Raw genomic sequence first — 57,671 nt, forward strand, 5'->3', positions numbered from 1 at the left:
TTTTTGAGGAGGGCCACCCTGGTTGGGGTGGCCCTTCTTCTGTTTGGGGGGGTGTTTTGCTGGCCGCGGTGGGGTTGCCGGCCGGGGCTGGGCTGTTGGTTGTGGGCTGGGTGGTCGGTTGCAGGTTTGGGTTGTTGGTCGTGGCTTGGGTTATTGGTTGTGGGGTTTGGGGGTTTTTGGTTTGTGGGGGTGGGCCGCTCTGGTGGGTGACCCTTTTTGTGTTTTCGGGGTCTTCCGCTCGCGGAGCTCGATTCCATGCCATGGTGCATCGACTATGGCGCATGGACCTGGCGCATAGTTCGTGCCGGCCGTAAGTGGGGGCCGTAAGTGGGGGCTCTTCACACAGACATGATCACGAGCGGCTGCTTTGGCTGTGCTGCAATCCCTTCACACCCAACCGCTGTCGCCTGGTGGCGGATCTTGTTCAAGCTGACGTGCCCTACGTGGTCCATGTGTGGGGCGGGTTGACATCGACGGTCCTGCGGCTCTACTCGTCATGTACTTTGTCCTGCGCGGGGCTGTCGGGTGTATTGGTTTCCTGTAGGGGGCTGAAGGGGTTGTGAGCTGCCCCGGCGGTTTCCATCTCGGCTGTCGGCTGGCCCGGCTGAGGGTTCACTTGGCCAAGTGGGGGCGATAGCCGTACATCGTCGTCGGGGGTCCCGGGAGAGCCCGGGGGCCTCTTCGGAAACGTCGCCCAGAACGCGACGATCACAGCGGCCAAGCCGGCCAAGGCTGCGGCTGTGATCGTCACTTTGTTAGGGCTGTTCCACTGGAGCACTGCCAGCATCGTTGCCACGACAGCCACCACTACCGCTGTCCCTGCCAATACCACCCGTCGTGCACTCATGTGTGCTTCATTCACCCCAAGCCACCGCGATCAACCCTTAGATCGGAGGATTGGGCCAAACCTCGGTATAGCTGCTGGGCTAACCGTGGGTTGCGCTTGACAGGGAGTAGCTATGACGTACCTCAGGGCAAGGCCGGGATGACGGGTCCGTCGTCCGTGATGGCGATGTGTGTGTTCGATGGGGGCGGCCCGGCTGCCGTCGGTGGGGCGGAGGGTCCAGCCGTCGCCGTCGATCTGCTAGTCGTTGCCTCCTCCGGCCCTGAACATGGGTTCGATGGCGATGGCTGGGCCGTGGCGGAGGCGGTAGCCGCGGCCTGGGCGGCCGTGGTTGGGGAGGTGGGGGTCTTCGTGGCAACGGCGGCCGATGCCCTGGCCGCCGAAGTCGAGGGGCATGCCGCAGCGGGCTGACCGGGCGACTTTGCGTCGTCGCCTGGGCAGGAGGACGGGCAGCAAGATCGGCCGATGTCGGCCTGATCGCCTCTCATCTGCATGTTGGATGATTGCGGTTGGTGGGTTCCGCAGTGGGGGCTCAAGGATGTACGGGGGCTTGCTAGGCTGGTGGGTGCCGGGCCACCCCCACCAGGGTGGCCTTTATCGCGTAGTGCGGGATGACGAAGCGGGCATGGCCCGGGGCCGGACGACGTCCGATTTGCGGACCGCCTGATCCGTGACGGCTGGGAAGCCGAAGGCGAGTTCGCCGAGCAAGCCAACGAATGGACAGAAGTGAACAGAGAAGACGGGCGTGGCGGCGCGGGCCGACGCGAAGAGGGCGGATACCGCGGGTCGGGTGGAGACCGGCGAGGCGGATATCGCGACGACCGGGACAGGGGCGGTCTTCCCGGCGAGGGGCCGCGCTATGGTGAGCGGCGGTCATATGGTTCCCGCGATTCTGGCGATCGCCCACGTTACCAGCGCGACGACCGTGACTCTCGCGGCGACCGTGATGCCCGTGGTGATCGAGACGGACGTGACAGCCGGGACCGTCGGGACTCCCGAGGGAGCGGCGATCGTCCCTACCGCTCCAGCGATCGTGGAGATCGCCCCTATCGTGACCGTGACTCCGGTGGAGACCGTCCGTACCGCGACCGTGACTCGTCCGGTGGCGGCGGTCGTCCTTACCGCTCAGGAGATCGCGACCGTGGCGGTCGGTTCGGTGATCGCCCGTCTTCTGGTGATTCACGCGGTGGCGGCGGTCGTCCGTACCGCGACCGTGACTCGTTTGGCGGCGGCGGCCGGCCATATCGTGACCGTGACTCCGGTGGGGACCGCCCCTACCGCGACCGTGACGCCTCCGGCGGCGGCGGTCGTCCGTACCGCGATCGTGACTCCGGCGGCGATCGTCCCTACCGTTCGGGAGGGCGTCCCTTCAGCGGCCCGCGTGACAACGACCGTGGGGACCGTCCGTTCCGCGACCGTGACTCCTACCGGGGCGACCGGCCGTCCTATCGGTCCAACGATCGTGGCGACCGGCCGTATCGCTCGGACGACCGTCCCTCTCACGGCGGCCCTCGCTCGGGCGACCGTCCTTCCTACGGCGGCCCTCGCTCCGGTGACCGTCCTTCCTATGGTGGTCCCCGCTCGGGCGACCGTCCTTCCTACGGTGGCCCTCGCTCCGGTGACCGTCCTTCCTACGGTGGTCCCCGCTCGGGCGACCGTCCTTCCTACGGCGGACCTCGTACGGGTGACCGTCCGCGACGCTTCGAGGACCGGGGCGACCGTGGTGATCGTGGTGACCGCGGTTTCGAGCGGCGTGGCGACCGTCCCCACGGCGACCGTGACAACCGTGGCTTCGGCGACCGGGGCGACCGGGGCGACCGTGGTGATCGCCCGTTCCGTGACTCGCGCGGGGGCGACCGTCCTTACCGTTCAGGAGATCGCGACCGTGGTGGTCGCTTCGGTGATCGCCCGTCTTATGGTGATTCACGCGGTGGCGGCGGTCGTCCGTACCGCGACCGTGACGGAGGCGACCGCGACCGGCCCTTCCGCTCCGGCGAGCGGGGCGACCGCGAGTCCTTCCGGAGGGAGGAGAGCGGCTCGCGAAGCCGGTACGGCAAGCCGGACCGTCCGCGTGACGATCACGAGCGTGCGGACGACACCCGTGAGCGGCTCCCCGAGCTTGAGCCCGACATCACGGCGGACGAGCTCGACCGCGAGATGTGGGAAGGCCTGCGGTCTCTCCCGCTGGACCTCGCCGACCTCGTCGCCCGCCACCTTGTCGCCGCGGAACGGGCCCTTTCCCGCGAGGACATCGAAAAGGCCTACGAGCACGCCAAGGTCGCACGACGCTTCGCGGCCCGCATCGGGGTCGTTCGTGAGGTCTCAGGCGTCACGGCCTACCGGGCCGGACAGTTCTCCGAGGCGCTGAGCGACCTGCGGGCGGCTCGGCGTATGACCGGGTCTGAGGCATACCTGCCGATCATGGCTGACTGTGAGCGTGGGCTGGGGCGTCCGGAGCGTGCCCTCGACCTGGTGCGTTCTCACGAAGCCGACAAGCTTGATCGGGAGGGCAGGATCGAGCTGACCATCGTCGAGTCGGGCGCCCGCCGCGACCTCGGCCAGTTCGACGCCGCCGTGATCACCCTTCAGCGCCTTCCCGAACTTCGTGACCCCCGGCCTCAGGCCTGGTCGGCGCGCCTCGCGTTCGCATATGCCGACGCTTTGGCTCAGGCCGGCCACCAGGCTGCGGCGATCGAGTGGTTCGAGCGTGCGGTCGAGTTCGATGAGGACGGCGAGACGGACGCGGCCGAGCGTTATGCGGAGCTGACCGGCACCGCCGTGGCGTACATCGAGGATATCGAGGAGGGGGCTGAAGGGGACGAGGCCAAGGACGAGGTCGAACTCGACGACTTGGCTGAGCTCAACGCCCAGATCGCTGAAGCGGACGAGTTGGAGGAGCACCTTCCTGAGGCGGAGTCCTCCGAGGAGCTTGTCTCCGACGAGGTCGCCGCGGCGGAGCCCTCCGAGGAACTCGCGTCCGACGAGGTCGCCGGGGCGGAGTCCGCTGAGGAGCCCGTGTCCGACGAGGTCACCGAAGAGCCTTCCGAGGAGAAGGCGGCGGCGGCCAGCTCGCCCGAGTCCGGTGAGGTGGCCAAGCCGGCCGCAGCCGCCGCAACGGAAGAGCCTGCCGAGAAGGCCACGTCTGGGGTCAGTCCGGCCTTCATCGAGCCGGACTTCGGCGACGCTCTCGAAACCCCTGCATCAGAGGCCAAGCGCGAAGACTGAGCCTTGGCTTAAGTTCGTTTCCATGCGCTAAGGGCGCCAGGTGAGGTACCTACCTGGCGCCCTTTTGCGTTGCCTGGTGCGGCGATGCCGCCTGTCTGGTGTGAAGTGGCCTCTAAGGACCGATGCAGGTTCCTACCGGGAGTGGTGGAGTGTCCTCCTGCCGCTCACCACGGATCAGCCAGCAGAGTTGCGACCCCTCGCGAGGGGCTCGCGAGGGCCATGAGGACCCGGACCTCGTTCTCCGGGTAGCTGCGGTGCCCGCGTTGAGACCCCTCGAAAGGGACTCGAAAGGGTCATGAAGACTCGTTTCCACATCCCACGCGTATGCCTGCATTTCGTTGGGACCCCTCGCTAGGGCTACGAAGGACACGCCCACGGGATGTGGGAGGCACCCGGAACGGTGTCGAGACCCCTCGCCAGGGCTATGAGGACAAGACATGCGGCACATGCCACGGCAATGGCCACGTGTCGAGACCCTTCGCAAGGGCTATGAGAACCCCAAAGTAACGTTCCACGTCAGCGCGGATGATCCGTCCGGCTTGTCGAGCAACTGTTCTTGCAGTGTGCCGATCTGCATGACCCCTGGGCGGCCTGCTGCAATCTACAACATCCTGACCCCCCTCAGGGAGAGACGCGGTCGAGCCAGTGGAGGATTCCTGCCACGTTGGACGGGGCTCCGCTGAGTAGTTCGAACTGTTCGGCGGTTTCGTCGTCGGCGCTCAGGGCTGTGTAGCGTTCGCGGGTGCGGTCGCGGACCATGGCGATGGCGTGGTCGAGGTCCATGCCTTCGGATTTGGCCTGGCGAGTGAGGTCTACCCAGATGCGCAGTTCCTCGGCAGACCTGTCCAGGGTGTCCTGTACCTCCTTCACCGGGCCGTAGTGGCTGAACAGGAGCCGTTCGGGGCCTAGGTCCTGGAAAAGGGCTATGGAGTTCAGGGCGGTGTCGAGGTCGAAGTCCGGTGGGGGTGTGGCGGGGCGTAGGTCGCCGGTCTGGGGGAGGTATACGCCGGCCGCGTCTCCGACGTACAGGTCGCCCGTGCCGGAGTCGATGAGGCCCACGTGGTGCTTGGCGTGGCCGGGGGAGTAATGGCTGGACAGCGTGCGGCCGTTGCCGAGGTCGATGGCGCCGGTGTCGCCCAGGGCGCGGATGCGGGATGCCTCGGTGGGGGACAGTTCGCCGAATAGGGTGTCGAGCCGGTCGCCCCACACCATGCGGGCGCTGGCCATCAGGCGCGTGGGGTCGGCGAGGTGGCGAGCGCCCTTCTCGTGGACGACCACTTCGGCTGAGGGAAAGAACCTGGCGATGTCGCCCACACCGCCTGCATGGTCCAGGTGGATGTGTGTGACGACGACCGTGGCGAGGTCGTCGGGGCCGACGCCCAGGTCGTGGAGGGCGTCGCGGACGACCGGTGCGGAGGTGGAGGTGCCCGTCTCCACCAGACACGGTCGATCGCTGAGGATCAGGTAACCGGCGGTGATTCCGGAGAATCCCGCCATACGCGTATCGATCTCGTAGACGTCGCCGCCGAGTGCGGTGATGTTTTCCACAGGTCACCTCGGTGCTGGAGCTGTATCCACAGATTGGCGATCAGGCCATTTCGCGGGTGCTCACATCGTAGAGAGTGGTCCTCGCGACGGAGCACCCCGCCCATGAGGAGGATCACATGGACCGCAACGATGTCGTCCTGATCGGCCGGCTTTCCGCTGAGCCTGAGCGCCGATCGTTGCCCTCGGAGAGTCCGCTTGTCACGTGGCGGGTGATCGTGCGGCGCCACCGGCGACCTCCGGTGAGAGTCGACAGCATCCGATGTGTGACATACGACCTGGAGGTGGCCGCCGGACTGGAGGAATGCGTCCCAGGTGATGTGATCGAGGTGATCGGAGCCCTGAGACGTCGCTTTCTCGCCAACCGCAACACCTATATGGAGGTGGAGGCCACAGCGGTGCGCCCCTACCTCGCGCCGGCCCCGGTCGAGGAGGAAACCTTGGTGCCCGTCGGTCCGCGATCAGTCGACTCACTGGTGAGATCGGGAGCCTTCGAGCTGCAGACGGAGGAACAGGGGGCACTGCCGATCACCATTGGATGCGGGAGCCGGGAGGTGGGGCAAGGAGGCGGACAGGACCCGGGGGTGCGGTACGGCAGGAGCCAAGCCCAAGGACAGCGGGACAGGTCGGCCTGGGGCTGCGATAGAGGGGGCGGTGCAGGACCAGAGCAGGAACACGCTGAAATACAAGATCAAGGCCCGGTTTGCGATGCCGTACAGGGAGATCAGGGCACACGGTGTGGAAGCGGGAGTGCATGTCGAAAGTGCGATGAAGATCGATCAGGTGCTGGCAACGCTCGAGCTGATCGATGCTTCGGCGAGGGAAAGAAGGCCGACGGTAGGGGGAAGACGGTCGATCAGCGGCATCGTGCGGACGATGTCTTTCCGGAGCGTTCCAAGGCACCGGTTGAGGTGGTTGCCAAGGGCGACGACGTCACCAGGTCGATAAACGGCCAGGGGGCGACGGCGGAGCGACCTGAGCGGGAGGGCTCGGGGGAGGTGCTCGGCGGCTTGTCTCCTGTGCCTGCCAAGCGGAAGTCCCCCGAGCCTGCCGAGAGGACGTCTCCCGAGCCTGCCAAGAGGACGTCTCCCGAGCCCGCCAAGGGAAAGCAGCGCGATGACGGGCAACAGGCCCTGTTCCCTCCCATCGGTGCGACTGCTCGCAATAAACGGGGTCAATCGGTGATCTTCCTGGGCTGGGGGAGGCGAGCGGGAAAGCGGAAAGGTCATGAAGGTGGAAAAGAGGGATCCGGCCAAGAGGAGGTGTCGGGGCGGAGATGGCAGAAGGCGGCGGCCGACACCACGTCAGAATCCGCCGACTCTTGCCCAACTGCCCTCATCCTCCGACGTGAGGGCATCGCAGGTTACGCCGCGACGCCTGAACAGAGTGAGGGCCAGGTCGCCGGGGCTCTCGATCCGACCGAGGAGCAAGACGGAGGTTCCCAGGTGGCACGTTCCGCTTAGCTGACGGGATGGTGCCAGATCTGGGGCTCATCCGGCCAGGACGTGGCAGTTGCCGTGGGTAGGGGACGAGTTCTCGGTGCTTCATTCCGCGATGCCAAGTGTGGTGCGGTTTGACGGCCGCCGCTTGTTTGGCGGTGGTCAGCTAGATGCTGGACGTGACCAAGATCCTCCGGCTCACCCTTCAGGGATGCGCCCTGCGGGGGCGGTTGGACGAGTCGGCTGGAAGGGCTCCTTGGTTGGACGAGTTCCCTGGTTAGGCGCTGGCCGATGGGGTCATCAGATACCTCAGACAGGGAGGAATTGGACGCCTGCGGAGCAGGGCAGGGGCAGGCGCTTCGCCGCCAGGCGGAACGCTGTTTTCAGACACCAGAGGCTGAGGCTTCGGTCCACCGGGGGCCATCGGGGGAGGGGGACTGCCGTTGGCGGGTTCTGTGGCCTCCGATTGGTGGACCGATCGCCGGGGGCCTCAGCCTGTTGCGAAAGTGCGCATGACCAGGCCGGTGCGGGGTTTTGGCCCGAAGGAGGTTGATTTGCGTGGCACCTGTTCGCCCTCGGCCGCCACCGCTAGGACTGCGCCGGTGGCCAGGGGTTGGAGCACTACGGCGGTGCCGTCTGTGGTTGCCGCCAGCTTTTCGGCGGTGTATGGGTCATGGTGGACGATCCGTACGGCCTGTTCGTCGTCGTGCATGCCCCACACCTTGGGCAGGAGGAATTCGTTGAAGATGGAGGTGTTCAGTGCCTTCCATCCCGCAGTCCTGTCCGGGGGCATGCCGTGTTCGATCTGGAGGGGGTCCGGGTTGGTCAGCAGGTGGCTGCTGCCGTCGCCGGCCAGGAGGAAGGCGGGCCCGGGGGTCGAGTGGAGCGTTTCCAAGCCCTCGTCCAGGGAGCTGAACTCGTGCACCTGCCAGGCTCCCTTCGCCTTCGCGACGGCTTCCTTCAGGGGGAGGTCCGGGATGACCCGGTGGATGGGCTTGAGGTCGGGCGGATATAGGGAGGAGTCGACCAGTAGCGCCAGGCCGCTGTCCCAGGGGCCGGTGCCCATTCCGGCTTGGTGGCGTTCGTGCTGGAGGGCGCGGTAGGTGGCGTACCTGTGGTGGCCGTCGGCGATCAAAGCCTGGCGGGGGCGCAGGTCGGCGCCGATGAGGTCGTGTTCGTGTTGTTCGACGACGGCCCACAGCCCGTGGCGGATGCCGTCGGACGTCGTCGCTTCGACGAGTGGGGGGCGGTTGGCCGCGACGGCGTCGACCAGGTGGCTGGCGGGGCCGCCGCCGTCGTAGAGGAGGAAGATCGGTTCGAGGTTGGCTTCTGTGGTGTTCATGAGGGCGAGGCGGTCGGCGACCGGCCCGGGCATGACGTTCTCGTGGGGGAGGACGATTCGCTCTTCGGGGTCGGCCAGGGCGACGTTGCCGATGAGGCCGCGTTGGATCACCTGCGGGTCCGGCTGCGTGCCGTTGGGTGCTGCTTGTTCGTAGACGTAAAGGGCTGGGTGATCGTCCACCGCGAGCAGGCCGGAGGTCAGCCATGCCTGGAGAGTGTCCCTGGCTTCGCCATATCGGTGGTGGTCGGCGCCTGGGAGGATGAGGCGTACGACGTTGTTGGGGTGCAAGGAGAGGAGATCAAGGACATCCTGGTCTGACACCAGGTCGTACGGAGGTGAGATCACCTTGGCCGGGTCGTCCAGGACGTAGCGCACACCGCGAAACGGGTGTAGCACCAGTCCGTCCGGTACCGGCAGTTCAGGACTGGCCATACCGGGAATGCTCCCATAAGGGCTGGAATCGTCCACGAAGTGCTCCAATGGCGTGGGGCGGAACGGCTCTCAGTGTCGGTTGATCTCTCACCTCTCCCACAAAGGAGGTCTGACACGTGATCCAAGGACAGGACTGCTCATTCGACTCCTCAGGTAATGACCCCGGTAGACCCCACGGTGATGTTTACGACTGGTTTCAACGTGGTTCGCGCCTGCTCAAGGAAGGAAGTCCGGCCGCGGCGGCGGCACTGCTTGAACGCGCGGCGGAGGCCGAGCCCGAGTCGCGCAGCATCCGTGAGGCTCTAGCCCGCGCCCAGTTCAATTCCCGACAATACGCCCGTGCAGTCGACAGTTTCCGGCTCATCGTGGCCGCCAACCCCACCGAGGACTACGCCTACTTCGGCCTCGGCCTCTCCCTCTGGCGCACCGGCGACATGGAGGCGGCCCAAGAGCCGCTGGCCATCGCCGTGGCGATGCGTCCCGATCAGCGGCACTACGTCTCCGCCCTCAACAGCGTTCGCGCCACCTTGCGCGCCAGGCGGGCATCCTAAATCTCCGGCGACACCGCAGTTCGCACCCTCACGACCCTGACGAACCGCTCCCCGCTACCGTCTTGATCGTCCCCGATGGGAGTCGGGGAGCCAGGTCACCCCATCCGGCATGACTGACTGCCCTTGTCGTTCCAATGCCCCTCACCCCCCAACGCCGCGCTGCCGCAACCTCACCTCGACCGGGCTGCGGCAGGCGAACTCCTCCAGCCGTGCATGGAAGCCTTCAGCCGTGCTTGGGGGCTCCTGGCCTATGGAAGGGAACTCTCCAGCCGTGAATGGAAGCCTTCAGCCGTGCTTGGGGGCTCCTGGGCTATGCAAGGGAACTCTCCAGCCGTGCATGGGGCCTCTCGGCTTCCGGGCCGACGATCGCTCGTGCCTCGGGCATTTTCCAGCCGTGCGTGAGGCCCTTGGGCTTCTCGGCCGACGATCCCTCGTGCTTCAGGAACTTTCCAGCTGTGCGCGGAAGCTCTCCAGTCGGGTAGGAGGGGGCGGCTGTGCCCCATGGGAGCCGCTCGTGAGGTGCCCCCACGGGTTTGGACAGGGGGCCGGGGCCTTCCGACGGGATCGGCAGGGTTTGCGGTCAAGGGGCAAGGCCTGGATGACGTCAGAGGCGACAGAGGCGGGCGATCGTGCGGATTGGGGTGTCCTTTCCCCGGTTCTCGTCGGAGGCGGTCGTGGGGCTGTCGGTGGTGGTTGGGCGGGGTCGGGTGAGTCCGCTCTCCTGGTTTGTGTTGGGCGGCGAGCGTTGGGGGGCAATGGCGGGTGGGCGTGCGGGGTGGGAGTCCCACGGAGCACGAACCCGCCGCGGCGTTTGGAACGCCCCAAAAGCCTCGATCAGGCCAGGATCACGTCGAGAGCAGGCTTGAGCGTCGCGGGGTCGGCCCGGCCGTCGCCTGCCGCGTGCCAGGTGGCGGCGGCTGCGGCGCGTAGGGCGTCCACGGGGTCGCCGTGGCCGTTGAGGGACAGGCCGCTCTCTGACCAGGTGGCGGTCCACGTGCGGCAGGTCCAGGTGTCCCCGTGGGCGGTCACGTCGGGGTAGGGGTGGTGCAGCACCGACAGGTCGGCGCCGATGTAGGTGGGGCGGTGGTGAGGGGCCGCGGTGAGGATGTCGAGGGGCTGGGCCACGCCGGTGAGGACGAGGAGGCTGTCCACCGAGGCGTTGGTGGCGCCCTCGATGTCGGTGTCCAGGCGGTCGCCGACGACCAGGGGGCGCAGTGAGCCGGTGCGGAGGATGGATTCGCGGTGCATGGGCCGCTCGGGTTTGCCGGCGACGATGGGGGCGACGCCGGTCGCGTGGGCGATGACCTGGGTGAGGGATCCGTTGCCCGGCACCTCGCCTCGCCCGGTGGGCATGGTGGTGTCCGAGTTGGAGGCGACGAACAGTGCGCCTTGCCGTACGGCGAGAGCCCCTTCTCTGATTAGGCTGTAAGAGAGGTCGGGGGCGAATCCTTCGACGACCGCCGCCGGGCGGTCGAGCGCGGTGGTGACGGGCCGCAGTCCCAGTTCACGCACGGCTGAGCGCAGCCCCATGGCCCCCACAACCAAGACCGGAGCTCCCGGGCCGACCCTTTCGAGGATCAATCGGGCGGCGGCTTGGGCTGCGGTCACGACGTCTTCGGGGGTGGCCGGAACCCCTAGTGCGGTGAGGTGTTCGGCGATGGCAGCAGGGGTGCGCGACGCGTTGTTGGTGCAGTATGCGAGCCGTGTGCCGAGCCGCGCCGCCTCCGTTAGGGACTCCGGAGCGGCGGGTATCGGGTGTGCTCCTAAGTAGACAACCCCGTCAAGGTCAAGCAGAAGAGTGTCGTAGTTGTGCAGCAGAGCATTTACCCCCAAAGCACACCTCTCTAGCTTCAAGCCCGTCCCTGAAGCACCATTTTTCCACCCAGTCCGGGAAGACTTTTAAAGGAGCTTGCGAAGGCGCATCAGGTCTCCGAAACTGGCGTCGAGCTTGACCCGGCCGCTGAACAGCGCGCGGCCCGTGTCGAGGGTCCCGTCGACCAGTGCGATGAGGTCGTCACTGGTGATGGTGAGACGCACGTCGGCGGGTGGCACCTCGGTCGGCGGACACTCCTCGAACGGCCCAAGACCGCCGTGGTGAAGGCGACCGTGGAACGTGAGACCCAGGTCTGAGATGTGACAGTTGATGGTCCGTTCGACCACGTGCTTGGCACGTGTCTGGTGGTCGAGCCCGTCGAACTGCTCGCCTAGTTTCAGCAGTGCCACTCGACACTCATCGACGGTCGCCATGGGGCGGTTTCCCTTTCATTCCGGACCGGTCCATACCTCTCTACATACGGAAGGTAGCGTTCCGCATAGGCACAACGTGAAATCCGGCACGCGGGGGGCGCGCCGGAAAAGGAGGCGTCTGCCATGGTGTTCGAAGCTTTGCGGGGATATACGCAAGAGCCAGATCGCACCAATGGGACAACGAACAGAGCCCACTCTGTAGTTCGCGATCTGTTGTCCACTGGTGAAAACGGGGTGAGCCAGGTGTCCGGTCAAGTCGATTCGCTCGCTGACGAGCTTGTTACTGCAGGTAGGTCCATGAAGCATAGGTTCGATGAGATCGTACGTGGAGAGGTTGACCGCTTGATGCGTGTCCTCGACCTCCCTCGTGGCGAGGATATCGACCGCCTGCACGATCGTGTCACGGAGCTGGAGTCCCGGCTCAGTCCGGGCACGACCCGTGCTGCGGCGGGCAGGCGGACCACCGCCACGAAGCACACCGCCACAAGGACGGCGGCGGCGCGTACGGCACGAGCCGGCCGCACCGCCACCGCCACAGCGGCCAAGGCACCCGCCAAGCGCGCCACGGGGGCGGGCACGACGGCGGCCAAGCGCGATGCGGCGACGAAGCGCGCAGGAGCGGGCACGACGCGTCGTGCCGCGGCGGCGCCCTCCGCCTCCCGCACCGCCACCACGGCGGCGGCCAAGCGCACGGCGGCAGGCAAGGCGGCCACCACGAGGCGTACGGCTGCCGCCACCAAAGCGGGCACCCGCGCCACCGCCACGCCCGCGAGGCGGGCCGCCACCGCCGCCAAGCGCGCCACGGGCGGCAGGACGACGGTGACCGCCCGCCGCACCGCGACAGGCGCCGCCAAGCGCGGTACGGCTGCCGCCGGCGAGGCCGCCAAGCGCACCACCAGCAGGGCCGGCGGAGCCAAGGCGACGGCTGCCAAGCGTCCGGCGGCCAAGAACACGACGGCCAAGGCCACGACGGCGGCCAAGCGGCCTGCTCGCGCGGCTGCGAAGACGACCGCGACGCGGGGTGCGGCGGCGACGACTCGCCGGGCCACGGGGGCCGCGGCCAAGACAACCGCGGCCAAGCGGCCTGCACGAGCAGCCGCGAAGACGACGATGGAGAAGGCGACGACCGCCGCCAAGCGGCCCGCTCGCGCCGCCGCCAAGACGACGGCGACCGCTCGCCGGGCCACTGGGGCCGCGGTGAAGAAGGCCGGCACGGCGACGCGGCGGACCGCGGCGACCACGCGGACGGCGGCCTCCCGGGCCGCGGGCAAGGCCATGGAGACGGGCAAGCCGCCCGCCCGCACGGCGGCGAAGACCACCACCAGGCGTACGGCGGGGGCGACCGCGCGCACCCCTGGCACGGCGGCGGCCAAGAAGACCGCGGGTGCCGCGACCACGGCCGCGCGCCGGGCGACAGAAGCCGCGAAGCGCACCACCGAAGCGGCCAAGACCACCACCGCGGCGGCGAAGCGCACAACTGCGGCGGCCAAGCGCACGACCGCGGCGGCGAAGCGGACCACCACGGCCGCGACCCGGCGCACGGCGACCAAGGCCGGCACCTCCAGGACCACCACATCCAGGACCGAGGGAGCCGCGGGGCGTTCGGCGGCGGCCAAGCGCACGACGAAGGCGTCCGCGGGCGGTGCCAAGCGTGCCTCCGCGTCCACCGGTACGGCCAAGCGCACGACGAGAGCGGCCGCGAAGGCCGGCACCGCGACCCGCGCCACGGCGAAGGCCGGCACGACAAGGGCCGGCACCACGAGGACCGGCACGGCGGCCCGAGCGGGCCGTAGCACGGCTTCGCGCGCCAGGACGGCCACCAAGGCCGCCCCGGCGAGGAACGGCGCAGGCAGGGCCACGAGAGGAGCTTCCACGGCATCCATGGAGCCGGGCCGCATGCCCGCGATGGGCATGGGCATGATGCCGACCGGCATGATGGGCGCTTCGGGCTCGCCGAGGGCGACCGCGGGGGCGACGGCGGCCACAGGGTCCGGTACGGTCAAGGCAGCCACGCGCAGGGCGACGGGTTCCCGGGCCTCGCGCGCTGGGGCCTCCCGTGTGAGCAAGGCGCCGAGGGGTTCCAAGGCGACGACCACCAGGGCCACAAGAAGCACACGGGCCTCGGCGACCTCGAGGTCCGCGGCGGGCAAGGCCGCAGCGGGCTCCGCCAGGGGTGCCGTGAGGAGGACTGCCGGAGGGGGCGCATGACAGACCTGCTGGAGGCGACCGGCGACGCGCGGGTCGATGACGCTCTCACGGGACTGACCCGGTTGCCCGGGTTGCCCGTGTCGGCGCATGTGGCTGTCTTCGAGGAGGTGTTCGCCGGGTTGGAGGAGGCTCTCACCGGGGCGGACGACTCTTCCGCGCGAGCCGTGGAGCACGGCGGGTGAGTTCTGTGCCGCCGGAGTCGGCTCTAGAACGGAGGACCGGGTGAGCCGGCGCATGAGGCTCGACAGCGAGCTCGTGCGCCGGGGGCTCGCCCGGTCCCGAGAGCAGGCGGGGCAGCTTATCGATGCGGGGCGGGTGTCCGTCGGGGGCCGGGTCGCGGGCAAGGCGGCCACCCAGGTGGACACCGCGTCGGCCATCGTCGTGGCCGAGGCCCCCGAGGGTCCCGATTACGTGTCGCGCGGCGCGCACAAGCTGCTGGGCGCCCTTGAGGCGTTCGCGCCGCGCGGTCTCGCGGTCGAGGGCCGCCTCTGCCTCGACGCGGGCGCCTCGACCGGCGGTTTCACCGACGTGCTGCTGCGCCGCGGCGCGGCGCGCGTGCTGGCGGTCGACGTGGGATACGGCCAGCTTGCCTGGTCGCTCCGTACGGACGACCGGGTCAAGGTGATGGAGCGCGTCAACGTGCGCGATCTCACCCCCGAGCTCGTGGGGGAGCCGCCGTCGCTGATCGTCGGCGATCTGTCGTTCATCTCGCTCCGGCTGGTGCTGCCCGCTTTGAGTGGGTGCGCCGCGCCGCGGGCGGATTTCGTGTTGCTGGTGAAGCCGCAGTTCGAGGTGGGCAAGGAGCGTGTGGGGGCGGGCGGAGTGGTCCGCGACCCGGGGCTCCGGGCGCAGTCGGTGTTCGATGTGGCGGCCTCGGCGACGGCGCTCGATCTGGCGGTGCGAGGCGTGACGGCCAGCCCCCTGCCGGGGCCGTCGGGCAACGTGGAATATCTTTTGTGGCTGGGCAAAGGAGAGGGCGCGCCGCCCGTCGCGGACCTCTCCTCAGAGATCGAACGGGCGGTCGCGGAGGGGCCTCGGTGACGAGTGGGAGGCGGACCTTCCTGGTGACCGCTCACATCGGCCGCGATGCCGCGGTCGAGAGTGCCAGGCGGGTCATCCACCAGCTGCTCGACGCGGGCCTCGCGGTGCGCGTGCTCAAGAGCGAGGCCGACGCGATGGCCTGCCGGGGCGCCGAGGTGGTGGCCGAGGGCGCCGCGGCGGCCGAGGGCGCCGAGATGATGATCGTCCTGGGCGGCGACGGCACGCTGCTGCGGGCCGCGGAGATCGCCCGCCCGGGCGGCGCGCCGCTGCTCGGGGTCAACCTCGGCCATGTGGGCTTTCTCGCCGAGGCGGAGGTGGCCGACCTCACCGAGGCGGTCGACCTGATCGTACGGCGGCGCTACGACGTCGAGCACCGCATGACCGTCGAGGTGACCGCGCGGCACAACGGCGAGGTCATCGCCGACACCTGGGCGTTGAACGAGGCCACGGTGGAGAAGGGCGACCGCATCCTGGAAGTCGTCGCGGAGGTCGACGGACGGCCTTTGTCCAGATGGGGCTGCGACGGGGTGATCTGCGCCACCTCCACGGGGTCCACCGCCTATGCCTTCTCCGCGGGTGGTCCCGTCGTGTGGCCGGAGGTGGAGGCGCTGCTGATGGTGCCGATCAGCGCTCATGCGCTGTTCGCCCGTCCGATGGTGGTGTCGCCGAAGTCGAGGCTCGCGGTCGAGATCGTGCCCGACACCCCGGGCGGGGTGCTCTGGTGCGACGGCAGGCGGCGGTTCGACCTGCCGTCGGGGTCGCGGGTGGAGGTGCGCCGGGGCGACGTCCCGGTGCGGCTCGCGCGGCTGCACGGCGTCGAGGACACCGGTGCGCCGTTCACCGACCGGCTGGTGGCGAAGTTCGAGCTTCCCGTGCAGGGCTGGCGCGGTCGCGTCCGCCCCTGAGCCGCGCCTTCCTGAAGTGCTTTCCGGGAAGAGGCACGCGACGACACGCACATAAGTGCCACCTCACACATCTGTGGGCATCGAGGTCGAGCTCAGCCGAAGCGCGTAGGATCGTGGCGCGCACCGCACAGGTGTTCGACAACTTGTTCGATGGGTTGGACGGAGGGGCCAGTGCGACCGAGGGTCGATGAGGTCCGCATCCAGGGGCTCGGCGTGATCGACGAGGCCGTTTTGGAGCTCTCACCGGGATTCACCGTCGTCACGGGCGAGACCGGTGCGGGCAAGACGATGGTGGTGACGGGGCTCGGGCTGCTGTTCGGCGGAAGGGCCGACCCCACGCGTGTGCGGCCGGGCGCCGAGCGCGCCACCATCGAGGGCACCCTGGTGGTCGACCCGGACGGCCGCGTCGCCCAGCAGGTCGAGGACGCCGGCGGCGGTGTGGAGGACGGCGAGCTGATCATCTCGCGCACCGTGTCCGCCGAGGGCAGATCGCGCGCCTGGCTCGGCGGCCGCAGCGTCCCCGTGGGCACGCTCACCTACCTCGCCGACGAGCTGGTCGCGGTGCACGGTCAGATGGATCAGCAGCGGCTGCTCCAGGCGGCCCGTCAGCGCGCCGCACTCGACCGCTACGCCGGGGAGGAGCTCGTCAAGTCGCTTCGCGACTACGAGGCGGCCTACCGCCGCCACCGCGAGGTGACCGATCTGCTCGCCGAGCTGATCACGCGGGCCAGGGAGCGGGCCCAGGAGGCCGACATGCTCCGCTTCGGCCTGGAGGAGATCGAGGCGGCCGAGCCCCGCCCGGGCGAGGACGCCGACCTGCGCGAGGAGTCCGAACGGCTCACTCACGCCGACACCCTCCGCCTCGCCGCCACGGCCGCGCACACGGCGCTCCTCGGCGACCCCATGTCGCCCGTCGACACCCAGCACGACGCGGTGTCGCTGGTGGGGGTGGCCAGATCCTCGGTCGACTCGGCCCGCGACTTCGACCCGATGCTCGGCGGCCTCGCCGACCGGCTCGCCGAGGCCGGATACCTGTTGTCGGACATCGCGACCGAGCTGGCCTCCTACGCCGAGTCCGTCGAGGCCGACCCGGCCCGCCTCGCCGCCGTCCAGGAGCGCCGCGCGGTGCTCGGCGGCCTGGTCAGGAAATACGGGGAGGACGTGGCCGGCGTCCTCGAATGGGCGCGTGCGGCGGCGGTCCGGCTGACCGAGCTCGACGGCGACGACGAGCGCATCGAGGAGCTCCAGCACGAGCAGGCCGACCTGCGCGCCCGCCTCGCTGAGCTGGCGGGCCGCCTCACCACGATCCGTACGGCTGCCGCCGAGCGGTTCGGCCGTGCCGTGACCGGCGAGCTGACCGCCTTGGCCATGCCCCACGCCCGGGTGGTCGTGCAACTGGCGCGGAGCGCCGACTTCGGCCCGGCCGGGGTCGACGAGGTGGAGATCCGGATGGCAGCCCACCCGGCGGCGCCTCCGCTGCCGCTGCACAAGGGGGCCTCGGGCGGTGAGCTGAGCCGGGTGATGCTGGCCGTGGAGGTGGTGTTCGCGGGGGCCGACCCCGTCCCGACCTTCGTCTTCGACGAGGTCGACGCGGGGGTCGGCGGCAAGGCCGCCGTCGAGATCGGCCGCCGCCTGGCCAAGCTGGCCCGCACCGCGCAGGTGATCGTGGTCACGCATCTTCCGCAGGTCGCGGCGTTCGCCGATCAGCACCTGGTCGTGGAGAAGGCGAGCGACGGCAGTGTGGTGCGCAGCGGCGTCGTCACCCTCGATCGGGAGGGGCGGGTGCGGGAGTTGTCGCGCATGCTGGCCGGGATGGAGGACTCCGAGCTGGGGCGGGCGCACGCGGAGGAGCTGCTCGATCTGGGGCGGGAATCGGTGGCGGACTGAAGACGTCCTCCGGGGTGCGGCGGGCGTTTAGTCATGGAATGACGGGTTCTGGGTAGGTCGTCTCGGTGGTTGATCTATACGGCCGTGGTTTGTTTGAGGGGCGGTCCGGGGCCGGGGATTCGGCAGGTGGCCGGGCGTGCTTGTGCCGTACTCGCCGGGAGGTGAAAGGCGGCGCGGGCTGGACAGGGCCGGAAGCGTGTGGACAATGGCGTGTGATGTGTGGGGCGCGTGGTGTGCGCGGGGCGGCCCGGCGCCGCCTCGCGATGCGTGACCGGGTGTTCACCTGCGGAAATCAGCGAAGATCTTTGGGTGACAAAACCGACACGCTGCGTCACTGTTGGCTCGCGTGGTCTCCGGCTCTGGCAGGATGGTCGTGATGAAGGTGCCGACCTTGAGGGTTCCGGGCCTCCGCCGCAGGAAGGTCGACGACCTTCCCGGGGTGACGGCAGTGGCGAGGATCGATCGGCGGACCAAGAGGCTGACCAAGCGCCTCAAGGCCGGTGAAATCGCGATTATCGACCATGTTGACGTCGACCGGGTGAGCGCGGAGGCTCTTGTCGCGTGCGGCGCCGCCACAGTGGTCAACGTGGCGGCGGGCATCAGCGGGCGCTATCCCAACCTCGGCCCGCAGATCCTCCTTGAGGCCGGGGTCCCGTTCGTCGACAGCGCCAGCCCCGATCTCTTCGAGCGCGTCAAGGACGGCGACCGGGTGCGCGTGTGCGACGGCGTCGTCTATCTCGACGACGAGCCCGTCGGCAAGGGCGAGACACAGACGCTCGAAACCGTCGAGGCGGCCATGGCCGAGGCGCGGGCCGGGCTCGCGGTGCAGATCGACGCGTTCACCGCCAACACGATGGAATACATCCGCCGCGAGCGCGAGCTGCTCATCGACGGCGTCGGCGTGCCCGACATCCGCACCGTGCTTGAGGGCCGCCACGTGCTGATCGTGGTCCGCGGATATCACTACAAGGAAGACATCGCGACGCTCAGGCCCTACATCAGGGAGTGCCGCCCCGTCATGATCGGGGTGGACGGCGGGGCCGACGCGCTGCTTGAGGCGGGATATCTGCCCGACCTCATCGTCGGAGACTTCGATTCGGTGTCGGAGAAGGCGCTGACCTGCGGTGCCGAGCTCGTCGTGCACGGTTATCGGGACGGCAGGGCCCCCGGCATGGAGCGGGTGCGCCAGTTCGGCCGCAGCGCCGTCGTCTTCCCCGCGACCGGCACCAGCGAGGACATCGCGATGCTGCTCGCCGACGACAAGGGCGCCGAGCTGATCGTGGCGGTCGGCACGCACGCGACGCTGGTCGAGTTCCTCGACAAGGGGCGGGCCGGCATGGCCAGCACGTTCCTGACCCGCCTGCGCGTCGGCGGCAAGCTCATCGACGCCAAGGGCGTCAGCCGGCTCTACCGCAGCCGCATCTCCACCCCCTCGCTTCTGCTGCTGGTCGCGGTCGCGATGGTCACGATGGTGGCGGCGTTGCTCGTGTCGCCGGTCGGGCAGATCTGGATCACCGGGCTGCGCGACCTTTGGAACGGTTTCATCTTCTGGCTGGTCGGACTTTTCTCGTGATCGATTTCCGCTACCACCTCGTGTCCATCGTGGCGATCTTCCTCGCCCTGACGGTGGGCATCTTTCTCGGCAGCACCGTGCTGACCGACGAGCTCAAGCAGACGACCGAAGAGGTCAACAGCCTGCTTAAGCAGAACAGCCAGGAGCTCAGGGAGGAGCGCGACCAGCTCCGCCGGCGTGAGAGCGGCAACAACGAGTTCGTGACCTCCGCGATGTCGAAGCTGGTGCGCGACGAGCTGAGCGGCGAGTGGGTCGTGCTGGTCGAGGCGCCCGGGGTGACCGCCGCCGTGCGCGACGGCGTGCAGCAGGCGCTTGAGCAGGCCGGGGCGACCGTGAGCGGCCGCGTGGCGCTCAGCGAGCGTTACGTCGACCCCAAGGAGGTCGGCTTCGTCGAGCAGTCGGCGAGCGCGGCCAAGCCCGCCGGCATGACCTTCACCGACGGCACCACCCCGCACGGCATGGCGGGCGCGGTGCTGTCGGCGGCCCTCGTGACCCCCGACCGCGCGCAGGCAGGCAAGACCAACCCGGTGACCGCCGGCGTGCTGGACACCTTCGAGAAGGGCGGCCTCATCGCCGTCAGCGGCGACCCCGCCAAGCGCGCGACACTCGCCGTCGTGATCGGCGGCGAGATCTTCGAGGGCGAAGGCGCCGAGGCCAAGAACATGGCGGTCGTGACGACCGCGGGCGCCCTTGACGACGGGAGCCAGGGCGCCGTCGTGGTCGGCACGCCGCCCGCCGCCGGTCCCGGCGGCGTCATCACCACCCTGCGCGACACCAGCGAGATCGCGCAGCGCGTGTCGAGCGTCGACACCGCCGATCTGCCTGCGGGGCGCATCGTGGTGGTCTACGCTCTGCGGGAACAGCTGTCCGGCACGGCCGGGCAATACGGTCTGGGTGACGACGCCTCGGCATTCGAGCCCGTCAAGGAGCCGGAGCCCGACACCTCCTCCACACCGACCTCCTCAGGGAGCTGATCATGTCTCGTGCTCTCCTCGGTGCCCTGGCCGGTGCCGTGCTCGGCGCCGTGGCCGCCCGCACCGCATACTCCGCGTTCCGCCGCCGCCCGCCGGTCGGCGACGCCGAAACGTGGTCACGCACCAACCACCGAGGCGAGCCGATCACCCTGCTCGAAGGACCCGCGTTCGCGGTCGGCGCCTGCGCCGCCGCGGCGCTGACCCCCGGTCTGCCGGCCAGGGTGCGCGCCGCGGCGCTCCTGGCCGGTGCGGGCAGCGGCGCCCTCGGCGCCTACGACGACCTTTACGGCACGACCCTGTCGAAGGGGTTCAAAGGCCACCTGGCCGCGCTCCGCAAGGGTGAGGTGACCAGCGGAGCCGTCAAGATCCTCGGCATCGGCGCCACCGGGCTGGCCGCCGCATCCCTCGTCTCACGAGGCCCCCTCGACGCCGCGATCAACGGCGCGACCGTCGCGGGCAGCGCCAACCTCGCCAACCTGTTCGACCTCCGCCCCGGCCGCGCCATCAAGGTCGGCCTCCTCACCGGCGCTCCCGTGCTCGCCGCGGCCCTCGCCAAGGGCTCACCCGCCTCCGCCGCCCTGGCCGCCGTCCCCCTCGGCGCCGCCGCGGCCCTCCTCCCCGAAGACCTCGGCGAGCGCGCCATGCTCGGCGACGCCGGCGCCAACGCCCTCGGCGCCATCCTCGGCCTCGCCGCCACCACCACCCTCGGCCGCCCCGGCCGCCTCGCCGTCCTTGGCACGGTGGTGGCCCTCACCGCCGCCTCGGAGAAGATCAGCTTCACCAAGGTCATCGCCGGCAACCGCATCCTCAACAAACTCGACATGCTGGGCCGCCGCCCAGTCGCCACCCCTGCCCCGGCGGCTGTCGTGTCTCCGGCCGACGCTTCCCAGACATCTACCTCGGCGGTTACCGCCACGTCCGTCCAGACGCCGACGGCTTCGCCTCCTGCCGCGCCTGCCCCTGGTGCCGCCGCGCCGTCTGCAGTTGCGGGTGGCGGAGCACCGGGGTCGCTATCGGGAGCCTCCACGGAGGCCGGCCTTGGGGACCGCGGCGAGAGCGCCGGGACACCCGCCTCGGCGGCTGTCGTGTCTCCGGCCGACACTTCCCAGACGTCCGCCTCGGTTACCGCCGCGTCCGTCCAGACGCCGACGGCTCCGCCTCCTGCCACGCCCGCCCCTGGTGCCTCCGCACCGACTGCGGTCGCGGGCAGTGGAGTGCCGGGGGTGGTGTCCGGGACCTCCACCGAGCCCGGCCTCGGGGGTGCCCGCGCTGAGAGCGCCGGGGCACCCGCTTCCGCGCCGGAGCGGGCATCGGCGGCCTCGCCGGGTCCCGCTGTGCGCGGTGACGCTCCTGCTGCCTCGGTGGCGGCTGTCGTGTCTCCGGTCGGCGCATCCCAGATGTCCGCCTCGGCAGTCACCGAGGTGCCCGCTCAGACGCCGACGGCTTCGCCTTCCGGCGCGCCTGCCTTTGGCGCCCCCGCGGCACCTGCGGTCGCGGGTGGCGGAGTGCCGGGGTCGGTGTCCGAAGCCTCCCCGGAGGTCGGTCTCGGGGGAGCTCGCGCTGAGAGCGCCGGGGCACCCGCTTCCGCGCCGGAGCAGGCATCAGCGGCCTCGCCGGTCGCCTCGTCTGGTTTCGGTGAGGCTGCTTCGGGGGCTTTGCCGTACGGCTCTTCTGTGGCTGGGGCGACAGGCGGGGAGTGAGGGCGGGCTCTTCTGTGGGGCGGTTGGGGCGGGGGATCGCTGGGGCGGCGGTTCTGGTTGGGGTGCTCACGGTTCTGGCTCGGGTGACCGGGTTTGGCAAGCAGCTTGTGTTTGCGCGCACCGTTGGGACCGATTGTCTGGCGACGGCCTATTTCACGGCCAACGCGATTCCCAACCTGGTCTTCGAGATGGTGGTGGGTGGGGCGCTTGCGGGCATGGTGGTGCCGTTGCTTGCGGGGCCGGCGGCTCGGGCGGGTGGTGATCGGGAGGTTTCCGAGACCACGTCGGCGTTGCTGACGTGGGTCCTGGTGTTGCTGGTGCCGCTCGCGGTGGTGACGGCGTTGGTGGCGGGGCCGCTGATCCATCTGTTTCTCGGCGGTGAGGTTCCGCAGTGTGATGATCTTGCCACGTTGAGTCTTGTGGCCACCCGCATGCTGGTGGTGTTCGCTCCGCAGATCCCGCTTTATGGTCTTGCGGTTGTTCTTTACGGACTGCTTCAGGCTCACCATCGGTTCACCTCGCCCGCTCTCGCGCCGCTCGTGTCCAGCCTCGTGGTGATCGTAGGATATCTGGCGTTCGTGCCGTTGAGCGGGGGCGGCAACGTGTTGTCTCCGACGCTGAAGCCGGCGGAGCTGGCCCTGTCGGTAGGCACCACGCTGGGGGTGCTCGCCTTGGTGCTCACCGTGCTGGGGCCCGCTGGGCGGCTCAAGCTGCGGTTGCGGCCCCGGCTGCGGTTTCCGGCGGGAGCCGGCGGCAAGGTTCGCCACCTGGCCCTCGCGGGGCTTGCCGCGCTGCTCGCTCAGCAGGTGGCGATGGCTCTGGTGGTGTGGCTCGCCAACCGGCATGTCGGGGCCGGGGGGCTCGCGGCGTACAACTTCGCGTGGGCCGTCTATCAAGTGCCTTACGCGGTGCTGGCCGTGCCGATCGCGACGGGTGCGTTTCCCGCGCTCGTCACCAAGGCGGACAGCGGTGACAATGCCGGCTTCGCGGCGACAGTGGCGGGGACGACGCGTGCGGTGACGCTGGTCACAGGGCTCGCGGCCGGGGCGCTGGCGGCCGTCGCGTGGCCTGTGGCCGAGGTGTTCTTGGCGCAGATGCCGACGAAGGTGTCGGTTGAGTCGTTTGCCCGGTCGATCGCGCTGTTCGCCCCGGGGCTCATCGGATATGGCCTGATGGCCCACTTGAGCCGCGTGCTCTACGCGCGTGGCCAGGGGCGGGCCGCGGCGATCGGCACCGTGACGGGGTGGGTGGTCGCCATGGTGGCGCAGGTGGTGCTTGCGGTGGCTCTGCCGTTCGAGTGGAAACTCGGCGGGCTGGCGCTCGGCGGGTCTGTGGGCATGACGGTGGGGGCGGTGGTGCTCCTGGCGTGTGTTGTGCGCTCCGCCGGGGCGGCCACGACCGCGGGGTTGCCGCGCGCCGCGGTGGCCGCCGTGCTCGGCGGGGGCGCCGGTCTCGCGGCCGGGGCGGCGCTGGTGGCCTGGCTGGACGCGTCCGGGTTGTGGGCCAATGTGGGCGCCACCGTGGTCACGGGGGTGGCGGCACTGGCGGTGGGGGGTGCGGTGGCGCTGCTGGTGGACCGGCGCGACGGTGCCGCGCTGATGCGGCGCCTCCCGGGCCCGCTCGGCAGGGGAGGGGGTACGGCGAGGCGTGACGGAGCCGATTCCCTCGAACAGGAGCCGGAGAGGGCTCAAGGCGGCGACGCGTCGTGATGAGGGCCGGTCCCATCCCGGCGATCGGGACCTGCCGCGTGAAGGATGTTGTGTCCGTAGCGAGGAGGGGTGGCGATGGGTGATCGCACGCGGGTCGTGTTCGTGCTGGGCACCAGTGCGGGTGGTGTGGGGCGGCATGTGCGCATGCTGGCCAAGGGGCTGGCCGACGCCGGGCACGCTGTCGTGGTGGCAGGGCCGGCGGCCGTGGAGGAGACGTTCGGCTTCACCGAGGCCGGGGCCAGGTTCGTGCCGGTGCCGATCGCGGATCGGCCGCATCCGGTCAACGATCTGCGGGCGGTGGCGAGGCTCCGCCATATCGCCTCGGAGGCTCACGTCGTGCACGCGCACGGGTTGCGGGCGGGGGCGCTCGCGGCGCTCGCGGGCATGGGCACGCCGGTGCCGCTGGTGGTGACCTTGCACAACGCGGCCACGGCGGGCGGGGCGATCGGGGCGGTCTACGCGGCGCTGGAGCGGGTGGTGGCGCGCGGGGCGACGGTCGTGCTGGGGGTGTCGCCCGACCTTGAGGAGCGCATGCGGGCTCTCGGCGCGCGTGACGTGCGGGCGGCGGTGGTGCCGGCGCCGCCGCACGAGCCGGGGCGGAGCGCCGAGGAGGTGAGGCGCGAGCTCGGCGCGGGGGAGCGGCCCGTGCTGCTGACGGTGGCGCGGCTCGCCCAGCAGAAGGGCTTGGAGACGCTGCTGGACACGGCGGCTGTGCCGTACCCGGAGGAGCCGCTGTTCGTGGTGGCGGGGGACGGGCCGCTGCGTGGGGCGCTAGAGGAGCGGATCGACCGCGAGGGGCTCCCGGTGCGGCTGCTCGGCGCGCGGAATGATGTGGCGGATCTGTTGAGCGTCGCGCACGCGGTGGTGGTGCCGAGCCGCTGGGAGGGGCAGCCGCTGAGCGTGCAGGAGGCGCTGCGGGCGGGGTGCCCGATTGTGGCGACGGCGGTTGGCGGCCTGCCCGCGATGGTGGGGGACGCCGGGACGCTTGTGGCCTATGGGGATGTTGCGGCCATGAGGGGTGCGGTGCGGGAGGTGCTCGCCGACGCCGAACGGCGGGAGCGCCTCGCGGCGGCGGCCCGGGTGCGGGGGCGGGAACTGCCGGGTGAGGCGGAGGCGCTGGCGCTCGTGTTCATTGTGTACACGGAATGCACCGGGGGACGAATAGTGGCGTGACAACTGTTCACCTATACTGCGTGAGTTAGGGAGGGGAGTATCCCTTCGCGACAGTCTCGTCATCACGGTGTCGCCTCGTTCCATGAGGCCCCCGGGGCTGTCGGTCCGCCATCGCCTCTAGTCCATCGTGGCGAAGTCATGGGCGGGAGAGACCTCCGGCAGTCAGTCGTGCGCGCCGGAGGTTTAGCGAACCATGGATGTTTCGGTGTGGGTGTGGGCCGCCACGATCGGTGGTCTTCTGCTCATTCTGGCCTTTGACCTGTGGATTGTGGACCGGGGAGAGCCCCGTGAGTTCACAGTCCGGCAGGCGGGGTTCTGGGTTGGTTTCTACGTCAGTTTGGCGGTGCTCTTCGGCATCGGCATCGGTTTGGTCGGCGGTGGCACTCCGATGCAGGAGTTCTTCGCCGGCTACATCACCGAATACAGCCTGAGCGTCGACAACCTCTTCATCTTCTACCTGATCATGAGCCGCTTCGCGGTGCCGAAGATCTACCAGCACAAGGTGCTGCTCATCGGCATCCTGATGGCCCTCGTCATGCGCGGCATCTTCATCGCGCTCGGCTCGGCGGCCCTCACCCACTTCAGCTGGCTCTTCTACGTGTTCGGGGCCTTCCTCATCTACACCGCGATCGGCATCATCCGCTCGCACAACAAGGACGACGACAACCTCCCGGAGAACGCCGTTCTGCGCTGGGTGCGCCGGACGCTGCCGACGACCCCCGAATATGTCGGCTCCAGCATCATCACGAAGATCGACGGTAAGCGTTTCGTCACCCCGATGCTCATCGTGATGGTCGCGATCGGCACCACCGACCTGCTGTTCGCCCTCGACTCGATCCCCGCGATCTTCGGACTCACCACCGACGCCTTCATCGTCTTCACCGCCAACGCGTTTGCCCTGATGGGACTGCGTCAGCTCTACTTCCTCCTGGGTGGTCTGCTCCAGCGGCTGGTCTACCTCTCCTACGGACTTGCGTTCATCCTCGGCTTCATCGGGGTTAAGCTGATCCTCGAAGCGCTCCACAGCAGCGGCGTGCATTGGGCTCCCGAGGTTCCGATCGTGGTTTCCCTCTCGGTCATCGGCGGCACCATGGTGATCACCACCGTGGCGAGCCTGATGAAGTCCCGTCGTGACAACCGCAAGAGCAAGGAGACCTCCGCACCCGCCGATGTGCGGCAGGGCTAGCGGAACCCGTGGCTGAGGCGCTTTGCTTGTCTAGTTGTGCTAAGCCTTGGTGAAGGATGGGTAGCATCCCTCACCAAGGCGGCAAAACGTATAGCAATAGCCCGTAGCCATCACCAAAGGTTGTCCGTGTCCCACGATTCAGCAAGCACCACCTCAGGCCGCATGGGCCTGGCCCGTGGCGTCTCCCCGTGGCTGTTCCCCACCGTCGCGGCGGCGGCGGTCACCTCGGCGCTCGTTCGTCGCGACCGGCGCTGGGCGTTCGCGGCGGCGCCGCTGACCGCCCTCACCGGGGCCATGCTCTGGTTCTTCCGCGATCCCGAGCGTGAGCCCGGACAGGGGCGTGTCCTGTCGCCGGCCGATGGCACGGTGCAGAGCATCGACCCCTGGCCGGACGGGCGCACTCGTGTGGCGATCTTCATGAGCCCGCTCAACGTGCATGTCAACCGGGCGCCCTTGGAGGGCACCGTCACCTCGGTGGAGCATGTCCCGGGCGGGTTCGTGCCCGCCTTCAACAAGGACAGTGACAAGAACGAGCGGGTCGTGTGGCGCTTCGACACGGCGATCGGCGACCTTGAAGTGGTGCAGATCGCGGGCGCTGTGGCCCGCAGGATCGTGCCTTACCTCGCTCCGGGCGCCAAGGTCGCCCGGGGCGAGCGCATTGGATTGATCCGCTTTGGCTCCCGGGTGGACATCTACCTGCCCGAGGGCATGATGCCCGCCGTCTCGGTCGGGCAGAAGACCGTGGCGGGGGTGACGCGACTTGACCGCGGCTGACGCGACGAGCTGGCCCGTCGACGAGGTGGAGGAAGAGCCTCGGGGGCCTGTTGGAAAGGCGTTCCGCCTGTCGGCGGCAGACTCCCTGTCGCTGGGCAACGCGCTGTGCGGGTTCCTGTCGGTCTGTGTGCTCGTCTGGTCGGCGATCGCCCAGCTCCAGGTGGAGCACCGGTTCGTTCCCGAGCCCCGTTACTTCGCCACCGCGGTCGTGCTGCTGCTGATCGGCGCGACCTGCGACCTGTTCGACGGCCTGGTGGCTCGCAGGTTCAGGGCGTCGGCCATGGGGGCCGAGCTCGACAACCTCGCCGACGTGATCAGCTTCGGCTTCGCGCCCGCGATCATGATCGTGTTCTGGGCGGGTTTCTCGGGCAGACTGCCGCTGTGGCTGGTGCTGATGGCCGCCGGATCGGTGCTGCTCGCGGGAGTCGTACGGCTTGCGCGCTTCGCCTGCGTCAAAACCAAGAGCGGCGATTTCATGGGCCTGCCCATTCCCATGGGCGCCATGACGATCGTCTCGATCGTGCTGCTGTTCCAGCCGTCCTACATCACGATCGTGGCCGTGTTCGCGGTGGCGTGGCTGATGGTGAGCCGGGTGGAATATCCCAAGCCGAAGGGGCAGCTCGCCGCCGTCGTGCTGGCGTGGATCATGATCAACGTGGCCTGCCTCACGGTGTGGGCGGCGTGGCCCGAGGGCGGCGACACCCTGATCAAGGTGGGGGCGAGCATGCAGATCGCCCTGGTCACCGCGATTCCGCTGCGGGTCCTGATGTTCAAGCGGGAGCAGCGCAAGGAGCGGAAGGACGGCATGCAGGTGCATTGACCTGCTTGTTGGTGATGTGGCTTCATGTGGCCCGGTCCGTGTGGACCGGGCCATTGCCGTTTCCGGCTGCTTTGAGTGGTCAGGCGTTGGCGACCTCGGTGGTGCCCGCGCCGCGCTTGCGCACCTTCACCAGGTCGTGGTGGGTGTCGGGCGCCTGCTCGGGGTCGGCCCCCTCGACGGTGAAGCCGGCGTCGCGGATCATCTGCAGGTCGTCCTGCCCGGCCTGACCCTCGCTGGTGAGATAGTCGCCGAGGAAGATCGAGTTGGCCAGGTGCAGCGCGAGGGACTGCATGCCGCGCAGGTGGATCTCGCGCCCCCCGCCGATGCGCAACTCCGCACCCGGGCAGACAAAGCGCACCATCGCCAGGATCCGCAGGCAGCGTTGCGGCGTCAGGTTCCACTCTCGCGCCAGAGGCGTGCCCTTGAACGGGATCAGGAAGTTGACCGGGATCGAGTCGGGGGCCAGCTCACGAAGTGCGAAGACCACGTCGACCAGGTCGTCGTCGCTCTCACCCATGCCCGCGATGAGCCCGGAGCAGGGGGACAGGCCCGCGTGCTTGACCCGCTCGACGGTGTCCACCCGGTCGTCATAGGTGTGGGTGCTGCAGATCGAGGCGTATGTCGCGTCGGAGGTGTTGAGGTTGTGGTTGTAGGCGTCCGCCCCGGCCTGGCACAGCCGGTCGGCCTGCCCGTCGGACAGCAGACCGAGGCAGGCGCACACTTCGACGTCGGGGTGGCTCTTTTTGATCTCCGAGATCGTGGTGGACACCCGGTCCACGTCGCGGTCCGTCGGCCCCCGTCCACTGGCCACCAGGCACACTCGGCTCGCCCCGGCCGCGATGCCCACCCCCGCCGTGGAGGTCGCCTCCTCGGGCTTCAACCAGGTGTATTTCAAAACCTCGGCCTTGGAACCAAGCCGCTGCGAACAGTAGCTGCAGTCCTCCGGGCACAGCCCGCTCTTGAGGTTGACCAGGAAGTTGAGCTTGACCCGCCGGCCGAAGAAGTGCCTCCGCACGCGGAACCCGGCGGCGATCATGTCGAGCAGGTCATCCTCAGGTGTGGCAAGCACGGCAAGGGCCTCCTCGCGGGTCAGCGGTTCCCCGCCCACCGCTTTGTCGGCCAGTGCGTCGTACAGGTCCATTGCATGCCTCTCGTTGGCGCGGGACGTCCGGTGATTTCGCATCGTAACCGAGGGCACGAGGATTGAACCTTGATCCTCGCGCCGATGATCGAGGGGCGAATTTGATGGTTGTCCACACTTGCGCACAGCCGAGATCCCTGACTCCACTTGAGAAGCGGCGATGACGGAGAACCGCTCATGTTCCCGGCAAGCCACACCTCCCACGCCGGTACGGCGAAGCCGGGAACATGACCACCCACCCGACTACGGTCCGTAGCCGCCGCTTCGGTCGTGGATAGGGACGGGACCGGCCCGGTTCTCGTGAAAGGGCGGTCCGAGGGGTGCCAGGTCTTGTGCAGGGGCCGTTCGAGGTGGTCGTCCGGCCCCTACAGGAGACGGTTACCAGCCGCGGGCGCGCCATTCGGGGAGGTGGGGGCGCTCGGCGCCGAGGGTGGTGTCCTTGCCGTGGCCGGGGTAGACCCACGTGTTGTCGGGGAGGCGGTCGAAGACGCGTTCCGAGACGTCGTTGAAGAGGCTGGTGAAGCGTGCGGGGTCCTTCTCGGTGTTGCCGACGCCGCCGGGGAACAGGGAGTCGCCGGTGAACAGGTGGAAACCCTCGTCGCCGGCGTCGTAAAGCAGGGCGATCGAGCCGGGGGTGTGGCCGCGCAGGTGGATCACCTCAAGGGTGGCCTGGCCCACGCGCACCCGGCCGCCGTGCTCCACCAGGAGGTCGGTGCCCACGGGGATCTCGGGGGCGTCGAGGGAGTGGGCGATCACGGCGGCGCCGGTCTCGGTCGCGACCTCGGAGAGGGCGCCCCAGTGGTCGTGGTGGCGGTGGGTGGTGACGACCGCGCCGATCGAGTCGTCACCGATCAGTTCGAGGAGCCGGTCGGCCTCGGCGGCGGCGTCGATCAGCAGGCCGTCGTCCGTGGCCCGGCAGCGCAGCAGGTAGGCGTTGTTGTCGAAGGGGCCCACGGCGAGCTTGGAGATGGTGAGTCCGGCAAGCTCGCGGACGTCGGCGGGGCCACCCACCGTCACGTCGCCGGTGTAGGTCACGGAACACTCCTCAGAGGGCGAGATCAGGGTCGGATCGATTTCCCGTATCACCCTAGGGCCACAGCCGCCACGGGTGCGGCCGACCGGCCGGGCATTGCGGGATGAACTTCATCCTGGCCGTTGGGCCTGATCAAAGGCCGCCTGTGCGGTGCCGTACACCGCATAGACTCGTGCGGCGGGCGACCTTTGGTCCGGTGGACGTAGTCTGAGGGGGACATCGGGGATCCCGGGACGGGCCCCCGAAAATTGTCAGTCCCCCTCACTAGTCTGCCGGTGCAGCATCTTTGACCATCTGACCTCTTGGGATATCGGGACCGCCGTGGCTGACCGCCTCATCGTGCGTGGTGCGCGCGAACACAACCTCAAAGACGTCTCGCTCGACCTGCCGCGCGACGCCCTGATCGTCTTCACCGGGCTGTCGGGGTCGGGCAAGTCGAGCCTGGCCTTCGACACGATCTTCGCGGAGGGACAGCGGCGCTATGTCGAGTCGCTGTCGGCCTATGCCCGGCAGTTCCTCGGGCAGATGGACAAGCCCGATGTCGACTTCATCGAGGGTCTGTCGCCGGCCGTCTCGATCGATCAGAAGGCGACCAGCCGCAACCCCCGCTCGACGGTGGGCACGATCACCGAGGTCTACGACTATCTGCGGCTGCTCTGGGCCCGCATCGGCAAGCCGCACTGTCCCGAGTGCGCGCGGCCGATCGCGCGGCAGACGCCGCAGCAGATCGTCGACCGGGTGATGGAGCTCGACGAGGGCACGAGGTTCCAGGTGCTGGCGCCGGTGGTGCGGGGCCGCAAGGGGGAATACGCGGAGCTGTTCCGCGAGCTCCAGACCAAGGGGTTCGCGCGGGCCAGGGTCGACGGGGCGGTCGTGCGGCTGGAGGAGCCGCCGACGCTCAAGAAATACGAGAAGCACGACATCGAGGTGATCGTCGACCGCCTCTCGGTCAAGGACGGCGCCCGCCGGCGGCTGACCGACTCGGTGGAGACGGCGCTTCGGCTCTCCGGCGGCACGATCACGCTGGAGTTCGTCGACCTGCCCGAGGACGACCCGGGGCGCGAGAGGTTCTACTCCGAGCACCTCTACTGCCCTTATGACGACCTGTCGTTCGAGGAGCTTGAGCCGCGGTCGTTCTCCTTCAACTCGCCGTTCGGCGCCTGCCCCGACTGCACCGGCCTCGGCACGCGCATGGAGGTCGACCCCGACCTGCTCGTGCCCGACCCCGAGCGCACGCTGGGCGACGGCGCCATCTCCCCGTGGGCCAACGGCCACACGAGCGACTATTTCCTGCGGCTCGTCGAGGCGCTCGGCCTCGCGCTCGGGTTCACGCTCGACACTCCGTGGGAGAAGCTCACGAAGAAGGCGCAGAAGGCCCTGCTGCACGGCCACAACGAGCAGGTCCACGTGCGCTACAGCAACAGGTTCGGCCGGCAGCGGGCCTATTACACCAACTTCGACGGTGTGATCCCGTGGGTGCGGCGCCGGCACGCCGAGTCCGAGAGCGACGCGATGCGCGAGCGCTTCGAGGGGTTCATGCGGGAGATTCCCTGTGCCTCCTGCAAGGGCGCGCGGCTCAAGCCGGTCTCGCTGGCCGTGACGGTCGCCGACCGGTCGATCGCCGCGGTCTCCGCCATGTCCATCGGCGAGTGCGCGGAGTTCCTGGGCGCTCTGGCGCTCTCCGACCGCGACATGCAGATCGCCGAGCGCGTGGTCAAGGAGATCAACGCGCGGCTCGGGTTCCTGCTCGACGTGGGACTCGACTACCTCACGATGGACCGCGCGGCGGGCACCCTCGCCGGTGGCGAGGCGCAGCGCATCCGCCTTGCGACGCAGATCGGCTCCGGCCTGGTCGGGGTGCTCTACGTGCTCGACGAGCCGTCCATCGGGTTGCACCAGCGCGACAACCACCGCCTGCTTGAGACCTTGATCCGCCTGCGCGACATGGGCAACACGCTGATCGTGGTCGAGCACGACGAGGACACGATCGCCGCGGCCGACTGGGTGGTCGACATCGGGCCGGGCGCGGGCGAGCACGGCGGCCAGGTGGTCGTGTCGGGGACGGTGTCGGAGCTGCTGGAAAGCGAGGACTCCCTCACGGGGGCTTACCTCTCGGGTCGCAAATCCATCGAGATCCCCCCGCTCAGACGGCCGCGCGACAAGAAGCGCCAGCTCGTGGTCAAGGGCGCACGTGAGCACAACCTGAAGGGCGTGGACGTCGAGTTCCCGCTCAGTGTGTTCACCGCAGTCACGGGGGTGTCGGGGTCGGGCAAGTCGACGCTGGTCAACGACATCCTCTACACCGCGCTCGCCAAGGAGCTGCACGGCGCGCGGGCGGTGCCGGGCCGCCATTCCCGCATCAACGGCATGGACCACGTCGACAAGGTCGTCCACGTCGACCAGTCGCCGATCGGCCGCACCCCGAGGTCCAACCCGGCGACCTATACCGGCGTGTTCGACAACGTGCGCAAGCTTTTCGCGCAGACGACCGAGGCCAAGGTCAGGGGCTATCTGCCCGGGCGGTTCAGCTTCAACGTCAAGGGCGGCCGCTGCGAGGCGTGCGCGGGCGACGGCACCATCAAGATCGAGATGAACTTCCTGCCCGACGTCTACGTCCCGTGTGAGGTGTGCCACGGCGCCCGCTACAACCGCGAGACGCTGGAGGTGCACTACAAGGGCAAGACGATCTCCGAGGTCCTCGACATGCCGATCGAGGAGGCCCTCGGCTTCTTCGAGGCCATCCCGGCGATCCGCCGCCACCTGCAGACGCTCAACGACGTCGGCCTCGGCTACGTCCGGCTGGGTCAGCCCGCCACGACGTTGTCGGGCGGCGAGGCGCAGCGGGTCAAGCTCGCCTCGGAGCTTCAGCGCCGCTCCACCGGGCGCACGGTCTATGTGCTCGACGAGCCGACGACAGGTCTGCACTTCGAGGACATCAGGCGGCTGCTCGGCGTGCTCGGGCGGCTGGTCGACGGCGGCAACACCGTGATCGTCATCGAGCACAACCTCGATGTGATCAAGACGGCCGACTGGATTGTCGACATGGGCCCGGAGGGCGGCTCGCGCGGCGGCACCGTTCTCGCGACCGGCACTCCGGAGGAGGTCGCGCTGGTGGAGGCGAGCCACACAGGGCGCTTCCTGCGCAAGATCCTCGGAAGCTAGAGTCATGCAGCGGACCCATAGAGGGGCAAACCCCCTCTATGGGTCCTTTTCTTCACACCGGCCACACTTTTTCTGCGGCATGCTGAACGCGCGTGCGGTCCGTGCACGTACCCCGAGATATGACGAACCTAGAAAGTGGGCCCATGACTGAGACGACACGCCGCGCGGTGATGACGGGCGCCGGGGGCGCCGGGATCACGCTGCTCCTCACCGCCTGTGGGGGCGGCTCGCAGGAGACGACGGCCCAGGCGTCCCCGCCGCCGGCGCAGGGAGCCGAGGCGGGCGCGGGAGCGGGTGCCGGCGCGGGCCGGGCGGCCCTGGCCAAGACCGCCGACATCCCCGAGGGCGGAGGCAAGATCTTCGCGGGGGAGAAGGTCGTGGTCACACAGCCGACGCCGGGTGAGTTCAAGGCGTTCAGCGCCTCCTGCACCCATCAGGGCTGCACGGTGGCCAGCGTCGCCGACACGATCAACTGCCCCTGCCACGGCGCGAAGTTCAACATCGCCGACGGTTCGGTGGTGAACGGCCCGGCGAAGAAGCCGCTCCCGGTCCGGGAGATCAAGGTCGACGGCGAGTCGATCCTCCTCGTCTGAGATCTGAAGTATTGCCTCCGATCTAGAGGTGATGCCTCCGATCTAGAGGTGATGCCTCCGATCTAGAGGCCGGCCGAACGCACCCCAGAGAGGAGTGGGCCCACTCTGGGGTGTTTGTGGTTTTTGGCCACCTTTGGGGGTTTTTCGCGGACGAAGTGCGGCAAAGTCGTCATTGAGGGCTGTGAACGGCCGGCCGGGGGGTTGCCTTGACGACGTCGCCATTCGGGTCGTACTTCGGGGACGACCCGTTCCGCGGATTCGAGACGCTGACCGGGCGCCTGTTCGGCGGCGGGGACTCCTGGCCGCCGTCCCGCCCGAGCGTGCAGCGGGTCGACATCGGCCGGCTCCTGACCGGCCCCGCCCGTGAGCTGCTCGTCGGCGCGATCGGCCACGCCGCCGCGCGCGGCGCCGCCGATCTCGACGAACTCGACCTCCTCCACGCCGTGGCGGGCGCCGAGTCGACTGGGCCCCTGCTCACCCAGGCCGGCGCCGACCCCGCCGAGATCCGCGCCCGCATCGACGCAGCCCGCCCCGCGACCGGAGCCGCGGGCGAGCCCCCGGCCACCCTCACCCCGTCGGCCAAACGCGTCTTCCTGGACGCCCAGCGCCTGTCGCGCGCCCTGGGCGCCACCTACATCGGCCCCGAACACCTCCTGATCGCCCTCGCCGCCAACCCCGGCTCGGCGGCGGCGCGCCTGCTGACCACCTCCGGCGTCTCCGCCAACGAACTCCAGGAGGCCGTGATCGCCGCGGAGCCGATCGCTCACCGCCGCCCGCCGGGCGGGGCCGAGTCGCTGACCCCCGCCCTCGACCGCTACAGCCGCGACCTCACCGAGGAGGCCCGCGAAGGCAGGCTCGACCCGGTGGTCGGGCGCGAGGACGAGATCGAGCAGTCCATCGAGGTCCTGTCCCGGCGGCGCAAGAACAACCCGGTCCTGATCGGCGAACCCGGCGTGGGCAAGACCGCGATCGTCGAGGGCATCGCCCAGCGCATCGTCAACGGCGCGGTGCCCGACACCCTGAAGAACAAGAGGGTCGTCGCGCTCGACCTGTCCGGCCTGATCGCCGGATCGAGATATCGCGGGGAGTTCGAGGAACGCATGAAGGCCGTGATCGACGAGATCGCCGCCCACGGCGACGAGCTGGTGGTCTTCGTCGACGAACTGCACACCGTGGTGGGCGTCGGCGCCGCCGAGGGCGGCATAGACGCCGGCGACATGCTCAAACCCGCCCTGGCCCGCGGCGACCTGCACGTGGTCGGCGCGACCACCGTCGACGAATATCGCAAGCACGTGGAGCGGGACGCCGTGCTGGAGCGCCGCCTCCAGCCGATCCTCGTGCCTGAGCCCGGTGTCGGGGACACGATCGCGATCCTGGCGGGCCTGCGTGACCGCTACGAGGCCCACCACCAGGTACGCCTCACCGACGACGCGCTGTCGGCCGCCGCGAACCTGTCCGACCGCTACGTCGCCGACCGGTGGCTTCCCGACAAGGCCATCGATCTGGTCGACCAGGCGTCCGCCCGGGTGCGGCTGCGTGTGCTCACGCCCGCCGCGGACGCCAGGGAGCTGGAGGAGCGCCTCGCCGAGCTGCACCGCGAGAAGGACCAGGCGGTGCGCGGCGAGGAATACGACCGGGCCCAGGAGCTGCGCGTGGAGATCGACCGCCTGCGCCCCGAACTGGAGGCCGCAAGGCGCGGCCGCGACGACGTGCCCCTGGTGACCGCGACGGACATCGCCGAGGTCGTGTCCCGCCGCACCGGCATCCCCGCGAGCCGGCTCACCGAGGAGGAACGCGAGCGGCTGGTGAGGCTGGAGGAGCATCTGCACCGCCGGGTCGTCGGCCAGGAGGAGGCGGTCGGCGCCGTGGCGGAAGCCGTGCGCCGGGCGCGGACCGGGCTCGCCGACCCCGGCCGCCCCATCGGGGGCTTCATGTTCCTCGGACCGGCCGGCGTCGGCAAGACCGAGCTGGCGCGGTCGCTGGCCGAGGCCCTGTTCGGCGGCGAGGACCACATCGTGCGCGTCGACATGGCGGAATTCCAGGAGAGACGCACGGTCGGCAGGCTGATCGGCGCTCCGCCGGGCCGTGCGGGACGCGAGGAGGCCGGCCGGCTCACCGAGGCCGTACGGCGGCGCCCGCACACCGTCGTCCTCCTCGAGCGGATCGAGAAGGCCCACCCCGATGTCATGAACATCCTGCTGCAGGTGCTCGAGGAGGGGCGCCTGACCGACGGGCAGGGCCGCACCGTCGACTTCACCAACACTCTCGTGATCATGAGCGGCAACCTCGGCGCCTCGCTGATCCTCGACTACGAGGGCGACACGGCCGACCTGCGCGAGGACCTCATGCACCTGCTGGAGGACAGGCTCAAGCCGGAGTTCGTCAACCACGTCGACGAGATCGTCGTCTTCCGCCGCCTTGAACGGCGGCAGGTCAGGGAGATCACCAACCTGCTCCTCGAACACACCCGGCGGCGGCTGCGCGCCCAGGGCGTCGAGCTGGAGGTGACAGAGAACGCCGTCGACTGGCTGGCGCAGAGAGGCTACAAACCGGAATATGGGGCAAGACCGCTTCGCCGTACCATCCAGCGCGAACTCGACAACCGCCTCTCCAACCTCGTGATCACCGGGGAGGTCCGGGAAGGCGACCTCGTGCAGGCCGACGTGACGTTGACCGGCGACCTCGAACTCCAGGTGCGGCACCGCGCGGCGCCGCCGGAGACGGCCGACCCCGCCTGATCGGCGTCCGGCGGGCGAGGCCCGCGAAGCGTCGGTGGGGGCCGATAGGCTCTGGGGTGTGGCGAGATCGACGGGCACTCCGCTCAGTTTCCGGCCCCGACCGGGCGCGATTCCCGAGTCCCCCGGGGTCTACCGGTTCACAGACCCCCACGGCCGGGTGATCTACGTCGGCAAGGCCAAGAGCCTGCGCCAGCGCCTGAGCTCCTATTTCAACGACTTCGCCGGGCTGCACCCCCGCACGCAGACCATGCTCACGACCGCCGCCTCGGTCGACTGGACCGTCGTCACCACTGAGGTGGAGGCGCTCCAGCTCGAATACTCCTGGATCAAGGAGTTCGACCCCCGCTTCAACGTCAAATATCGCGACGACAAGTCCTATCCCTATCTCGCGGTCACGATGGGCGAGACGTTCCCCCGGGTGCAGGTGCTGCGCGGCGCCAAGCGCAAGGGCACCCGCTATTTCGGGCCTTACTCGCACGCCTGGGCGATCCGCGAGACCGTCGACCTGCTGCTGCGCGTCTTCCCCGTGCGCACCTGCTCGGCCGGGGTCTTCAAGCGGGCCGGCCAGATCGGGCGCCCCTGCCTGCTCGGCTACATCGACAAGTGCTCGGCCCCCTGCGTCGGCCGGGTCACCGAGGCCGAGCACCGCGCCCTCGCCGAGGACTTCTGCGACTTCATGGCGGGCAACACCGGCCGGTTCATCAAGCGCCTTGAGCGCGAGATGGGCGAGGCCGCCGCCGTCGAGGAATACGAGCGGGCCGCGCGGCTCCGCGACGACGTGCACGCGCTGCGCCGCGCCCTGGAAAAGCAGGCCGTCGTCCTCGGCGAGGGCACCGACGCCGACGTGGTCGCCATGGTCGAGGACCAGCTTGAGGCCGCCGTCCAGGTGTTCTACGTCCGCGGCGGGCGCATCCGGGGCCAGCGCGGCTGGGTGGTAGACAAGGTCGAGGAGGTCACCACCGGCGAGCTGGTCGAGCACTTCCTCCTGCAGATGTACGGCGAGGCCGCGCCGGAGGCCATCCCCCGCGAGGTGCTGGTGCCCGCGATCCCGCCCGACACCGACGCCGTCGCCGAGCTGCTGTCGGAGCAGCGGGGCGCCAGGGTCGAGGTCAGGGTGCCGAGGCGCGGCGACAAGCGGGCGCTGATGGAGACCGTCGAGCGCAACGCCAAGGAGGCCATGGCGCGCCACAAGCTGCGCCGGGCGGGCGACCTCACCGCGCGAAGCCGGGCTTTGCAGGAGATCGCCGACGCGCTGGAGCTCGACCAGGCGCCGCTGCGCATCGAGTGCTACGACGTGTCCCACCTGCAGGGGGAGGACGTCGTGGCGTCCATGGTCGTGTTCGAGGACGGCCTGGAGCGCAAGAGCGAATATCGCCGGTTCTCCATCAGGGGCATGTCCGGGCGGGGCGACGTCGCCTCCATCCACGAGGTGATCTCGCGGCGGTTCAAGCGCTATCTGGAGGAGCGCAGCGCGACCGGCGAGCTGGCACCCGAGCCCGGCGCCGAGGCGGGCCTCGACCCTGAGACCGGCAAGCCGCGGAAGTTCGCCTATCCCCCCAACCTCGTCGTGGTGGACGGCGGCCCGGCCCAGGCCGCGGCGGCCCAGCGCGCCCTCGACGAGCTCGGCGTCGACGACGTCGCGGTCTGCGGCCTGGCCAAGCGCCTGGAGGAGGTCTGGCCCGCCGGCCAGGACCACCCGGTGATCCTGCCCAGAGCGGGCGAGGGACTCTATCTGCTTCAGCGCGTCAGAGACGAGGCCCATCGCTTCGCGATCGCCTACCATCGGGGCAAGCGCGAAAAAGCTGTCAAGCAAAGCGCGCTCGACGGCGTCCAGGGACTCGGCCCTGCGCGTAGACAGGCACTGCTTAAGCATTTCGGGTCGGTCAAGCGGCTTCGCGAGGCCTCCGCGGCCGAGATCTGCGAGATCCCCGGCATCGGGCCCGCCACGGCCGAGTTGATCGTGACGGCGTTGAAGGGAGAGGGGGAGACCCCATGAGCACGACAAGCGCGGATGACGACAGGCAGCCGGCCTTCGTCATCGTCACCGGCATGTCCGGAGCGGGCCGGAGCACCGCGGCCAAGGCGCTGGAGGATCTCGGCTGGTTCGTGATCGACAACCTGCCGCCGGGGCTGCTGTTCGCCATGGCCGAGGAGGCGGGCCGGGTCAAACTGGCCGCCGACAAGGTGGCCGCGGTGGTCGACGTGCGCAGCCTGGCATTCACCACCGACCTCAACGCAGCCATCGGGGAGCTCGACATGCGCGGCGTCGCCGTGCGTGTGGCGTTCCTGGAGGCGAGCGACGAGGAGCTCGTGCGCCGGTTCGAGAACGTCCGCCGCCCCCACCCCCTCCAGGGCGACGGCCGCCTAGTGGACGGCATCGCCAGGGAGCGCGGCATCCTGCGCGAGGTGCGGGCCAACGCCGACCTGGTGATCGACACCTCCGGCCTCAACGTGCACGAGCTGCGGGGCAAGATCGTCGCGTTCTTCGGCGGTGAGGACCGTCCGGGGCTGCGGGTCAACGTGGTGTCCTTCGGCTACAAATACGGCCTGCCCGTCGATGCCGATCTGGTGGTCGACTGCAGGTTCCTGCCCAATCCTCACTGGGTGCCCGACCTGCGCCCGATGAACGGCCTGTCCGCCCCCGTGCGCGACTATGTCCTCGGCCAGCCCGGGGCCAAGGAGTTCCTTGACGCCTATGAGGAGGTCCTCGGCGTCGTCGCCGGCGGCTATGCCCGCGAGGGCAAAAGCTACGTCACGCTCGCCGTCGGCTGCACCGGCGGCAAGCACCGCAGCGTCGCCATGTCCGAGCAGATCGGTGCCCGATTGCGCGATCGGGGAATGGAAGTGCAGGTGAGCCATCGCGATGTGGGCCGCGAGTGAGCGCCGACGTGCCTGAGGAAGCCGACGAGCCCGGCCCGAGAGTCGTCGCCTTCGGCGGCGGGCACGGGCTCTACGCCTCCCTGTCGGCCCTGCGCAGGGTCACCTCCGAGCTCACCGCGGTCGTCACGGTCGCCGACGACGGCGGCTCCAGCGGCCGTCTGCGGGGCGACTACGGTGTCGTCCCGCCCGGCGACCTCCGCATGGCGCTGGCCGCGCTGTGCGGCGACGACACGTGGGGCCGCACCTGGAGCCAGGTCGTCCAGCACCGCTTCCGCGGCGAGGGCGACCTGTCCGGGCACGCCGTGGGCAACCTGCTCATCGTGGCCCTCTGGGAGCTGCTCGGCGACACCGTGGCCGGGCTCGACTGGGTGGGCCGCCTGCTCGGCGCCCACGGGCGTGTGCTGCCCATGGCGTCGGTGCCGCTCGACCTCGTCGCCGAGGTCGAGCTCGACGGCGAGGTGAGCACCGTGCGCGGCCAGGTGGCCTGCGCGCTCACGCCCGGCCGGGTCCAGGCCATCTCCCTGGTGCCGCCCGACCCTCCCGCCTGCCCCGAGGCCGTGCGGGCTGTCCTCGACGCCGACTGGATCGTTCTAGGGCCGGGCTCGTGGTTCACGAGCGTGCTGCCCCACCTCAAGGTCCCCGAGCTGGCCGACGCCATGCACCGCACCTCGGCGCGGCGCGTCGTCGCGCTCAATCTGGCCCCCCAGCCGGGTGAGACCGACGGGTTCTCGCCGCAAAAGCATTTGGAGGTCCTCCGTGCCCACGCGCCGTCCTTCGCGGTGGATGTCGTGCTTGCCGACACCGGCGTCGACGGCCAGCGCGAAGAGCTGGAGAAAGCCGTCGTCGCCATGGGCGCACGGCTCGTCACGGCCTCCGTCGCGACCTCGGACGGCTCCCCGAGGCATGACCCACGACGTCTTGCCTCCGTCCTTTCCGAGATTTTCCATGAGAAGCGTTGAAGCTGGTCGGAGGCGCTCCAGGGTGCGAGAGACTTGCGAGAGCCGGGTCTTTATGGGGGAGGACTAACGCACATGGCGATGACGGGTGTGGTGAAGGACGAGCTGAGCCGACTGCCGGTCCTGAAGCCTTGCTGCCGCAAGGCGGAGGTGTCGACGCTGCTGCGCTTCGCGAGCGGGCTGCATCTGGTGGGCGGGCGCATCGTGATCGAGGCGGAGCTCGACACCAACGCCACAGCGCGGCGCCTGATCAGAGACGTGGGCGAGGTGTTCGGGCACAAGGCCGAGGTGCTTGTGCTCGCACCCGCCGGATTGCGCAAGGGCTCGCGATATGTGGTGAGGGTCTACCGCGACGGTGAGGCACTGGCCCGCCAGACCGGCCTGATCGACAACCACGGCCGGCCGGTGCGCGGCCTGCCGCGACAGGTGGTCTCGGGGGCCACCTGCGACGCGGAGGCGGCCTGGCGCGGCGCGTTTCTGGCCCACGGCTCGCTCACCGAGCCAGGCCGCTCCATGTCTCTTGAGGTGACCTGTCCCGGACCGGAGGCGGCTCTCGCCCTCGTGGGCTCCGCCCGCCGGCTCAAGATCCACGCCAAGGCCCGCGAGGTCAGAGGCGTCGACCGGGTCGTGGTCCGAGACGGTGACGCCATCAGCGCCCTGCTCACCCGCCTCGGCGCGCACGACAGCGTGCTCGCGTGGGAGGAGCGCCGCATGCGGCGCGAGGTGCGCGCCACGGCCAACCGCCTCGCCAACTTCGACGACGCCAACCTGCGCCGCTCCGCCAGAGCCGCGGTCGCGGCGGGCGCGCGGGTGCAGCGGGCCCTGGAGATCCTCGGCGACGACGCCCCCGAGCACCTCGTGGTCGCGGGCCGCCTGCGCGTCGAGCACAAGCAGGCGTCCCTGGAGGAGCTCGGCCAGATCGCCGACCCCCCGCTCACCAAGGACGCGATCGCCGGCCGCATCCGCCGGCTGCTCGCGATGGCCGACAAGCGGGCGGTGGAGATCGGTGTGCCCAACACCGAGGCCAACCTCACCGTCGACATGCTGGCACCCTGAGCCACCCGGCCCACCGGGCTCGTGCCGTACGGCGGGAGCCCGGCCGGCCTTCCGCGCGCCGCGCGTGGGCGCGCTCCCAAAGTGGTCGGGTGCGTTTGACCTGCGGTTCGCCACCGGGTTGTCTGGAGTGGGGCACTTCCATGTGCGCCGATCCGGCCCGTGTTCCGGTCGGTTCCGGTGGTGTGCGCGCCCCCATGCGGGGCGCCGCCGCCGGGCCAGGCCAGGTGGGGCGAAGGGGCGGCCGGAGGCACGGTTACGGTGGTGGTGCCGACGTGGTGAATCTGGCCTGAGATGCCGATGGAACGGCGGATTTCGAGCTTGGGGCACCGCGTGGTCTAAACCAATTTGGGTCCGATAAGGTTCATTGTTGAGGTTAAACCCGCCACGTCGCCGGGCTGGTTCCGGCACATTCGACGAGGAGATCTATCCGTGAGCATCCGCGTAGGCGTGAACGGATTCGGCCGCATCGGCCGCAACTTCTGGCGTGCGGTCGCCGCCAGCGGCAAGGACATCGAGATCGTTGCGGTCAACGACCTGACCGACAACGCCACGCTCGCCCACCTGCTGAAGTACGACAGCATCCTCGGCCGCCTCCCCTATGAGGTCAAGGCCACGGTGGACGAGATCATCGTGGACGGCAAGGCCATCAAGACCTTCGCCGAGCGCGACCCCGCCAAGCTGCCCTGGGGCGACCTCGGCGTGGACGTGGTCATCGAGTCCACCGGTCTGTTCACCGACGCCGCCAAGGCCCGCGTGCACGCCGACAACGGCGCCAAGAAGGTCATCATCTCGGCTCCGGCCAAGAACGAGGACCTCACGATCGTCATGGGCGTGAACCACGAGCTCTATGACCCGGCGGCGCACACGATCATTTCGAACGCCTCCTGCACCACCAACTGCCTGGCCCCGATGGCGAAGGTGATCCACGACACCTTCGGCATCCAGAAGGGCCTGATGACCACGGTCCACGCTTACACGCAGGACCAGAACCTCCAGGACGCCCCGCACAAGGACCTGCGCCGCGCCCGGGCCGCCGCGCTCAACATCGTGCCGACCTCCACCGGCGCCGCCAAGGCCATCGGCCTGGTCCTGCCCGAGCTGAAGGGCAAGCTGGACGGCTTCGCGCTGCGTGTGCCGATCCCCACGGGCTCGGCCACCGACCTCACCGTCGAGGTCGGCCGCGACACCACCGTCGAAGAGGTCAACGCCGCCCTCAAGTCGGCCGCCAACGGCCCGCTCAAGGGCATCCTGACCTACACCGAGGACGACATCGTCTCCGCCGACATCGTCACCGACCCGGCCTCCTGCATCTTCGACGCCGGGCTCACCAAGGTGATCGGCAACCAGGTGAAGGTCATCGGCTGGTACGACAACGAGTGGGGCTACTCCAACCGCCTCGTGGACCTCACCGTCATGGTGGGTTCCCAGCTCTGATGCGGACCATCGACTCGTTCGACGTGAAGGGTCGGCGCGTGCTCGTCCGCGCCGACCTCAACGTCCCCCTCGACGGGGGGACGATCACCGACGACGGCCGCATCCGGGCGTCGCTGCCGACGATCCAGAACCTCGTCGAGCGCGGCGCCCGTGTGGTGGTCTGCGCCCACCTCGGCCGTCCCAAGGGCAAGCCGGTGCCGGAGTTCTCGCTCCGCCCGGTCGCCGGGCGCCTGTCCGAGCTCCTCGGGCAGCCGGTCGCCTTCGCCGAGGACGTCGTCGGCAAGTCGGCGCAGGAGACCGTCGAGGGCCTCGGCGACGGCCAGGTGGCCCTGCTGGAGAACCTCCGCTACGAGGCCGGTGAGGACTCCAAGGACGACGCCGTGCGAGGTGAGTTCGCCGGGCGGCTCGCCGCCCTGGCCGAGCTCTACGTCGGCGACGGCTTCGGCGCCGTGCACCGCAGGCACGCCAGTGTCTACGACGTGCCGAAGATCCTGCCGAGCGCGGCCGGCGGCCTGGTGCTCGCCGAGGTCGAGGTGCTCAAGCGCCTCACCGACCAGCCCGAGCGCCCCTACGCGGTGGTGCTCGGCGGGGCGAAGGTCTCCGACAAGCTCGGCGTGATCGCCAACCTGCTCGGCAAGGTCGACCGGCTGCTGGTCGGCGGCGGCATGGCCTACACCTTCCTCGCCGCCCAGGGGCACGAGGTGGGCGGCTCGCTGCTCCAGGCCGACCAGCTCGACACGGTGCGCGGCTTCCTTGAGGAGGCCGACAAGCGCGGCGTGGAGCTGCTGCTGCCCGTCGACGTGCTCGCCGCCGAGGGGTTCGCTTCGGACGCCGCCTTCGAGGCGGTGGACGCCACGTCGATCCCGGCCGACCGGCAGGGGCTCGACATCGGCCCCCGCACGCGGGAGCTGTTCGCCGCCAAGCTCGCCGACGCGCGCACGGTGTTCTGGAACGGCCCGATGGGCGTCTTCGAATTCGAGGCATTCTCCGGGGGAACCCGGGCGGTCGCCGAGGCGTTGATCGAGAGCGAGGCCTACACGGTGGTCGGAGGCGGCGACTCTGCCGCAGCCGTCCGCGGGCTCGGTCTCCCCGAAGACGGCTTCTCCCACATTTCCACCGGTGGCGGGGCCAGCTTGGAATACCTTGAGGGCAAGACCCTGCCCGGACTCGCAGCTTTGGAGGCCTGAGCACACCATGAGCCGCAAGCCGCTCATCGCCGGCAACTGGAAGATGAACCTCAACCACCTTGAGGCCATCGCGACCGTCCAGAAGCTGGCCTTCGCCCTCAACGACAAGGACTTCGACCGGGCCGAGGTCGCGGTGCTCCCGCCGTACACCGACCTGCGCAGCGTGCAGACGCTCGTCGACGGCGACAAGCTCCGCATCGTCTACGGCGCGCAGGACCTCTCGCAGCACGACGGCGGCGCCTACACCGGGGAGATCTCCGGTGCGATGCTCGCCAAGCTGGGCTGCACTTTCGTGACCATCGGCCACTCCGAGCGGCGGCAATATCACGGCGAGGACGACCCGGTCGTCAACGCCAAGGTGCTCGCCGCCTATCGCCACTCGCTCACGCCGATCCTGTGCGTGGGAGAGGGCCTGCCCGTGCGTCAGGCGGGCGGGCAGGTGGCCTACAGCGTCTCCCAGCTCGACGGCGCGCTCAACAAGGTGACCGCCGAGCAGGCGTCATCCATTGTGCTCGCTTATGAGCCGGTGTGGGCGATCGGCACCGGCGAGGTGGCGACGCCGGACGACGCCCAGGAGGTGTGCGGGGCACTGCGGGCGCGACTCGCCGAGCTGTATGACGGTGAAGTGGCGGCCGCTGTCCGTATCCTTTACGGTGGCTCGGTTAAGTCTGACAACATCTCCGGCATCATGGCTCAACCGGATGTCGATGGCGCCCTCGTCGGCGGCGCCAGCCTCGACCCGGGAGAGTTCGCTAAGATCTGCCGTTTCAGCGAAAAGTCGGGCTGACCGAGTAAATTTGGAGGGTGCGGCTTGACAACAGGCCGTACCCTCTTAGAGCAGGTTTGAATCGTCTCGCCGACGACGTCGTGCAGGTGTCGCTCCCGGACGCGGGTCAGCGCAATCGAGGAATCAGGTCTACGGTGATTATCGGAATCTCCATCGCCCTCATACTGTCGAGCCTCCTGATGGTGCTGCTCGTGCTCCTCCACAAGGGCAAGGGCGGCGGCCTGTCGGACATGTTCGGCGGCGGATTCACGTCGTCGTTCGGCGGGTCCTCAGTGGTCGAGCGCAACCTCGACCGGCTCACCGTGATCACGGGCGTGGTCTGGTTCGTCTGCATCATCGCACTGGGCCTGCTGCTGAAGCCCTGACGGGCGTCGAGGCGTGACAGTGATTCTCCCCCCGTGTCGAGCGGGGCGATCGAGCGAGGAGTTAATCCGTGGGTAGTGGCAACGCGATCCGTGGCAGCCGTGTGGGTGCCGGCCCGATGGGCGAGGCCGAGCGTGGCGAGGCAGCTCCGAGGGTCCGAGTCCCGTTCTGGTGCGCCAACCTGCACGAGACCCACCCCAGTTTCGCCAGCGACGCCGCCATCCCCGAGCTGTGGGACTGCCCCCGTTGCGGCCTCCCAGCCGGCCAGGACCAGCACAACCCGCCCGCGCCTCCGCGCAACGAGCCTTACAAGACGCACCTCGCCTATGTGAAGGAGCGTCGCAGCGACAAGGACGGCCAGGCCATCCTCGCCGAGGCCCTGGAGCGCCTCCGCGCCAACCGCTCTCCCTGGTAGCCCCGGCCAACCCGGCCGGTCCCACCACCGAGGCCCCCTCCGTCTCCCCGCACTTCAGGGGAGCCGCCCCGGGGGCCTTTGGCATGCTCGCAGGTGCCAGTCAGCCCGGGATTTTTTACGGCAGAAGCCCAGTCGGCCGACGTGGGCCCCTCGGGGGCCCACGTCAACCGGCATCCTGGCCGGACGCGGCACTTTCGGCGGCGGCACCCGGCCCACCCCGGGATGCCGCCATCAAAGCGAACCGCCCTCAAATCGAGCCGGTTCGAACCCGCCTGGAGCGCGGCGAAGCCGCCGTAGGGCATAGCGGGCCTCTGCCGTACCGGGCGGCTCCTCAGGGGTGGATCAGGCCGAGTAAACGCACTCCCCGTCCACGAAGGTCGTGGTGACCTTGGTGGACCAGATCTCCCCCGGGGGCAGGGTGAACGGGTTGCGGTCGAGGACGGCCAGGTCGGCCGGGGCGCCGATCCTGATGCGGCCCGCGGGGGAGTCGTTGATCCAGGCCGAGCCCGCCGTGTAGGCCGTCATCACGGTGGCCAGGTCGAGGCGCTGGCCGGGGAGGAACGGGGTTTGGGCGGTGGGGTAGCCGGCGTGGTGGGAGCCGGGGGGTTCGGTGCGGTTGACGGCGACGTGCATGCCCTGGAGGGGGTCGGCGTTGGAGACGGGCCAGTCGCTGCCGGCGCAGAGGCGGGTGCCGAGGGCGACGAGGTCGGCGAAGGGGTATTGCCAGCCGGAGCGTTCCTCGCCGAGGTAGGGGAGGGTCAGCTCGTCCATCTGGGCGTGGTGGGTGGCCCAGAGGGGCTGGAGGTTGGCGGTCACCCCGAGGGCGGCGAAGCGGGGGAGATCGGAGGGTTCGATGATCTGCAGGTGGGCGATATGGTGGCGGTTGGCGGGGTTTGTGCCCTCGAAGCTGTCGAGGGCCTCGCGCACCGCGCGCTCGCCGATGGCGTGGAAATGCACCTGGAAGCCGTGGCTGTCGAGTTCGGCGACGTAGCCCTTCAACGCCTGCGGGTCGATGTAGGACAGGCCGGTGCCGCCGCAGCGGCAGTAGGGCTCGATCACGGCGGCGGTGAAGTTCTCCGCGATGCCGTCCTGCATGATCTTGACCGAGGTGGCGCTGAAGCGCTCCAGGCCCTTGGCGGACTCGCGGCGGGCCAGCAGGTCGTCGATCTGCTCGGAGCCCCGGGTGCGGTCCCACCACAGGGCACCCACCACGCGGGCCCGCAGGCGCCCGCTCGCGGCCGCGGACAGGTAGGTGGGTAGTTGGTCGTCGGAGCCCGCGTAAGAGCCCACGATGGCGTCCTGCCAGCCTGTGATGCCCTTGGAGAACAGATAGCCCTGGGCGTCCATCAGCGCGGCGTCGAGATCGGCGGCGGTGGGGCGCGGGGTGAGGAGGCCGACGAGGTCCATCGCGCCTTCGTGGAGCACTCCGCCGGGGGTGCCGTCGGGGTCGCGTTCGATGCGGCCGTCGGGCGGGTCGGGGGTGGCGGCGGTGATGCCGGCGAGTTCGAGGGCGCGGGTGTTCACCCAGGCGGCGTGGTGGTCGCGCTGGATGAGGTAGGCGGGCCGGTCGAGGAAGTCGAGCTGGCTGCGGTGGGGGAGCCCGCCGGGGAAGGCGGTCATGTCCCACCCTCCGCCGTCGATCCACTCCTTGGCGGGGTTCGCCGCCGCATAGGCGGAGATCTTGTCGAGATACTCCGGCAGGCCGTACACCTCGGCCAGGTCGCATTTGGCGCGTTCCAAGCCGGCCTGCACGGGATGCATGTGCGAGTCGGTGACGCCGGGGATGAGAAGGCCGCCCCGCAGGTCGACGACCTCGTAGCCGGGCACCGCGCGAAGGGCGACGTCGGCGGCCGAGCCGACGGCGGTGATGACACCGTCGCGCACCAGCACGGCCTCGGCCTCGGGACCACCGGTCGCCGTGAACACGGCACCCCCGGTGAACAGAATGTCGGTCATGCAGCTTACCTACCAGTGATCGTGTCGGCGATTCGAGCCAGGGCCGAGGTACGGCGGAGGCCGGCGTTCTCGCGGGCGTCCGCCATGCGATAAAGCCGGTACATCGTATGCACCCCGAGGTAGCGCAGCGGCTCCGGCTCCCACCCGCGCACCCTGCGCCCCACCCAGGGCAGCGCGGTGAGTTCGGTGTCCTCGCCCAGGATGAGGTCCCGTAGCGTGCGCCCGGCGAGGTTGGCCGTCGTCACCCCGTGCCCGGTGTAGCCGCCGGCCCACCCGATGCCCGACGCGTGGTCCACGTGCACCGTCGAGCACCAGTCGCGCGGCACACCCAGCACGCCCGACCAGGCGTGGTCGACGCGGTGGTCGGCGACGGCGGGGAACATCCCGGTTAGCAGCTCCCATAACGCGCTGATCGTCCAATTGTGTGTCTGGCCGCGGTCGTCCACGCGTGAGCCGTACAGGTAGGGTTTGCCGCGCCCGCCGAAGGCGATGCGGTCGTCGGCGGTGCGCTGGGCGTACATGTAGTAGTGCGCGAGGTCGCCCAGCAGCTCGTCGCCGTTCCAGCCGATCGCCTCCCACACCGAGGAGGGCAGCGGCTCGGTGACGATCATCGAGCTGTTCATCGGCAACCACGCCCGGTGATATTGCTTGAGGTCGGCGGTGAAGCCCTCGGTCGCCCTGATCACATAGCGTGCCGTCACCGTGCCGCGCGGTGTGACCGCCTTGCGCGCGGCGAGTTCGGTGACCGGGGTGCGCTCACAGACCTTCACCCCGAGGCCGCGCACGGCCCGCAGCAGCCCGCGCACGAGCTTGGCCGGCTGGATGCGTGCGCAGTGGGGGCTCCAGACCGCGTTGACCGCGCCGGCCACCCTGATGCGCGACTCGCGTTCGGCGGCGGTGAGCAGGCGCAGGTCGTCCTTGGTCCAGCCCCAGGCGCGGTCGTGGGCGAGCAGGGCGCGCAGCCGGGCGTCCTGCGCGGCGTTGGTGGCGACCTGCATCACGCCGCCCTTGACGATGTCGGCGTCGATGCCCTCGGCGCCGGCGACCGCGACGACCTCGTCGATGCTGTCGAACATGGCCCGCTGCAGGGTGCGCGCCGCGAGCGGTCCGTGGGTCCTGGCGAACCGTTCGGGAGTGCCGGCGAGGTCGCCGGTGAGCCAGCCGCCGTTGCGCCCCGACGCGCCATACCCGGCGAACTCCCGCTCCAGCACGACGACACGCAGATCGGGACGGGCCTTGGCGAGGTAGTACGCGGTCCACAGGCCGGTGTAGCCGGCTCCGACGATCGCGACGTCGGCCTCCGTGTCGCCGTCGAGGGGGGCGCCGGGGCGGGGTATGCCCTCAGCGCGGTACCAGAAGGAGACGTCGCCGTTGACGAAGGTGTCGGACAGTGGAACACGCACGCTCATGGGCCTACATCCTGCTATATCCGTCCGATGGAGCGTACCCCGCCACGGAATTCGCAGAGCCTCCGCCACCCGATTGCCCACCTCCGTCAAGGCGCTTTACTCTATTCATCAGCTTTACGAGTCAGTGAATTTTGACCTTCGAGAGACCGCCTGGCGCCTCCGGTCCCAGAGTCCGACGGCCCCCAAGCCCGACGGCCCCCGAGGGCCATAGTCGGAAGGTGTGCGATGGGCCCTTATGTGCTGGATCTCGACGACCCCCGCGCCGACCTCGCCGCCGCAGGGGGCAAAGGCGCCTCCCTGGCACGCCTGGCCGCCGCCGGCCTGCCGGTCCCCGGCGGCTTCCACGTGACGACAGCCGCATATCGGGCGTTCGTCGCCAAGAACGCCATCTCCACCGACGGCGGTGAAGAGGAGATCGCCGCCCGGTTCGCCGCGGGTGAGATGCCCGCCGAGGTGGCCGAGGCGGTCATCGAGGCTTATGCCGTACGCGGGCGGCCCGTCGTCGCGGTGCGCTCCTCCGCCACCGCCGAGGACCTCCCCGGCATGTCCTTCGCCGGCCAGCAGGACAGCTTCCTCAACGTCGGCGGGGACGACGCGCTGCTCGCCGCCGTGCGCCGCTGCTGGGCCTCCCTGTGGAACGCCCGCGCCGTCGACTATCGGGGCCGGTACGGCATAAGCCCCGGCGACGTGGCCCTCGCCGTCGTCGTGCAGGAGCTGGTCGACGCCGACGCGGCCGGAGTGCTCTTCACCGCCGACCCCGTGACCGGATCGCGGGACCACGTCGTGATCAATGCGGCCTGGGGCCTCGGCGAGGCCCTCGTCGGCGGCCATGTCACCCCCGACACCTACACCGTCGGCGACGCGGTCACCGCAACGATCGCCGACAAGCGGGTCATGACCGTCCGCGACGCCGGCGGCACCCGCGAGGCGCCCGTCCCCGCCGATCTCCGCACCCGGGCCGTGCTCACCGCGGCGGAGGCGGCGGAGCTCGCCGCACTCGGCAGGCGCATCGAGAAGTTGTACGGCATGGCCATGGACGTGGAGTGGACCCGGGCCGGCGGACGGTTCGCCGTCGTCCAGGCCAGGCCCGTCACCGGCCCCGCCGACGAGGGGGAGTGGAACGAGAGCCTGCACGGCACCTACCTGTGGACCAGCACCAACCTGGGGGAGGCGCTGCCGGAGGTCATGACGCCGTGCACGTGGTCTCTGGTCCAGATGTTCATGAACACGGTCATGTCCATGCCGAGCTTCGCAGGGCACCGGTTGTACGGCATCATCGGCGGACGTTTCTATATGAACATCAGCGTCACCGCCTCGATCACCAGAACCCTTGGCATGGGGGCCGGACGCCTGCAGAGCACCATCGAGCAGGTGCTCGGCAAGATTCCCCCCGGAGTCGAGCTGCCGTATATCGAGATGTCCCGATGGCAGCTGATCCGCGAGGTCGCCCCCAATGCCGTACGGCTCGCCCGCCGCCTGCGCGCCAACGCCAAGAGGATGCCCGCATATCTCGCCGAAGCGCCCCGCCGGTGCGAGGAGCTGCGCGGACGCGTCGCCGCCACCACCACACCCGCCGGACTGGCCGCCCTCTGGCAAGGTGAGATCGCCGGCTACTTCCGGCTGAGCTGCCACATGCTGGAGGCGGGCTCGCGCCGGGACGGCGACGCCCTCGGCGCCGCCCACCGGGAGATGACGCGCCTCGCAGGCGAGGCCGACGCCGTCCTCCTCCTGAGCGGCAACCGCGGCGACGGCGGCACCCTGGCCAGCCTCGGGCCGGTCGTCGGCCTCGCCAAGGTGGCCAAGGGGGAGCTGAGCCGCGAGGAATACGCGCGTGCCTACGGACACCGGTCCGACAACGAGTTCGAGGTGTCGCGTCCCCGCCCGGCCGAGGACCCCGCGTGGATCGACCGGCAACTCGCCGGGCTCGCCGAGGTCGCCGGAGCCGACGAACTCCTCGCCGAGCGCCGGCGGGCCAGGGCCGCCGCCTGGCGGCGCCTCGAACGCGACCATCCGCGTCAGGTCGGCCGCCTGCGCCGCCAGGCCGCCCGGTGGAGCCGCGCCGCGCACGGGCGGGAGGCGACCAGGTCCGAGGTGATCCGTACCTTCTGGGTGTTGCGGGACTTCGTCGTCCGCGCGGGGGTGCTGACCGGGCTGAGCACCGGCGAGCGGCCGGGGGACGTCTACTTCCTGACCGTGGACGAGATCCTCGCCCGGCTCGGCGGCGGGACCGACGCGGCGGACCGTGCGCGTATCGCCGCCCGCCGCGCCGTCTACGAGCGCTATCGGGCGCTGCCCGCCTACCCCGTGGTCGTCAAGGGCCGCTTCGACCCGTTCCGGTGGGCCGCCGATCCCGAGCGCCGGGTGGACGTCTACCACGAAGATGTGCGACTGCCCTCCACAGGCGAGGTGGCGGGCTTCCCCGGGGCGGCGGGAGTCGTGACGGGCACGGTCCGGGTCGTCGCCTCCGTCGAGGACGGCGAGAGCCTGCGGCCCGGCGAGATCCTCGTCACGACCGTCACCAACATCGGGTGGACACCGCTGTTCCCCCGCGCCGCGGCGGTCGTCACCGACGTCGGCGCGCCCCTGTCGCACGCCGCGATCGTCGCCCGTGAGCTGGGCATTCCCGCCGTGGTGGGGTGCGGGAACGCGACCACCCGGCTGCGGACGGGGGACCGGGTGCGGGTGGACGGGGCGCGGGGAGTGGTGGAGATCCTGCCGGAGTAAGCCCGCGGAGTACGGCACAGCTCACGCGGGCTGTGCCGTACATTTCGTAACTTGACGTACTTATGTGAGTTTCGCTGCTTCCCCATACCGATCCACCGATAAATCGTCCTATCGTCCCCTCATGACGTCCATCGATTCCTTCGCAGCCGCACTTCCCAAGGTCGAACTTCACGTTCACCTGGTCGGTTCCGCCTCCCCTGGGACCGTACTCGCCCTCGCCAATCGCCACCCCGACAGCCGGGTGCCGAAGAACGAGGAGGAACTCCGCGAGTTCTACGTTTTCCGCGACTTCCCGCACTTCGCCGAGGTCTACGAGGCCGTCAACAACCTCGTGCGCGACCCCGAGGATGTGGCCCTCCTGGTCGAGGGCGCCGCCGCCGACCTGGCCGTGCAGAACGTGCGATACGTGGAACTGACCGTCACGCCGTATTCCCACCAGCGCATGGGCATGCCGGTCGAGGAGATCACCCGGGCGCTCGACATCGCCGCCGCCAACGCCCAGCGCGACCACGGTGTGCGTGTCGGCTACATCTTCGACATCCCCGCCGAATGGGGTGGGGCCGCCGCCAGGGGCACCCTCGACCACGCTCTCCAGGCCCCGCCCGCCAACCTCGTCGGCTTCGGCCTGGCCGGCATCGAACAGGACCGTCCCGCGATGCGGGACGAGATCCGCGACGCCTTCCGCGCCGCCCGCGCCGCCGGTCTGCGCAGCCTGCCCCACGGCGGTGAGATGAGCGGGCCCGAGACCATCTGGGAGGTCGTCAACCACCTCGGCGCCGAGCGCATCGGCCACGGCATCCGCTGCCTCGACGACCCCGACCTTGTCGCGCACTTGAGGGAGACCCAGATCCCCCTGGAGGTCTGCCCCACCTCCAACGTGTGCACCCAGCAGGTCCCCCACCTGGCCGCCCACCCGCTGCCCCGCCTCCTGGAGGAGGGGCTCTACGTCACCCTCAACAGCGACGACCCCCCGATGTTCGGCACCACCCTCACCCGCGAGTATCAGGTCGTCGCCGATGCCTTCGGCCTCGGCCGCACCGAACTCGCCGCCCTGGCCCGCAACGCGGTCAACGCCGCCTCGCTCGACGCCACGAGCAAGGCCGCGATCCTGGCCGAGATCGACGAGGTAGCCCGCACGTAGTGCGGGGCGGCCACCGCCGGCCCGGAAGCCTGCGGCCCCATGCGGGGCGGTCGCCGTCGGTCCGGAAAAGCCTGCGGCCCCACCGGAAGTCACCCGGTGGGGCCGCAGGTTCAAACGGTCAAGGGGAGGCGGCCCGCGACAGATCCGGCGGAAGTTCGGAAGCCGAGGCCCGGTCCAGCAGGAACCACGTGCCCCGCCGCCCCCGCGCCCCGGCCGCGGGAACCTGGACCACCCCGGCGCCTGTGGACAAAGCCAGCCGGACCGCCCCGGCCTTCTCCGCCCCGGCGGCCACGACCCAGACCTCCTGAGCAGCCTGAAGCGAAGGCAACGTCAGGGAGATGCGGGTGGGCGGCGGTTTGGGGGACCCGTGCACCGCGACCGCGGGCCGCTCGTCGTACAAGGCCGGGTGGCCGGGGAACAACGAGGCCACGTGGGCGTCGGGGCCCATGCCGAGCAGCATCACGTCGAACGACGGGACCGGGCCGTGGTCCTCGGGGCGGGCCGCGGCCCGCAGCTCCGAGACGTAACTGTCGGCCGACTCCTCGGCCGTCATCCCGGAGTCGGGCCCGCGCATGACGTGCACCCGGGCCGGGTCGAGGTCGACGTGGTCGAGAAGGGCCTTGCGGGCGCCGGTCTCGTTGCGCTCGGAGTCCCCCGCGGGCAGGAACCGCTCGTCCCCCCACCACACGTCGAGCCGCCGCCAGTCGACGGCGTCGCGGGCGGCCGTGGCGGCCACGGAGGCGAGTACGGCGATGCCGATGGTGCCGCCGGTCAGCACCACCGAGGCGTGCCCCTTGGCCGACTGAGCGTCGACGAGGCGCGTGATGAGGCGCGCGGCGACGGCGTCGGCCAGCACCGAGGGATCCCGGTGCACAAGGACATGCGGAACACTCACGTTGAACTCCTGTCTAGGGCGAGCCGCCGGACGGCCGCCTCGTAGACCTCGTCGGGGTCGAGTCTTCGCAGCTCTTCGGCGAGCAACTCGGAGGTGGAGCGCCTGGCCAGCGCCACACGCCGGTCGGGTTGCCCGGGTTTGGCGAGGGTGGCCAGGCGGGCGTCGGAACGGGTGACGGCGAGCTCGCCGTCCTGGAGCGTCAGCCGCACGGCGGTGAGCCCGGGACCCGCGGTGTCCCTCACCTCGACGGGCACGTTGAGCCGTTCGCACAACCACGCGGCGAGCAGGGGGGCGCTCGGGTGGCCGGCCTTGGCCTCGACGACGCCGCCCGTCACGGGGCCGACGGGCTGGTCGAAGGCGGCGGCGAGCAGGCTGCGCCACGAGGTGAGCCGCGACCAGGTGAGGTCGGTGTCGCCGTCGACGTAGCCCCCGGCGCGGGAGGCGATGGCGGCCACCGGGTCGGGGGCGGCCTTGGCGTCGGTGATGCGCCGCTGGGCGAGGCGGCCGAGGGGGTCCTCGGCGGGCACTTCGGGGGCCTCGCCCGGCCACCAGGCGACGACGGGCGTGTCGGGCAGCAGCAGCGGGCTGACCACGGACTCCGCGTGCTTGCGCAGCTCGCCGTACAACCGCAGCAGCACAAGCTCACCCGGCGTGGCCTCGCCGACGCGCAGCTCGGCGTCGAGCCGGCTCGGCTCCTCGGCCTCGCGGGCGATGACGACGAGGATGCGCGAGGGGTGTTCGCGGGCGGCCTCGGTGGCGGCGCGCACCGCGTCGTATTGCGTGCGCTCGTCGCACGCCACCACGAGCGTCAGCACCATCCCTATGGCGGGAGCGCCCATCTGGTGCCGCAGGTGGGTCAGCATCGAGGAGATCTTCGAAGCGTTCGTGCCGCTCATCGTGAAGCTGGTCACTTTAGAGCCTCCTCCAGACCCGGCCGTCGCGGGCCATCATCGCGTCCGAGGACGGCGGTCCCCAGCTCCCCGCCGGGTAGTCCTCCGGCTGCCCCTGCGTCGCCCAGTGGTCCTCGATCGGGTCGAGGATCAGCCACGACAACTCGACCTCACGCTGGTGCGGGAACAGGGGCGGGTCGCCGATCAGCACGTCCAGCAGCAGCCGCTCATATGCCTCGGGCGAGGACTCCATGAACGACTCGCCGTAGGCGAAGTCCATCGAGACGTCCCGCACCTCCATCGCCGTGCCGGGCACCTTCGACCCGAAGCGTACGGTGATGCCCTCATCGGGCTGCACCCGGATCACCAGCGCGTTCTGCCCGAGGATCTCGGTGTCGTCCTTGCTGAACGGCAGGTGCGGCGCCCGCTGGAACACCACGGCCACCTCGGTCACCCGGCGGCCGAGACGTTTGCCGGTGCGCAGGTAGAACGGCACACCCGCCCACCGCCGGTTGGCGATCTCCAGCTTGATGGCCGCGTAGGTCTCGGTGATGGAGTCGGCGGGGATGCCCTCCTCCTCCAGGTAGCCCACGACGGGCTCGCCGCCCTGCCACCCGGCGGCGTATTTCCCGCGTGCGGTGGACGACCCCAGGTCTTGCGGCAGCCGTACGGCCTTGAGCACCTTTTCCTTCTCGCGGCGCAGCGCGTCGGCGTCGAAGGAGGTCGGGTCCTCCATGGCGACGAGGGCGAGGAGCTGGAGCAGGTGGTTCTGGATCACGTCGCGGGCCGCGCCGATGCCGTCGTAGTAGCCGGCCCGGCCGCCGATGCCGATGTCCTCGGCCATCGTGATCTGCACGTGGTCGACGTAGCCGCGGTTCCAGATGGGTTCGAACAAGTTGTTGGCGAACCGCAGCGCCATGATGTTCTGAACGGTCTCCTTACCGAGGTAGTGGTCGATGCGGAACACCGACTCCTCGGGGAACACCGCGCTCGTGATGGTGTTGAGCTCCATCGCGGAGGCCAGGTCGTGGCCGAAGGGCTTCTCGATCACGACGCGGCGCCAGGAGCCCTCGGGCGCGTCGGCGAGGCCGGTGCGCTGGAGCTGCTTCACCACCACGGGGAAGAACTTCGGCGGCACCGACAGGTAGAAGGCGTAGTTGCCGCCGGTGCCGCGCCGCCGGTCGATGTCGGCCAGGGCGTCGGCCAGCTTGTCGAACGCGTCGTCGTCGGAGAACTCACCCGGCACGAAGTGGATGCCTTCCGCGAGCTGCTTCCACACCTCCTCGCGGAACGGCGTGCGGGCGTGCTCCTTGATGGCGTCGTGGGTGAGCTGTGCGAAGTCCTGGTTGGCCCAGTCGCGCCGGGCGAAGCCCACGAGGGAGAAGCCCGGGGGCAGCAGCCCCCGGTTGCCGAGGTCGTAGATCGCCGGGAGCAGCTTGCGCTGCGCCAGGTCGCCGGTGACGCCGAACAGCACCAGCACGCAGGGCCCCGCGACCCGGGGGAGACGTTTGTCCCTCGGGTCGCGCAGCGGGTTGGCGAGGGCCGCCTGCATGGTGGTCGCGGTGCCGGCGACCGAGGCGGCCACCGCCATCGACTCCTCCGGGCGGGTGACGCCCTCGGGGGACCGCGCAAGAAGAGCGGCCTCCTCGACGGGCCCGGCCTGTTCGGGCACGTGCCTGTCCTTGTTCATCGCGGTCACACCTCTCGCGCGGCGTGTAGCAGGTGGGCGATGCCGGCCACCCGGTCGGTCAGGTGGAGGCGGACCGCGGGCCGCCCGCGCCCGGTCAGCGCGCCGAGGTCGCCGAGGGCCTGGGCGAGCTGGAGCCTGCCGAGGGTGTAGGGCTTGCCGGGCACCGGGACGTCCTCCGCGACGGCTCCGGTGATCTGCAGGAACACGCCGTTCTGCGGCCCGCCCTTGTGGTATTGCCCGGTGGAGTGCAGGAACCTCGGGCCCCAGCCGAAGGTCACCGGCCGGTCGGTGCGCACCGCGAGCAGCGCCCGCAGGGTGGCCGGGTCGGCGGCGGTCCAGGCGTCGGCCATCTCGTCGAAGGAGGCGTCCTCCGCCACTGGGATGTCGAAGGCCGCCAGCCGGTCCAGATATGCCATGATCGCGAGGTAGCCCTCGCCGGGCACCTGGTTCAGCAGGATGGTGAGGACGTCCGACAGGTCCTTCGGGTTGCCGGGCAGCTCGCCGTACACCTCGACGGGACCGTCGGTCAGCAGCGGCTGCCCGACCGGCAGCGGGCCCTCGCCCGCCGCGGCCAGCAGCTCATTGGTGTTGGCCTTCGACTCGGCCACGTTGGGCTGGTCGAACGGGTCGATGCCGAGCAGGCGCCCGGCGATCGCCGTGGCATATTCCCAGATGAGGAACTGCGCCCCGAGCGGCCCCTCGACGCGCAAGTCGCCGTCGCCGGTGCCGATCACGGCGACCAGCTCGTCGCCGGCCCCGCCCGGGTCGGCCCCGACGACCGGCAGGACTCCCAGGCCCTGCTTGCCGGTGGACTCGGCGATGAGCTGCTCGATCCAGTCGGGCAGCCCGTTGATCTCCGACAGCGCGTCCTCAAGCAGCAGCTTGTCCCGTCCGGCCAGCGCCGCGGCGCCGATCGCGGCCCCGAGCTCCAGTCCGGGGTTGCCCTCGCCCTCCCCGAGAAGGGGGTGTACGTCTGCGGCCTCGTCGAGCAGCGACACCACGTCGGCCCCGGCCAGGGCGCTCGGCACGAGCCCGAACGCCGACAGGGCGCTGTAGCGGCCGCCCACGTTGGGATCGGCCAGGATGATGTTGTAGCCGGAGTCGATCGCGAGCTGCTCCAGCGGCGAGCCCGGGTCGGTCACGACCACGATGCGGTCGGCCGGGTCGATGCCGGCGTCGCGGAAGGCCTGCTCGTAGATGCGCCTGTGGCTGTCGGTCTCCACTGTGCCGCCGCTCTTGCTGGCGACGACGACGATGGTGCGCTCCAGCCGGTCCCGGAGGGCCCGGAGCACCTGTCCGGGGTCGGTGGTGTCGAGCACGGTCAGCGGCACGTCGGCCGTGGCCGTGATGACCTCGGGCGCCAGGGATGATCCCCCCATCCCCGCCAGAACCACGTGGTCAAGATGTTCGGCCTGCGCCTTCTCCACCAGGTTGGTGATCTCGGGGATCAGCTCCCGGCTGGTGAGGGGCAGGTTGAGCCACCCGAGCCGGATGGCCGCCTCGGCTTCGGCCGAGGGACCCCACAGGGTGGAGTCCCCCGACGCGAGGGCTTGCGGCACCCCCTCGGCGGCGAGCTCACGGGCGGCTTCGGCGGCCTTTCCGGCCACCTCGTCGTCACCGAAAGTTACCGACATGTCCGTCAAACC

43 protein-coding genes are annotated in these 57,671 nt (G+C 69.9%); 29 read left to right on the forward strand and 14 right to left on the reverse strand.

All coding sequences use genetic code 11. The features are described from left to right. Positions 1-2,767 precede the first annotated feature (2,767 nt). Positions 2,768-2,926 carry a hypothetical protein gene (locus tag Ssi02_RS33315; RefSeq protein ID WP_204031569.1) on the reverse strand — a complete coding sequence of 53 codons (159 nt, stop codon included), beginning with the start codon at positions 2,924-2,926 and terminating at the stop codon, positions 2,768-2,770. A gap of 75 nt (positions 2,927-3,001) precedes the next feature. On the opposite strand from Ssi02_RS33315, the gene Ssi02_RS33320 reads away from it, so the two are divergent. Further along, positions 3,002-4,069, forward strand: coding sequence for a tetratricopeptide repeat protein (locus Ssi02_RS33320; RefSeq protein WP_204031570.1), 1,068 nt, complete (start codon positions 3,002-3,004; stop codon positions 4,067-4,069). A 621-nt stretch (positions 4,070-4,690) separates the two neighbouring features. Here the strand turns inward: Ssi02_RS33320 and Ssi02_RS33325 are convergent. After that, on the reverse strand, positions 4,691-5,566 hold the full coding sequence (locus Ssi02_RS33325) for an MBL fold metallo-hydrolase (RefSeq protein WP_373870234.1): 876 nt from the start codon (positions 5,564-5,566) through the stop codon (positions 4,691-4,693). A 167-nt stretch (positions 5,567-5,733) separates the two neighbouring features. On the opposite strand from Ssi02_RS33325, the gene Ssi02_RS40175 reads away from it, so the two are divergent. Continuing rightward, positions 5,734-7,077 carry a single-stranded DNA-binding protein gene (locus Ssi02_RS40175; RefSeq protein ID WP_204031572.1) on the forward strand — a complete coding sequence of 448 codons (1,344 nt, stop codon included), beginning with the start codon at positions 5,734-5,736 and terminating at the stop codon, positions 7,075-7,077. 466 nt (positions 7,078-7,543) lie between these two features. Here the strand turns inward: Ssi02_RS40175 and Ssi02_RS33335 are convergent, their stop codons facing one another. Beyond that, positions 7,544-8,827, reverse strand: a complete 1,284-nt coding sequence (locus tag Ssi02_RS33335) for a DUF1015 family protein (protein WP_239130216.1) — start codon at positions 8,825-8,827, stop codon at positions 7,544-7,546. A 116-nt stretch (positions 8,828-8,943) separates the two neighbouring features. Here Ssi02_RS33335 and Ssi02_RS33340 point away from each other — a divergent pair, with 116 nt between their 5' ends. Then, a complete protein-coding gene (locus Ssi02_RS33340; protein ID WP_239130217.1) occupies positions 8,944-9,378 on the forward strand; it encodes a tetratricopeptide repeat protein in 435 nt (144 codons plus the stop codon). Positions 9,379-10,212: 834 nt separating this feature from the next. Here Ssi02_RS33340 and Ssi02_RS33345 read toward each other — a convergent pair. From Ssi02_RS33345 to Ssi02_RS33355, 3 genes are all read right to left on the reverse strand, one after another. Further along, complete coding sequence (locus Ssi02_RS33345; protein WP_204031573.1) at positions 10,213-11,211, reverse strand: HAD-IIA family hydrolase; 999 nt, start codon at positions 11,209-11,211, stop codon at positions 10,213-10,215. 66 nt (positions 11,212-11,277) lie between these two features. Continuing rightward, positions 11,278-11,625 carry an SCP2 sterol-binding domain-containing protein gene (locus tag Ssi02_RS33350; RefSeq protein WP_204031574.1) on the reverse strand — a complete coding sequence of 116 codons (348 nt, stop codon included), beginning with the start codon at positions 11,623-11,625 and terminating at the stop codon, positions 11,278-11,280. A gap of 251 nt (positions 11,626-11,876) precedes the next feature. After that, positions 11,877-13,775: a hypothetical protein gene (locus Ssi02_RS33355; RefSeq protein ID WP_204031575.1), complete on the reverse strand. Its 1,899-nt coding sequence runs from the start codon at positions 13,773-13,775 to the stop codon at positions 11,877-11,879. A 54-nt stretch (positions 13,776-13,829) separates the two neighbouring features. Between Ssi02_RS33355 and Ssi02_RS33360 the strand changes: the two genes are divergently transcribed. From Ssi02_RS33360 to pssA, 12 genes are all read left to right on the forward strand, one after another. Then, entirely contained in the window at positions 13,830-14,015 is a 186-nt protein-coding gene (locus Ssi02_RS33360; RefSeq protein ID WP_204031576.1) for a hypothetical protein, read from the forward strand. Positions 14,016-14,055: 40 nt separating this feature from the next. Then, positions 14,056-14,874, forward strand: a complete 819-nt coding sequence (locus tag Ssi02_RS33365) for a TlyA family RNA methyltransferase (protein ID WP_239130218.1) — start codon at positions 14,056-14,058, stop codon at positions 14,872-14,874. Continuing rightward, entirely contained in the window at positions 14,871-15,779 is a 909-nt protein-coding gene (locus tag Ssi02_RS33370; RefSeq protein WP_204031577.1) for an NAD kinase, read from the forward strand. Before Ssi02_RS33365 ends, Ssi02_RS33370 begins: the two co-directional genes overlap by 4 nt. A 171-nt stretch (positions 15,780-15,950) precedes the next feature. Then, the gene (gene recN, locus Ssi02_RS33375; protein WP_239130219.1) at positions 15,951-17,666 is read left to right on the forward strand and encodes a DNA repair protein RecN; all 1,716 of its coding nucleotides are present in this window, start codon (positions 15,951-15,953) and stop codon (positions 17,664-17,666) included. A 376-nt stretch (positions 17,667-18,042) separates the two neighbouring features. Next, positions 18,043-19,239 (forward strand): putative cytokinetic ring protein SteA, encoded by a 1,197-nt coding sequence (gene steA, locus Ssi02_RS33380; protein ID WP_204031579.1) that lies wholly within the window; start codon positions 18,043-18,045, stop codon positions 19,237-19,239. Further along, positions 19,236-20,213, forward strand: coding sequence for a copper transporter (locus Ssi02_RS33385; protein ID WP_204031580.1), 978 nt, complete (start codon positions 19,236-19,238; stop codon positions 20,211-20,213). The genes steA and Ssi02_RS33385 overlap by 4 nt, the downstream gene beginning before the upstream one ends. Before the next feature lie 2 nt (positions 20,214-20,215). Beyond that, positions 20,216-21,913 carry a hypothetical protein gene (locus Ssi02_RS39670; protein ID WP_307825849.1) on the forward strand — a complete coding sequence of 566 codons (1,698 nt, stop codon included), beginning with the start codon at positions 20,216-20,218 and terminating at the stop codon, positions 21,911-21,913. Positions 21,914-22,020: 107 nt separating this feature from the next. After that, complete coding sequence (gene murJ / locus Ssi02_RS33395; RefSeq protein ID WP_275410780.1) at positions 22,021-23,622, forward strand: murein biosynthesis integral membrane protein MurJ; 1,602 nt, start codon at positions 22,021-22,023, stop codon at positions 23,620-23,622. A 75-nt stretch (positions 23,623-23,697) separates the two neighbouring features. After that, positions 23,698-24,795: a glycosyltransferase family 4 protein gene (locus Ssi02_RS33400; protein ID WP_204031582.1), complete on the forward strand. Its 1,098-nt coding sequence runs from the start codon at positions 23,698-23,700 to the stop codon at positions 24,793-24,795. Between the two features lie 193 nt (positions 24,796-24,988). Then, positions 24,989-25,981, forward strand: coding sequence for a TerC family protein (locus Ssi02_RS33405; RefSeq protein ID WP_204031583.1), 993 nt, complete (start codon positions 24,989-24,991; stop codon positions 25,979-25,981). A gap of 162 nt (positions 25,982-26,143) precedes the next feature. After that, positions 26,144-26,755 carry a phosphatidylserine decarboxylase gene (locus tag Ssi02_RS33410; RefSeq protein WP_204031622.1) on the forward strand — a complete coding sequence of 204 codons (612 nt, stop codon included), beginning with the start codon at positions 26,144-26,146 and terminating at the stop codon, positions 26,753-26,755. Then, complete coding sequence (gene pssA / locus Ssi02_RS33415; RefSeq protein WP_204031584.1) at positions 26,742-27,575, forward strand: CDP-diacylglycerol--serine O-phosphatidyltransferase; 834 nt, start codon at positions 26,742-26,744, stop codon at positions 27,573-27,575. Before Ssi02_RS33410 ends, pssA begins: the two co-directional genes overlap by 14 nt. A 79-nt stretch (positions 27,576-27,654) precedes the next feature. On the opposite strand, the gene bioB is transcribed toward pssA, so the two are convergent. Next, complete coding sequence (bioB, locus tag Ssi02_RS33420) at positions 27,655-28,716, reverse strand: biotin synthase BioB (RefSeq protein ID WP_204031585.1); 1,062 nt, start codon at positions 28,714-28,716, stop codon at positions 27,655-27,657. A gap of 378 nt (positions 28,717-29,094) precedes the next feature. Further along, positions 29,095-29,751, reverse strand: coding sequence for an MBL fold metallo-hydrolase (locus Ssi02_RS33425; protein WP_204031586.1), 657 nt, complete (start codon positions 29,749-29,751; stop codon positions 29,095-29,097). Between the two features lie 319 nt (positions 29,752-30,070). On the opposite strand from Ssi02_RS33425, the gene uvrA reads away from it, so the two are divergent. The 12 genes from uvrA to Ssi02_RS33485 all read left to right on the forward strand — a co-directional run bounded on the left by uvrA (position 30,071) and on the right by Ssi02_RS33485 (position 45,320). After that, a complete protein-coding gene (uvrA, locus tag Ssi02_RS33430) occupies positions 30,071-32,911 on the forward strand; it encodes an excinuclease ABC subunit UvrA (RefSeq protein WP_204031587.1) in 2,841 nt (946 codons plus the stop codon). Positions 32,912-33,054: 143 nt separating this feature from the next. After that, complete coding sequence (locus tag Ssi02_RS33435) at positions 33,055-33,504, forward strand: Rieske (2Fe-2S) protein (RefSeq protein WP_204031588.1); 450 nt, start codon at positions 33,055-33,057, stop codon at positions 33,502-33,504. A gap of 206 nt (positions 33,505-33,710) precedes the next feature. Beyond that, positions 33,711-36,242, forward strand: coding sequence for an ATP-dependent Clp protease ATP-binding subunit (locus Ssi02_RS33440; RefSeq protein WP_204031589.1), 2,532 nt, complete (start codon positions 33,711-33,713; stop codon positions 36,240-36,242). A 58-nt stretch (positions 36,243-36,300) separates the two neighbouring features. Next, positions 36,301-38,238, forward strand: a complete 1,938-nt coding sequence (gene uvrC, locus Ssi02_RS33445) for an excinuclease ABC subunit UvrC (RefSeq protein ID WP_239130220.1) — start codon at positions 36,301-36,303, stop codon at positions 38,236-38,238. After that, entirely contained in the window at positions 38,235-39,122 is an 888-nt protein-coding gene (gene rapZ / locus Ssi02_RS33450; protein WP_204031591.1) for an RNase adapter RapZ, read from the forward strand. Before uvrC ends, rapZ begins: the two co-directional genes overlap by 4 nt. A gap of 8 nt (positions 39,123-39,130) precedes the next feature. Beyond that, positions 39,131-40,081, forward strand: a complete 951-nt coding sequence (locus tag Ssi02_RS33455) for a gluconeogenesis factor YvcK family protein (RefSeq protein ID WP_204031592.1) — start codon at positions 39,131-39,133, stop codon at positions 40,079-40,081. Between the two features lie 72 nt (positions 40,082-40,153). After that, the gene (gene whiA / locus Ssi02_RS33460; protein WP_204031593.1) at positions 40,154-41,134 is read left to right on the forward strand and encodes a DNA-binding protein WhiA; all 981 of its coding nucleotides are present in this window, start codon (positions 40,154-40,156) and stop codon (positions 41,132-41,134) included. A 429-nt stretch (positions 41,135-41,563) separates the two neighbouring features. Further along, on the forward strand, positions 41,564-42,568 hold the full coding sequence (gap, locus tag Ssi02_RS33465) for a type I glyceraldehyde-3-phosphate dehydrogenase (RefSeq protein WP_204031594.1): 1,005 nt from the start codon (positions 41,564-41,566) through the stop codon (positions 42,566-42,568). Then, the gene (locus tag Ssi02_RS33470; protein WP_204031595.1) at positions 42,568-43,755 is read left to right on the forward strand and encodes a phosphoglycerate kinase; all 1,188 of its coding nucleotides are present in this window, start codon (positions 42,568-42,570) and stop codon (positions 43,753-43,755) included. The genes gap and Ssi02_RS33470 overlap by 1 nt, the downstream gene beginning before the upstream one ends. A 7-nt stretch (positions 43,756-43,762) precedes the next feature. Next, positions 43,763-44,542, forward strand: coding sequence for a triose-phosphate isomerase (tpiA, locus tag Ssi02_RS33475; protein ID WP_204031596.1), 780 nt, complete (start codon positions 43,763-43,765; stop codon positions 44,540-44,542). 134 nt (positions 44,543-44,676) lie between these two features. After that, positions 44,677-44,907, forward strand: a complete 231-nt coding sequence (gene secG, locus Ssi02_RS33480; RefSeq protein WP_204031597.1) for a preprotein translocase subunit SecG — start codon at positions 44,677-44,679, stop codon at positions 44,905-44,907. 68 nt (positions 44,908-44,975) lie between these two features. Beyond that, complete coding sequence (locus tag Ssi02_RS33485; RefSeq protein WP_093169967.1) at positions 44,976-45,320, forward strand: RNA polymerase-binding protein RbpA; 345 nt, start codon at positions 44,976-44,978, stop codon at positions 45,318-45,320. A 342-nt stretch (positions 45,321-45,662) separates the two neighbouring features. Here the strand turns inward: Ssi02_RS33485 and Ssi02_RS33490 are convergent, their stop codons facing one another. Together Ssi02_RS33490 and Ssi02_RS33495 are read right to left on the reverse strand one after the other, a co-directional pair. Next, positions 45,663-47,276 carry an amidohydrolase gene (locus Ssi02_RS33490; RefSeq protein ID WP_204031598.1) on the reverse strand — a complete coding sequence of 538 codons (1,614 nt, stop codon included), beginning with the start codon at positions 47,274-47,276 and terminating at the stop codon, positions 45,663-45,665. A gap of 5 nt (positions 47,277-47,281) precedes the next feature. Beyond that, positions 47,282-48,685 (reverse strand): NAD(P)/FAD-dependent oxidoreductase, encoded by a 1,404-nt coding sequence (locus Ssi02_RS33495; RefSeq protein ID WP_204031599.1) that lies wholly within the window; start codon positions 48,683-48,685, stop codon positions 47,282-47,284. Between the two features lie 225 nt (positions 48,686-48,910). Here Ssi02_RS33495 and Ssi02_RS33500 point away from each other — a divergent pair, with 225 nt between their 5' ends. Both Ssi02_RS33500 and add read left to right on the forward strand, forming a co-directional pair. After that, entirely contained in the window at positions 48,911-51,409 is a 2,499-nt protein-coding gene (locus tag Ssi02_RS33500) for a PEP/pyruvate-binding domain-containing protein (RefSeq protein ID WP_204031600.1), read from the forward strand. Between the two features lie 121 nt (positions 51,410-51,530). Further along, positions 51,531-52,550: an adenosine deaminase gene (gene add / locus Ssi02_RS33505; protein WP_204031601.1), complete on the forward strand. Its 1,020-nt coding sequence runs from the start codon at positions 51,531-51,533 to the stop codon at positions 52,548-52,550. 118 nt (positions 52,551-52,668) lie between these two features. On the opposite strand, the gene pgl is transcribed toward add, so the two are convergent. The 4 genes from pgl to Ssi02_RS33525 all read right to left on the reverse strand — a co-directional run bounded on the left by pgl (position 52,669) and on the right by Ssi02_RS33525 (position 57,659). Next, positions 52,669-53,445, reverse strand: a complete 777-nt coding sequence (gene pgl, locus Ssi02_RS33510; RefSeq protein WP_204031602.1) for a 6-phosphogluconolactonase — start codon at positions 53,443-53,445, stop codon at positions 52,669-52,671. Continuing rightward, on the reverse strand, positions 53,442-54,356 hold the full coding sequence (gene opcA / locus Ssi02_RS33515; protein WP_373870233.1) for a glucose-6-phosphate dehydrogenase assembly protein OpcA: 915 nt from the start codon (positions 54,354-54,356) through the stop codon (positions 53,442-53,444). Before opcA ends, pgl begins: the two co-directional genes overlap by 4 nt. Before the next feature lies 1 nt (position 54,357). Further along, a complete protein-coding gene (zwf, locus tag Ssi02_RS33520) occupies positions 54,358-55,887 on the reverse strand; it encodes a glucose-6-phosphate dehydrogenase (RefSeq protein ID WP_204031624.1) in 1,530 nt (509 codons plus the stop codon). A 143-nt stretch (positions 55,888-56,030) separates the two neighbouring features. Continuing rightward, a complete protein-coding gene (locus tag Ssi02_RS33525) occupies positions 56,031-57,659 on the reverse strand; it encodes a phosphoglucose isomerase-related protein (protein WP_204031603.1) in 1,629 nt (542 codons plus the stop codon). Positions 57,660-57,671: the final 12 nt, after the last annotated feature.

The organism is Sinosporangium siamense, from assembly GCF_016863435.1.
Classification (GTDB): domain Bacteria; phylum Actinomycetota; class Actinomycetes; order Streptosporangiales; family Streptosporangiaceae; genus Sinosporangium; species Sinosporangium siamense.

What these genes read in the sequence shown, in the direction of transcription:
- Ssi02_RS33320 (WP_204031570.1), top strand. Translation starts at nt 3,002, where the DNA reads ATGTGGGAAGGCCTGCGGTCTCTCCCGCTGGACCTCGCCGACCTCGTC.
- Ssi02_RS33325 (WP_373870234.1), bottom strand. Translation starts at nt 5,566, where the DNA reads ATGGCGGGATTCTCCGGAATCACCGCCGGTTACCTGATCCTCAGCGAT.
- Ssi02_RS40175 (WP_204031572.1), top strand. Translation starts at nt 5,734, where the DNA reads ATGGACCGCAACGATGTCGTCCTGATCGGCCGGCTTTCCGCTGAGCCT.
- Ssi02_RS33335 (WP_239130216.1), bottom strand. Translation starts at nt 8,827, where the DNA reads ATGGCCAGTCCTGAACTGCCGGTACCGGACGGACTGGTGCTACACCCG.
- Ssi02_RS33350 (WP_204031574.1), bottom strand. Translation starts at nt 11,625, where the DNA reads ATGGCGACCGTCGATGAGTGTCGAGTGGCACTGCTGAAACTAGGCGAG.
- Ssi02_RS33360 (WP_204031576.1), top strand. Translation starts at nt 13,830, where the DNA reads ATGACAGACCTGCTGGAGGCGACCGGCGACGCGCGGGTCGATGACGCT.
- steA (WP_204031579.1), top strand. Translation starts at nt 18,043, where the DNA reads ATGAAGGTGCCGACCTTGAGGGTTCCGGGCCTCCGCCGCAGGAAGGTC.
- Ssi02_RS39670 (WP_307825849.1), top strand. Translation starts at nt 20,216, where the DNA reads ATGTCTCGTGCTCTCCTCGGTGCCCTGGCCGGTGCCGTGCTCGGCGCC.
- Ssi02_RS33400 (WP_204031582.1), top strand. Translation starts at nt 23,698, where the DNA reads ATGGGTGATCGCACGCGGGTCGTGTTCGTGCTGGGCACCAGTGCGGGT.
- Ssi02_RS33405 (WP_204031583.1), top strand. Translation starts at nt 24,989, where the DNA reads ATGGATGTTTCGGTGTGGGTGTGGGCCGCCACGATCGGTGGTCTTCTG.
- Ssi02_RS33410 (WP_204031622.1), top strand. Translation starts at nt 26,144, where the DNA reads ATGGGCCTGGCCCGTGGCGTCTCCCCGTGGCTGTTCCCCACCGTCGCG.
- bioB (WP_204031585.1), bottom strand. Translation starts at nt 28,716, where the DNA reads ATGGACCTGTACGACGCACTGGCCGACAAAGCGGTGGGCGGGGAACCG.
- Ssi02_RS33435 (WP_204031588.1), top strand. Translation starts at nt 33,055, where the DNA reads ATGACTGAGACGACACGCCGCGCGGTGATGACGGGCGCCGGGGGCGCC.
- rapZ (WP_204031591.1), top strand. Translation starts at nt 38,235, where the DNA reads ATGAGCACGACAAGCGCGGATGACGACAGGCAGCCGGCCTTCGTCATC.
- whiA (WP_204031593.1), top strand. Translation starts at nt 40,154, where the DNA reads ATGGCGATGACGGGTGTGGTGAAGGACGAGCTGAGCCGACTGCCGGTC.
- Ssi02_RS33470 (WP_204031595.1), top strand. Translation starts at nt 42,568, where the DNA reads ATGCGGACCATCGACTCGTTCGACGTGAAGGGTCGGCGCGTGCTCGTC.
- tpiA (WP_204031596.1), top strand. Translation starts at nt 43,763, where the DNA reads ATGAGCCGCAAGCCGCTCATCGCCGGCAACTGGAAGATGAACCTCAAC.
- Ssi02_RS33490 (WP_204031598.1), bottom strand. Translation starts at nt 47,276, where the DNA reads ATGACCGACATTCTGTTCACCGGGGGTGCCGTGTTCACGGCGACCGGT.
- Ssi02_RS33495 (WP_204031599.1), bottom strand. Translation starts at nt 48,685, where the DNA reads ATGAGCGTGCGTGTTCCACTGTCCGACACCTTCGTCAACGGCGACGTC.
- Ssi02_RS33500 (WP_204031600.1), top strand. Translation starts at nt 48,911, where the DNA reads ATGGGCCCTTATGTGCTGGATCTCGACGACCCCCGCGCCGACCTCGCC.
- add (WP_204031601.1), top strand. Translation starts at nt 51,531, where the DNA reads ATGACGTCCATCGATTCCTTCGCAGCCGCACTTCCCAAGGTCGAACTT.
- zwf (WP_204031624.1), bottom strand. Translation starts at nt 55,887, where the DNA reads ATGCAGGCGGCCCTCGCCAACCCGCTGCGCGACCCGAGGGACAAACGT.
- Ssi02_RS33525 (WP_204031603.1), bottom strand. Translation starts at nt 57,659, where the DNA reads ATGTCGGTAACTTTCGGTGACGACGAGGTGGCCGGAAAGGCCGCCGAA.